The following is a 57,671-nucleotide window of genomic DNA, read 5'->3' as shown; positions in this document are numbered from 1 at the left end:
GCCTTACTGCCGGAGCGCTTCTCGGCCCTTGGGGATATCCGTATCCGCCGTATCCTTACTATCCTTATTTCTGACAGATAAAGGCTCTTTCAGGGGCCTTTTTACATTACTTTTTTCTTGACTTAGAACTTTTGCATCAATTAAGATGGATTTTACCAACCGGTTAGTGAAGCGGGGTTTTTTTTATGTCTAAAAAAGGGGAAAGCTTTGAAGAAGCTCATAACGATTTCGGAATAAAAGCTGAAACACTTTAAAATCGTTTATGGGCTGCGCTTTATGATATTCGAATGAAAACTACCGTTCAACTTTGTACAAGCGCGCGCAGAGGGCGCTGCGGAGTTTGCCCCCCCGGCCTTTGCATATGTCAAACTCGTATCCGGCGCATCTGGCTTTCGGGAATGTTTCAATTGGAACTGCTGGCTGACGAAGAGAAAGCTCTCCTTTTGAATCATGCAATAAAATCGATAGAGGAGGATTCCGTATGATTGCAGGCTACATTTTTCTTCTGATCGCCATCTTGTCAGAAGCGGCGGCAGCCGCCATGCTGAAAATATCTGACGGGTTCGCGCGCTGGCAGCCGTCGGTTCTTGTAGTAATCGGCTACGGTCTCGCATTTTACATGATGTCGCTCACATTGCAGGTCATTCCATTAAGCCTCTCCTATGCGACTTGGAGCGGAGCGGGCACCGTTCTGACTGCAATCATCGGCGTCTTGTGGTTTCAAGAAAAGCTGAACCGGCGAAATATCGCCGGCATTATCTGTCTCGTGTCAGGCGTTGTACTGATCAATTTGTCATAAGGAGGCGAATGTCATGAAAGGCATGATCTTTTTGGCGGCTGCCATTTTGTCCGAAGTATTCGGAAGCACGATGCTGAAGCTGTCAGAAGGCTTTAGCGCCCCCCTGCCCGCAGCCGGCGTGATAATCGGTTTTGCGGCTTCTTTTACATTTCTGAGCTTTTCATTAAAAACACTGCCTTTATCAGCGGCTTATGCGACTTGGGCCGGCACCGGAACGGCCTTGACAGCTGCAATCGGGCATTTTATATTTCAGGAGCCATTTAATCTCAAAACTCTTATTGGGCTTACTTTGATCATCGGCGGCGTCTTTCTGCTCAATTCAAAGCGCACCGAAGCAGCGGATCAAAAGGCTCAGCTCACGATCGAAATCTAATCCGCTTTGGAGACGACAATCTTCGGCTCTAATTCAATGGCGACGTTGCCCTGAACCGCCCTTGATATCATGCATGATGTCTCCGCTTTTTTAGCCAGTCTTTCGGCAAGTTCGGCCTCTTTTTGCGCCGCTTCTTTCGGGAGGCGGATCAGAGGTCTGTGAATGATTTTTTCGTACGTAAACACCCCGCCTGTCACATCGACAACGGCCTCGGATTCCATCGTCAGGCTCTCTTTTTCCAATCCGCTTCTTTCCATCATCGCTGCAAGTGTAATGATATAGCAAGTCGCAGCGGCACCGAGCAGCATTTCGTCAGGGTTTGTCCCCGCCCCCGGGCCGTCCATTTCCTTTGGTATCGAAATTTCGGTTTTTAAATTCCCGCTTTCAATCCTTCCGATGTCGTTTCGTTTTCCAGGCCAGTCTGCCTGAAGGTAAAAATGATGTTTAGCCATAAAAAATACCTCCTTTTTTTATCCTGCTTAAAAGTCTACCGGTATTTGACCTTTCTGTCTTATTATTTGCCTATCAAACCGTGACAACTGTCTAACACACAGGGCATAAGCGGAACATAGAATACAACGAAAATCCGCACGAGAAAGGACGAAAGAAATGGAGAATGCAGAACATTTACAGCAGACGGCGGTTCCCGAACAGCATACGCATATCCCCCAGTATCAGCATCCCGAAACCGCCTTGCACCACATTAAATGTCCGTTGTTTCCCCACTTGAAACATAAGACGTTGTGCACAGTAGCACCTTTTGTTCATTACGGTTTAAATGAAGCCCAAGCCACTTCCTATCACCATGCCATGGAAGAAGTAGCGGCAATGGCTTATTTAATGGGCATGGGAATGAACCCTCACTTGGCCTACTGTACAGTTGAGTCATGGGAAATAAACGAAACATTTTATTAATTGGACTGAACGGTCAAAAATGAAGAGAAAAGACCGTTCAGCTTCAGGAACGAGTTAAAACAGACGCCAGCGTCCGGTGTGTTCATTAGCGAAATCAGCCAGTGAACGCGGTTTTTTTCCCGTGATGCGTTCCACTGTATCCGTGATGCGGTTTTCTTTGCCGTTCTTGATTTTCTCATCTAATTCCGACATGAAGCCGGCATAATCGGGAGATAATCCTGCCTTTATATACCTTGTTCTCAACGCGGACACTTCGACATTGACATGTCTGATGTCGCGGCCTGCCGCTCTGCCGATGATTGCCGCGGCTTCGGCATAACTCAAGGCTTCCGGCCCGGTCAAAATATGGCTCGTATTATGCGGCTTTTGATCAAGCAATGCGCGCACAGCTACTTCAGCGATATCGTCTGCATCTATAAACCCGACTTTGCCGTCGCCTGATGCGGTGACGATTTCATTTTTCTCCCGAATCGAAGCGCCATGCTGATGGTCAAAATTCTGCATGAAATATGAAGGCTTTAGCACCGCCCATTCAGGAACATATCGCCTGACCGCGTGATGAAGCTTCCCGAAAACCGGTCCATCTTCATCAATAATTGCAGCGCTGAGCAGGACAATGCGGCGGACGCCGAATGCCGATGCCATTTCCAAAAAAGGCAGTACGATTGGCGACGGTTCGTATACACCGACAGGCGCAACCAAATACAATGAGTCCGTGTTTTTTAATGCGTCTTTGTAAGTTGTTTGATCATTCCAGTCAAAATATACATGTTCTGCTCCGGTAATTGCAGGTATTCTCCGGCTTGCGATCCGGACGCCGGCACCCAAATGCACGAGCCTTTTGGCGATTCGGCTCCCTGTCGTACCGGTTCCGCCGGTAATCAATATTTTTTTTCCCACTTTCATCACTCCTTGTCAGATTATAAAAAGGTTTGCAGCTGTCCTCCGAACGATTTGACGACAGTCAAAGGATTCCAATAATCTTTGTAGTGGACAATTTTGCCCGCTTTAAGGTTTACAAGGCTGATGTACTGTTGGTTATAAGGAAGACCCGTCTCACACACAATGCCTTCACATTCAAATTCGACAGCCGAATAGCCCGATTTTGCCGTTTGATGAATAGTCGGCGCTGTAAAGCGGACAATATCGATTTTTTCGGGAAAATCCTTTATATAATCGTAAATCGCTGACTTACCTTCTATTTTTTTAGGAAAACCCGGCGGTGCGTATGGATGCTCAAACACCGCATCTTGATCCCAAAGCTGTATCCACTTTTCCATATCCTTTTCAAGCATCGACTGCAAAAACAGTTCCATCACATCGGTTATCGCACGCGTCATTTTCTTTCCTCCATTCTTTTTTTGACCAATCAGTCTAAAATAGTGATAAAAACGGGCAGCAGCCCATCTCCCCATGACAAACAATATATCAATCAAGAATAGACAGGCTGACATCGATCAGATCCTGAAGGGCATCAAAATCCCCCGTTAACTTCGCCTGAAACGTGAGCGACAGCCGGGTTTGATTCAAAAAACGGGCAACTGCTGAAAGATCATGGAGGCCCTTCTTTAGTTCCCCCTGTGACTGTGCTCGGACAAGCGCTTTGTAAAAGGCGGTTTCCAACTGCTTTGTCTGCTTATCGAAGTATTCGGCAACCTCCGGATCGCGGGGAATTTGTTCAATTGCGCTGTTGATGATATAGCATGCCTTTGAACGTTCGGGGTCTTTCAGAACGTTTAAGCTTTCCTGGAAGATCTGCCGAACCGATTGCTTCACTGATCCGGGGCTTTCAAGCATGGCGATCACTTGCGCATTTTTATCATCTAGATATCTTGTAAGGGCGGCGATAAACAGACCCCTTTTAGTCCCGAATGCATTGTACAGACTTTGCCTGGCAATTCCCAGGCGGCTGAGCAGCTCCTGCATCGACGCCCCCTCATAGCCGAATTGGCCGAAAACCTCCATCGCTTTATGAAGGACGAGAGCGGTATCAAATTCTTTGCTCCTTCCCAAGCCCCTATCACCTCCTTTATTTGAAGGATACACTTTCTAGACTGTTCAGTCAAGAATTATCCGCTTCACGGTTCTATTCACCATTCCAGCTGTAAAAAACGGCGCATGATCCTTCTGCAACGGTCATAGACATAGCATAAAACCCCCTGTCACATACAGAGGAACAAAAGGAAGTGTGCCAGTTGTTTATTTATACAGTCCAGCCGGGAGATTCACTATTTGTCATCGGCGCCAAGTTCGGAATTTCGATTGACCAGATCCGATTGGCGAATGGGTTGATCGCAACAAACATTGTCCCCGGACAGGCTCTTTTAATACCGCTTTATACATATACCGTTCAGCCGGGAGACAGTTATTACACGATTGCCCGCCGGACGTTTGTATCCGTCGAAGCATTGCAAAAAGCAAATCCGTCTGTAACCCCTTCCAATATGAGGCCGGGGATAAAAGTGATGATTCCGGAATTGCCGAAAAAACCGATCACTGCTTTAGGATATTACACACTGAGAAACCCCCGGTTAGACCAGGAATTGATTCATAATTTTGCCCCATACGCCACGTATCTGGCATTTTTTGAATACCACATTTCAAGCGACGGATCGTTAAGCGAGCTGAATGATTCACCGGCCGTACAAACGGCTTGGAGACGGCGCGTTCCTCCCCTCATGACAGTCACCAATCTAACTGAATCAGGCTTCAGTCCGTCTCTTGCGCACCGCGTATTAAATCAGCCTGCCGTAAGAAATCGCCTCATCGACAATATTGTCCAAACGATTTCCAGAAAAGGATATGCAGGCGTCAATATTGATTTCGAACAGATTTTGGAGGAAGACAGAGATTTATTTTCAGGTTTTCTCCGCCTGTTGAAAGAGCGGCTGAAGCCGTCCGGCTATGTGTTGACGATTGCCGTTCCGCCGAAAACAAATGAAAATATCGCCTGGCTGAAAGGGTATGACTATGGCGGAATCGGTGCAGTGAGCGACCTTATCTTCATCATGGCATACGACTGGCACCACGGGACAAGCGAGCCCGGCCCCATTGCTCCGATCAATGAAGTCCGGCAAACAATTCAATTTGCTCTCCGCCATGTCCCCAAAGAAAAAATCGTTCTCGACTTTCCGCTTTACGGCTATAACTGGACCCTGCCCTATCAGCCCGGTGCCGTATACCCCGGAATCGCCAACCAAGACGCCGTTCAGCTCGCCATGAAGCACCAGGCACCGATTCAATATGATACAAATTCTGAGTCCCCTTTTTTCAGATACACCGATGAACAGGGCAGACGGCATGTCGTATGGTTTGAAGACGCACGCAGCATCGGAAAAAAACTGCAGCTGATCACCGAATACGGACTTGACGGCGGCGGCGTCTGGCAGCTCACACTCAGTTTTCCGCAAGGAACATGGCTCTTGACCAAATTCTTTCGCGTCCGAAAAGTCTGACATCATTATGTGATTTATTGTAAAATAACAAACCGAATAATCCCGCTAACGAATTTTGATACTAAAGATGTGTCCTTCACACAATAACAAATTTGAAAGGAATGTTTGCGATTGAATAATGCGATCCATGAAACATTGGAGCTGCATGAGCTGTTAATGTTTAAAAACCTTTGTCTGACAAAGTCATCAACAATGACGGGAATGGTTCAGGATCAAGAGCTTCGCGACATCTTGGAGCGTGATGCATCCCAAACAAAGCATCAGATCGAGCATTTACAAGGTCTATTGTCAGTGAGAGGTGAAACCGTATGAACGAATTCATCCAAAACATGACAGGCATGGGCGCGATGACTGAACAAGTCATTGCCACCGATTTTTTAATCTCGGCAAAAACCGGTGTCAAAAACATTGCCACAGCTATCACGGAAACATCTTCTCCAGAAGTGCGCGAAACGCTTAAGCAGTATTTAAACGACGCGATTGACACCCATGAACAGATCACAAACTATATGATTTCCAAAGGGTATTACCATCCTGCGAATTTATCTGAACAAATTCAGATTGATACCAAAGCTGCCGAAACGGCTAAAGATCTTCCGCAACTGTAATAAAAACGTGTGAATACCCCGCAGTCCATACAGCGGGGTTTTCATACTTAAACGGTTTCTTCTTTTTTCTCATCATAATCAATGACTGCCTTTGGCAGCGCCGTATATTTCGCCCAGTAAAATACCGCAATCGATCCTAGCGCGATCAAGATTAAATCGACCGGCGTTCTCAATAGGCCAAGGCCGTTACCGAATGAGCCCAGAAACGATAAAATCAGGAGCATCACATAATATCCGACGATCCACCAGCTTGATTTAAGCTGCTGTGCAAACGAAACATCGTCCTGCGGAACGTATTTTTTACACGCGCAATAAACAGCAAACATCACAAGCTGTGATCCGAGCAGCCATGACACGGTGTTCCACCCTGACCAATAGACGATATACGACGCAAATATGAAGGAGACAGGAGCGATGACAGCCATTCCTTTGATTTGCAGAGGCTTTTTAAGCTGCTTGGCATTCACATTCAGCGCCGCTGCTGAAACCGGAGCAATCGCATAGGAGAGGATCAGGGCAACAGAGCAAACATTGACGAGCGCGTCCCAAGACGGAAACGGAAGCGTCCAAAAAACGGCGAGCGCAAACGACAGCCACAACGACGGACGCGGAATTCCCGTTGGTTTATTCACCTTGGCAAAGATTTTGAACAATGTGCCGTTCCGCGCCCATGCATAAACCAAGCGCGATGTTGTATTCATAAAAATATTGCCGTTTCCGCCGGGTGATAAAATCGCATCCAGAACGACAAGAGTGGCAAGCCAGCCCATCCCGAGCAGCACCGCGATATCTTTAAACGGAAGAGAAAATTCCCTGCCGATCGCTTTCCATCCGTCATTTAGCATATCAGTCGGTATGGCTCCGATAAACACCACTTGCAGTATCGTATAGACGCAAGCCGAAACAATGATGCAAATCAGCAGAGCAACCGGGATGTTCCGCTGCGGATTTTTCACTTCGCCGGCGACCGAAACGATCGGATGTAGACCGAGGTATGCGAACATCACCCCGCCGGTCGAAATGGATGTCTGAACCCCGCCAAAGCCAAACGGCGCAAATTCTCCCGCAAAGTTCGCCGATTTAAAATGGAATATCAACACGATGATGATTGTCAAAGGAACAAAATACTTAAAAACCGAAATAATTAAATTTGATTTCGCAAACGCTTTGACACTCCAATAATTCAGTAAAAAGAACAAACAAAGCAGCGCAAACTGCAAAAGCCAGCCGATAATCGTCGGCGATTCAGAACCTTTTATCGTCAAACCGGGAAACCAATAGGCTACGTATTGCCTGACAGCCGTCACTTCGATCGAAATCAGGCTTGTATAGGCAACAATCGTGATAAATGAAATCAAATATCCGACAAGGTGGCCGTGGGTATACACCGGATAGCGGATAATCCCGCCCGTCCGCGGCAACGCAGCTCCCAGCTCGGCATAAACGAGGCCGATTAAAAGGATAATGACGCCGCCGATAATCCACGAAAAGCTTCCAGCGGGCCCGGCTTTTGAAGCGACATTGCTGACGGCAAACAGCCAAGCCGATCCGAATATCGCACCCATGCCGATCAAAATCAGGTCAAGCAGAGAGATCGTTTTTTTGAAATTGCCCTGATTTGACAAAACACTTCCTCCTTTTTAATACATTTAATAGAAGGTAGTATGTTCAAAAAGCGCCGCTGTATACTTTTCCCGCTTCCTTACGGCAGCAACAAAAAACCCGGGGATTCCCGGGTTCGTTTAAATGGTTATTTTACTCCTGCGGGTGCTAAAAATGCCTCAATTTCATCTGCGGCTTTCTCGGCCCCTCCGGCTTGTTTAATGTGCTTTTGCATGTCCTGTATCCGTTTCAGGACATGCGGGTCACCATCCGTCTGAGAGACGGCTTCCCGCAGTGAAGCTGCTGTTGTGTCTTCCGGCTGCAAATGCTTGCCAAGCCCAAGCTCTTCGACGCGGCGGGCAGTGATTTCCTGTTCAGGCATTTGCGGAACGGCAACGAGCGGTACACCGGCATTCAACCCTTCCATCGTACTGTTCATACCCCCATGGGTGATGAACAGCTCCGCTTTCTTCAGGATCTCCAGCTGAGGAACGCGCTGATGAATCGAAAAGTTCTCAGGTATGTCATCAAAGCTTTCAGGATCGATTGTCGTGCCAACAGCCATGATAACCTGCCACTTCGTGTCCCTGAATGCTTCTATGCACATATGATAAAATTCCGGCCAGGCATTGAACGCCGTCCCTAAAGATATCAGCATGACAGGACGGCCGCTGTCCGAAATAATCGGCGTTTCTTTTTCCTGAAACTTGCGTTTGGCAAGAGAAGGACCAACAAAAGAGAACCGCTCATCAAACGTTTCGCCGTAAGGCTGAAAAGCACGAGGCATAAAGACAATGTTCAATTTTGCAGGCTCGAACATATCCTCAAAGTTAAATGACGGAAGATTCGAATTTTTCAAAGCATCCTCTTGCTCAGGCGTCAGCTCGATCTTAAACTCTTCAGAAATGGATCTGAATGTAAAATGTTCGTTCTGTGCATATGTAGAACAAAGGCGGACCGCCTCTATTCCAAACTTCTCAGCCAGCAGTTTTCCCGCCATGGCCATAAAGTCAAAAAGGATAAGGTCTGGCTTGTCATTCTCATAGAGCGCTTCAAGCTGAGGAAGAACCTCCTCCATTTCTTTGATAAACATCAGCGGAGCCTGCGACATATCTTTTTTATTTTTCATCAGCTCCCGAATTTGCTGCGGATCGATATTTAAAGTTGAGCGGTAGTTGAGCGGCTCTGCCCCAGTTTCCTCAACAGCCTTCACAAACTCATCCGTCACCGGATATGTTACCCGATAACCGCGTTTGACAAGGCTTGCCGTTAAAGCTAGCGTTGGATTAATATGGCCGTGAGCCGGAATATTAAAAATCGCGATATGTTTATGTCCCATTTCTTAACCTCCTGTTATTTTTGCTTCATGACAGCACCAAAGATTTAAAAATCTCTTTCACTATGTTAAATAACATATTATAGATCATAAAGGAAAAACCCTTCAAAATTAAATTAAAATTAAAAAATACTAATATAGTCCTTTTCCTTGCAAAAAAACACAGAACTTTAGCCCTTAGTTTAAGGCTGTGTACGACTTTATTCCCCTTTTCGTTACTGCCGACTTATATTTCAATCGTTTTATAATAAAAAACATCCGTCAAAACAGCACTCGTTTTAACGGATGTCATGAAATTGCCTTATTTTAAATTTAGCTTAAATTATTCTGCAAATGATGGAAAATACAAAAAAATTTTTATAATGTTATTTTGGTCGCGCTTCCTGCTTCATTTCCTTTCAAAACTATCGTTTATTGTTTTCTTCTTATCATAATTAGATATGAAAGGACTGTTGTTATTGGTATATACAGCGGAACATCTTGATGATTATTTAATGGAACAAGCATCCAACAATCATTTTCACGGCAGCATTTTGCTGGCAGATTCAAACGGTATACTGTTATCGAAAGGATACGGTTATGCCAATTGTAAGGACAAGGTGAAGAATGAACCGTCTACACGCTACCAAATTGCCTCACTGACAAAGCAATTCACAGCTATAGCGGTCATGCAGCTGCAAGAAAAGGGGCTGCTTCGTACAGATGACCCGGTACAAAACTATTTAGAAGGCTATCCGAACGGCGACAGCATTACCATCAAACATTTATTAAGCCATACGTCCGGAATTCCTGATTTTCTAGAGGAAGAATTGCTCGATATTGAGCTGGAGCGCGCACCGTTGGACCAATTTATCAGACGTTTTATTGACAAGCCGCTTGAATTTCGGCCGGGACAAAGGTTCAATTACAGTAATTCAGGATACATACTGCTTACAAAAATCATTGAAACGATCACAAATGAAGCTTATGGAGACGTTATTCAACAATTGATCTTTGACCCTTTAGGCATGAAAAACTCCGGTTTTTTCTCTTCTCCGGAAGATATTTCGCCTACAGTCGGATATTTATGCCTGAATCGTGAAATGATCAAAGCGCCTATCGTATACGGCTACGGGGAAAGCGGGCTGTATTCAACCGTTGAAGACTTGTACTTATGGGACAGGGCGCTTTACACCGAGAAGCTTGTCTCAAAAGATGCTTTGAAAGAAGCCCTTTACAGCCGCGTCAAAAAGCAGGCTTTTGCAGCCGAAGGCCCTTCTCCGGCGCTCATTCAAAACAATTCGATCGGATACGGATGGTTTATTAATCATCAAAATAAGTATAAAATATGGCATGATGGAGAAATCCACGGTTTTATCAGCTCAATTAACCGATACATGGATGAGAAAAAAGTGCTGATTATGCTCAGCAATTGCAACCTCTCAAAAACTGACGAGATTTTGGCACACTTAGAAGAAGCTTTATTGCAAATGTAGAAGCTAAAGACAAAGAAAGGCAGCGGGAGCGGTATGATCAGAAAACTATTCACTATCATCATCATGGCAAGTATCATCGCGGTCGGATTCGTCTGCAAAGATTCCTGGCTCGACGTCATCAGGGACGGAGGCGTTTATTCGGTATTATTCAGCATGCTGCTTGTGGCGGCCTGTGTATTTTTCCCGATCGTCCCGTTTGCGCTCATTGCCGGATTAAACGGCGCCTTGTTCGGAATCGCAAACGGCGTGCTGATCACGCTGACGGGGTCTATGCTCGGCACCATGCTCTTGTTTTTCCTCTCACGTTACGGATTCAGAGACATGGCTCGCAGACACTTAACGAAATACCCGAAAATGAGCGAATATGAAGCGTATTTTAACCAAAATGCTTTTACAGCCGTACTATTGGGCAGGCTGATCCCGGTTATCCCAGCCGTTGTCATGAATATCGTCTGCGGTTTAAGCAAGGTGAAATGGGCTGTCTTTTTTGCGGCTTCGACGCTTGGAAAAGTCCCCAACGTTCTCGTCGTCTCTATCGCAGGTGCCAATTTCAGCGAAAACAAGCTGCTCTCTGTCGGCGTCTACGGCTTATATATGGCGATCATAGCGTTTGTCATCTACAGAAAGTATCCCCATCTGACTCAAAAACATAAAGAGACGAAACAGACAGGGAAGCCTTCTTGACTCGCTGAGGCGGCAACGAGAGCCGCCGCCTTCGTTTTCGATTGCAAGCTAGCCGATTACAACAGCCGTACCATATCCGATGAGTTCGGAGGTTCCCTGGCCTGCAGACAGTTCGAACCTTAGACCGACGATCGCGTTTGCTCCAAGCTCTTCAGCTTGATTCACGAGCCGTTCCCTCACAGCTTTTTTCGAATCCTCAAGCATTTGGGTGTAATTTTTTAATTCTCCGCCAATGACTGACTTCAACCCTGACAGAATATCTTTTCCGATATTCCGCGACTGAACGATGCTGCTTGTGACAAGCCCTTTGACTTCGACAATGTTTTGATTTGCGATTGTATCTGTTGTGACGATGATCATCAATATCCTCCCTTTTCCTAAACTTACTAGCTACCATACCACATTTGCCGGAAGCGTGCAGTTATTTATTCATCATATCGGCTGGATTTTTAAAATGTTAAGTTTTTCATGCAACGTTTCACCATATTGCATAGCCGCATCGTTTCAATCGCGAGTTTAGGAAGAAGCTGCCGCTTGCCGCAAGCCAAACTGCGCCATATCCATTCAGCAGGCCCAAATTGAAATATCCACAGCCAAAGACGACTTCCCTATGGGCTAAAAGAATGCCAAGCAAAGCAAACCCGCGGATGATATCAAGTTTACCAACTCTCTCCCCCCTGGGAAATCGCAGGCAACGGTAATCAATGATTCATCCCGTACCTGTCCCTCTATCGGAATAGATTCTTATACATAAGTTTCCCTTGTGCTCCGAAAACCGGCCAGGGAGGATTTCTCATTCATCTTATTTGCAAGTCTTGTACGACGTTCATCAGTTCTGTTCGGAAAGATCATTCTGCTCTTGATTAAAAAATTGCACTACTTCATTTGCGGGTAGGCTGCGATCCTAAAATTTTATTCATCTTATGATCAAGATGATGTGGTTTTTAAAAAGCTGATGACCTTCTGTGAGACAGATTTACCCTCTGTTCCCAGCCAAATGAGATGACCCCAGCTGTCTGCCTGATAGACTTCTGAAAAAGGAATCAGTTTTTTTGCATGAAAAGCATGCTCGGCTGGAACAACACGATCATATCGGCAATGCATAATTAATACCGGACAAGAAATCTCCTTCAAATGATGGAAAGATAAATCGTCTATATTTTTTAAATCAAGCAAGAACCCTCGACTTGAACGCTGTCTGTTGTTCATTTTTCTCATTTCTTCAATATCTCCCTCCGTGACTTTCAGCATCGCCTGATCAGCAGGAAGTGTAGTAAAGGAGGATAGCATTTTCTTAAAGATCCATTCCGGAAATCGATTGTTAAGCGCCGATATCAGCTTCCATACGGCCTTTTCAACAGGCGGCCGAAAGATGATCTGACCAACTTTATATTCAATATCCTTCGCTGTCAGCCACTGCTTTGTGACAGCGCTTTGCAAAATTAAGGATTCTACTCTTTCCGAGTATTTGGATGCAAAACATATTCCGCTTGGCCCGCCGGCTGACACCGCAACCACATGAACTTTCTTGATATTTAAATGATCAAGCAGTTTCATATGTAATAGCAGGCAAGTTCCAAACTGTCCCCGATTTCTTTCGATGTCCGGCCATACCCTGCACGGGAAGGCGTGATGATAGAGAATCGGCTCTCATAAAGATCTCGATACCCAAATTCCTCGCGGCAATTCGAATGACCTCCGTGCATCACAAGAATCGGCTTCCCTTCACCTACTCGCGAATATTCAATTGTCAGTCCGTCAATTTCAAAGGTGCCGATGCTTCTTTTCATCATTTTCATCCTCTCAAGAAGCTTTACATCAAATACGATTTTCTTTTCATTATGTTTCAGAAAATCGAGTCAGCATAAAAAACGGCTGGGCTTTCCCGCCCAACCACTCGAATATCCTAAGATTTTTTGCGTTTGCAAGTCAATAAATATAGCAATCCGCCAGCCAATACAAAAACTGTGAATATGGCAAACGAGCGGCTGAATACAGCACTCCAGGCATCGTTCATTGCCGGAAGCGCAGAATAGCCAAACCCGTGCACTGCCATCAAGCCTCCTGCTAATGCGACGCCTATTCCTTCAGATAAAAAACAGGCAAAGTTCAGCATCCCCATTCCAGCGCCTGCAGCCTTTTCTTCCAAGCTTTCTGCGGTACTGTTTGAAATTGCCGTTTTCACAAATGAAAGACCGCCAAATATAAACACGAGCATAATCGTCATCAACCATGGTGTCCGGTCGCCGACCTGTGACGCGGCTGCCATGGTTGACAAGATCAATAACCATCCAAGAGTAAAAACAAACCGGCTGCCGAAGCGATCTGTAAGGGCTCCGCCCGCAACGCCGAAAAAGATAACGCCCACAGTGCCCGGAAGTAAGATGCCGCTCCCGATAGTATCGGCATTTAAGCTAAACAAGACTCTCATCATATAAGGAACGACAGAGACGATTCCCGCAACGCTTCCCAATACAGTACATCCTGCCAAAACGACGCCTATATATCGGCGATTCTTTATTAAAGAACGGTCAATAAACGGATGTTCTGCATGTCGGGTATGAACTGCAGCTCCAATCAAGCAAAAAATGCCCGCCAGTAAATAAAAGACATGATACAGCGATATATATACAGCGAACATCACAATGCTGATTGTCAGCAGTCCGATCCCAATGATATCCAGGTTTGCTTTTGCAGCGGCTTCATCAGGCATATTTCTAAAGAAGAAAGGAATCGCCATCAGCACTGCCATCGGCAGAATAAACAGAAACGACCAATGAATATAATGTACAATCAATCATTCCGCCGATGGCCGGACCTATTCCCTCGCCCATTGCCACCAGTGATCCGACAATGCCGAATGCTTTGCCCCGGCCCTCCGGACGGACATAGCGCGTGATGATGACCAGGATAAGCGCGGGTACAGCGGAAGCCCCGGATCCTTGAACAAAGCGCGCAAAGATCACAGCCGGGAAATAAGCTTGAGCCAACAAACCCATAAATGAGCCTCCGCCATAGATGAGCAGTCCGGCCACAAACAGCTTCCTGACGCCGTACATATCAGAAAGCCTGCTGTAAACAACTGAACCGGCAGCAAAGGAAATGATGAAACTCGTATTCACCCAATTTGCCGCCGCAGGCGACACGCCGAATTGATTTTTTATGTCCGGCAATGCAACATTAAATACGGTTTCGTTCATCACGCTGAAGAAAGCGACAAAGCTAAGCCACCAAAATGCCTTCTTTTGATGTTTAAAGGTTTGTATTTTACTGTTTTTCAATTGAATGATACCCCCAAAATTAAAGGGGAATCACGCAGTTTATAGGGTTAATGATGCGCTTTCCCCTCGAATGTTAACCCACTTATTTTTTTGCACTTCATCATTCATGCGCCTCCTAATATTTGATTTTTAAATTATAAATGGATATGAGCAATTGATCAACAAAGGTCTAAATGTCACTTATCATATAGCTGAACTTCCACATGGCAAAAAAAGGCCAATGAAGAATACCGGTGCAGTACCCTTCATTGACCTTTATTCGTGACATACTGAGCAAGTCTGCCTTGTACTGTGCTTTTCCGACGGCTTAATCAAATTCTCTGTTTAAAAATTTTTTCAGTTCCTTCTTTTGTTTTTTCGATACGAGGATATATAAAATATCGCCTGGTTTAATTTTCGTTTCTCCATGCGGCGTGACCAAATCCCCATTTCGGATGATCGCATTGATCAGGGCATCTTTTGGAAAGCTGATGTCTTTCAGCATCTGCCTGGTAATGGCTGCTTGGTCATCGACTTCAAATTCGATAATTTCGGCGTTCGCCTTGCCGATGGAAACAAGCTCCAGCGAATGCGGCGCTTCTACTTTCTGCGGTCCGTTCAATTTCAATTTTTCTGCGAAGACCGATATGGTTGACCCTTGGATCAAAGCCGATGTTAAAACGACGAAGAATACGACATTAAAGATCAATTGGCTGTTTTCAAGCCCCATCGTCATCGGAAATGTTGCAAGAACGATCGGGACTGCCCCTTTTAATCCGGCCCATGATAAGAAGATTTTTTCGTTAAAATTAAAGCCCATTTTGATGGTCGACAGAAAAACGGCAACCGGCCGGGCGATAAAAATTAAAATCAGGGAAAGCAAGAAGCCCTTGAAAATAATATCGAAGGATAAAAATTGGGCAGGAAAAACCAATAATCCGAGAATGATAAACATCAAAATCTGCATCATCCAGGCAAAGCCTTCATTAAACCTGAAAATGGAATGTCGGTAAGTCAAATCTTGATTTCCGATGACAAGCGCGGCAATGTAGACGGCCAGTAAGCCGCTCGCCCCGATGACATCTGTAAGACTGTAGGTAAGAAGCGCAAAAGCAAGAGCGAAGATCGGATAAAGTCCGCTCGAATCCAAGTTGATTTTATTGATGGCAAAGCTGGCGAACCGCCCGAGTAAATATCCGAGCAAAAGTCCCATTCCCATCTGCCAGAAAAATGAAATAACAAGCATGAAATAAGATGAATGGTCAGCCGTCAGCAGCTGGATGAGCGATAAAGTCAAAAACATCGCCATCGGATCATTTGTACCCGACTCTGCTTCTAGAGTGGAGCTCAATCTGTCTCTAATATTCTGGCCTTTCAATACGGCGAAAATCGCGGCTGCGTCTGTAGAGCCGACAATCGCTCCGAATAAAAAGCCCTCCATCCAAGAAACATTAAAAATCAGCTTGGCGGCAACCGCAACCACGCAGGTGGTCAGCAAAACGCCAATCGTCGCGAGCGACAATGAAGGAACGGCGACCGCTTTGACCGAAGACCACTTTGTTTGCAAACCGCCTTCAAAAAGGATGACGACAAGTGCGATAATTCCAATCAGCTGGGCAAGCTCGGGATTATTAAAATAAATAATTCCGAGACCATCGCTCCCCATGATCATCCCGACAATCAAGAACAATACAAGGGCGGGCACTCCGAGCCTAGTCGAAAATTTCGTTGTCAGTACACCGATAATCAGCAATAAGGCCGCTAATAAAATAAACTGCTCCATATTAATGTGTTCCAACCATTTATCCTCCTCCCAATCTTAAGCGATACTGGTGCTTTTCCCCGTCCTATTACCCGGACTTGCACCTTCATAAAACATATGTAACAATCGATGGTTCACGAATGCCGGTGTATAGAACCGTCCTTATCTGGTCATCCCTCACTCTTTCCGTGAAACCTTGTGCCTGCAACCGCAATAATACCGATAATGATAACGATCGGAATCCAAATCACAACAAACGGATGCTCAGGTTCAGCAAGTGCGGCAATGACAGCCCCCAGGCAATAGAGCACAATCGTCAAAGCGCGAAGCCATGCGTCCTTATGGATGACCTTTTGGTTGTTATTACTGAGGAATCGTTTTGTCACATCTTCGAAAAAGTTTGCCAGCGTCCCCGTTAGGACAGTAGTGGAAATCCCTGCAATGCCGAGCTTTCTGGCTGCCGTAGTCTGAAGCCCCATCGCAATGCTTAACAGCAAGATTAAAAGGTGCGGCGAACTTTCAAAGAAAGTCAGGCAGGCAAATAGAAGCAATACGGCTGCTTCCACAGCAAGTGCAATCGTGACGCCTGTCGGCCAGAACGATTTTTCCTGTTTTCCGACAATGGCTGCTGATATAATCACGCCGATGATAAATCCGAACAGTGCGATCAGCGAGTACACGGCGGTCGCATGAAGAGAATTGCCGATTGATAATCCTAACAGTACGATGTTCCCGGTCATATTAGCGGTAAATACGTGACCGATACTTAAGTACCCAATCACATCTACAATACCTGCTGTCAAACAGAGAAGCAAAAGCATGATGTTTCGATCACGAGCAGCATTCAATGTGATTCAATCCTTTCTTAGCTATTCTGCCCGGCAGAATGTTAAGTCATTCCATCCGGTATGTCATGAGCCTTTCCTAAGGGAAAACTCGTTTTGGGGGCTTTTTTTGTTGTAAGAAAAAGGAGGGTTCTTAACGAAAAAATGCGGGCAATCCGATCATTCACCTCAGCAAAACACTTTTTTGCTTGTCGAGTTACATCTGCAATTCAATTGTATCATAAGCATTAAAATTTTTTATAAATGAAGTTCTTAAAAACTTGTTTTTACGAATGGAAACACTTCTTACTGTTGAGGAAGCAAAAACAAATTTACATCCCCTCAGAAGGCGGAGTTTATTGGAAGATCCGTCTGTTTAACTCAATAAAAACGAACAAGCCGCTTTTTAACAGCGACTCTTCCCCATCCCTTAAAATCGGTTCTTTCTATTAAAATACTTGCAAAGTTCATGTTATACGCGGGAGGCCTGATTTACTTCATACGCCGCCCGTATTCCCGATTCAATCGCTCCCTGCATCCACCCATGAGTGAGGGAAGCGTGTTCCCCGGCGAAATACACCCTTCCTTCAGGCATCGGAATATAAGGATACAACTCTAATTCCTGCCCTGGTTCGAAAGCTGTAAATGCTCCGGCTGAAAAAGGATTTTGCGTCCAGCTGAAAGAAGCGCCTGATACAAACTCAGAATACACGATATCTCCATATATTTTCGCTAAATTTTTCAGCGTATAGCGGATCCGCTCTTCTTCAGGCTGACTGTCCCATATTAGCGCTTCATCAGCCCACGTATAGCTCGCTAAAATGACAGCATGCCCGTGTCCTCCTATGCTGCTAGGGTAGTATGAAAAGCGAATCGGCAAATCGGTAATCGATCTGCCGCCGCGCTGTCCGACTCTTTCCCAAAACCTGCTCTTAAATTCGATTCCTATTTTTGTCGCCGCAATATAGTTAAGCTCCCGAATCGCTCTCCGCTTTTGGTAGGAAAAGGATTCAAACGGCTCAAATGCCACAAATCGCAATGCTGAAAAAGGTATTGTTACGATCGCGAAGTCACCTGTCACCGCTGAATGTTCTGCCGACTGCTGGTGAATGCAATGGGCTGTTACACTGTTTTTAGTTTGAGACATTTTCATCAATTTTTGACGGAATAAAATATTCCCCTTTAATTGCGGAAGAAAAGCTTGCGTCAACAGGTCCATGCCGCCTGTAATCTCATAGAAGCGAGTCGGCGATGTAAAAAAAATCGATTCCCGCAATACTTCGACAAGGGACAATCCCATGTACGCTTCCATGTCCAAAAGCACACCAATCATATCGATGGAACCGCTTGAAAAATGAGTGTTGAGAAAAGATCCTAACGATTCGTTCCTGTATTGTTTTTCAACAATACGCCAATTTCTCGCCGGATCTTGGCTGATAAAATTGAGGATAGGCTGCAAAGCAGAAAGCATCAGCTGTTCTGCCGTTTTTCCCTGCTCATGGGGAGCAACAGGGAACCTTAAAACGCCCGGATTTTTTTCAAACTCATGAAGACGGGTTTTCACGCCGTTGACGTAAAGAATATCCATGGGGGTTCGGTTGATAAACACATTGACAGGCAGATTAAACTTCTTAATATATTCCATCGTTAAAGTATGGATATCGGGGATGCGCATCGGCCCGGCATTGAAATACAACCCTTCGCTAAAGGGCGCACGGGAAGTAAAAACACGCCCTCCCGCTCTGTCATTTGCTTCCACAATCGTCACTCTATGCCCGGCATTCTTTAATAAAGACGCTGCGATAAGTCCGGACAACCCGGCACCAACGATCATCATATGCTTAGGGTACTGTGCCGTTTGAAGACCATTCCTGATGATACGAAGCATGTCTTTTTCAGTTAATTGAAAATTCAATTTATTCAGCGCCCTTTTCGGTGGATTTATTGCATTATATTCCGTTTAAAGGACGCCAATCACCATTTTCATCCTCTCTGCACGAAGTCCTCATGATAGTCGGCTCTTCATCTGAGACTCGCATGAGGGTGAAGTTGGTTCAACTATTTTTAAAAATGTAAATCAATATCCTATACCAAATTTATAAAGTGACATAGGATAAACTATGTCTCTTTAGGGAGGTGAAACATATGAGCGGAGGTTACGGACACGGAAGCGGTTTTGCTTTAATTGTTGTTCTGTTCATTCTCTTAATCATCATCGGCGCCAGCTGGTTCGGCGGTGGATATGGAGGCTACTAAAAAGTTCGTTTTAAAAGTCAGCAATAACTTATGACCTTCTCCTTATTTTACATGTTCTCCTCCTGCTTACCGTTGTTGACTCCATCATGAAAGGCTCTTTTTTAAAAAAGAGCCTTTTTTTAATGCAATACAGATACCGAACCTCTCCTGCTGCTGAATGTTAATAGAAAATTAATGTTTTTTTCAAAAAGAGACATGATTTTCATTCTATTAATGCTATTATTTTTCCATCCTATTAATAAATAGGAAAATTAAGAGAGGGAGTGTTGTTATATGTTTAAAACTAAGTTCAAGAAAACAATTGGGATTGGACTCGTTGCCGCTGCCTGTTTGATTTCCGCGTCGACGGCAAGCGCTGCGTCGCAAAATGAAAGCGATGTTAAAGTGAAACTGGACGATCAGCAGCGGAATCAATATACGGTCAAATCTTTCCACTACTTAACCGTTGACGGAAAAAATGTGGATTCGCCGGCTCAAGCCAACGCCAAATCCGTCAGAGATGTCAAAGTAACCATGGTTCTGCCCAAGCAGAATAAGAACGGCGATTTGCTTGCGTATGGATTTACGAGCAAGGTTACTTTAGAAGCCTTTATCGCGAAAGACAAGCAGAGGCTTGAGAAGCAATTCAAACCTTCTGCCAGCGGTCCCTGCTGTACCGATTTCTATGAATATAAAAATAAAGGCGGGCAGTATATTTACTGGAGAGACGGATTTAAAAACTTGCCATCCAGCTGGAATGACAGAATTTCATCGTTAAGTACGGCGTCTCCTTCATCAAGCTATTCAACGACGCTGTGGGAGCATACTTCAACTCAAGGATACGGCAAAGGCGTTTTGTTTAGACATTCCGATTGGTACGGCAAAACTGCTAATATGGCTTCTGATTGGGACAATAAAGCTTCGGCCATCGATATCAAGTAACGGGAAATAGAAACATTTATTCAAAGATGAAGTGTCAAAAAAATAGAGAGCAAAGCTTAGGCCTGCTCTCTTTTACCCTGTCTGTTGCCAATTCCGCTTAGATCCGTCAAGCAAACAATAACGAACGCGCTTTCAAAAACTTGCGGACAATTTAGTGACCAACTTATCATATGATGCTGCACTCGAAGTCCTTCTACGGAGGAACTCATGCATAACATAAACATTCGAAAAGCTATTTCTGCCGATTTGCCATTTATCTTAACTATTTATAATCAGGGCATTGAAGATCGAATTGCGACTCTGGAGCAAGATTTAAAGGAAATGAGCGATATCGAAATATGGTTTCAGGAACATCAAGGGCGCTATTCTGTCCTTGTGGCCGAATCAAAAGGAGAAATTGTAGGCTGGGCTTCTTTGAACCCGTACTCCCACCGTTGTGCTTATCAAGGTGTTGCCGACCTTTCTGTCTATGTTGATCGTGCATGCCGCGGAAAAGGAATAGGCGGCCTCCTTCTTCAAGCTCTAGAAAAAACAGCTAAAGAGAATAGTTTTTATAAAATCGTCCTCTTTACATTTCCCTTTAACGAACTTGGGCAAAACCTATACAATAAAATGGGCTACAGGCAAGTTGGCATCTTTAAAAATCAAGGAATTTTAGATGGACGTTTTATCGATGTAATGGCAATGGAAAAATTGCTATAGATAAAAAACCCCTTGATTGCTCAAGGGGTTTTTGCGCCAAGGTGCGGCTGGATAAAGAAGCTGCACAGATCTCATTGGCACCGTTTAACCTCTTCTATTTGCGTTTGACTTGAAAAAGAGATAAAATGATTTTCAAATCGTAATAATTACGTTTTGTTGTAGTATTGAAATAACCAAAGGCGCAAAAGAAGGCTGAAATATATGGAGCTTTTCGAAAGGAGTGAAATACTGCGGATGTTGCCGGGGCCGTCTCCCCGTTATGAGTATCACCTTTCGGACAGTGATCGACCGGGGCGCCTCTATATTCATTCTCAGTTCTTTATCATTTTATCGCTTACAAATCGGAATAATTCTGTTTTATTTGGAGGGAAGATACATATGGCGACATGGGATTTAAGTAATATGAAACATCATATTTTTATCTGCAACGGCAGCAGCTGCAATCGGGCCGGAGCTGAGGAACTGACTCAAGTGATTCGGCAAGAAATCTCGGACCGGGAGCTTGATGATTTCATTCATACAACGCGCACGCGGTGTAATGGAAGGTGCCAAGATAAGTGCGTGGCCATCCATTACCCGAGAGGAACTTGGTATAGAGATTTAAAACCTGAGGATGTCCCCCTCCTGATTGACTCGCTTTGTACCAATGAAGATTATAAAGAAAAAGCAAGCCATTTGTATGACGGCCAACGCTTCGAACGTTCATCCGGCGTCATCTCCGGAGTTCCAAAAGAAAAAGTAATCAAAGTATCGAAAAAATTTTAAATGGAGTCGAATGATCATGCCTATAACTAAAAAGAAAATTCCTGTCGCTATTCTCACTGGGTACTTAGGCGCCGGGAAAACCACACTTTTAAATCGAATACTTACAGAAAAGCACAATCAAAAGATCGCGGTTATTGTCAATGAGTACGGAGAAGTCGGGATAGACAACCAGCTTGTCGTTGATTCTGAAGAAGAAATTTTGGAAATGAACAACGGCTGTATCTGTTGCACGGTCCGCGGAGATTTGATTCGCATTCTGAGAACGCTTGTATTCTCAATGGATCAAGGGAAAGTTGCATTTGATCGCGTTTTAATCGAAACAACGGGACTGGCTGATCCTGCCCCCGTTGCCCAGACGTTTTTCATGGATGAACTGCTATCCGAAATATTTGAAGTTGACAGCATCGTCACGGTAGTAGACAGCAAGCATGTCACCAGACATCTGGATGATCAGGATGAAGCGCAAGAGCAAATCGCATTTGCTGACGTCATCATCCTCAATAAAACAGATTTAGTATCGAATAACGAGCTGAAATCCTTGGAGCAAAGACTTGTCAACATTAATCCTACGGCTAAGAGGCTGTATGCCAGAGATTGCAAGGTCAATTTAAGAGATATACTGGGGATCAATACGTTCGACGTCAATCGAAAAATTGAAATCGATCCTCATTTTCTAGAAGATCATCATCACCACCATCACGATGATAAAGTGTCTTCTATCGCTTTTCGGGAAGAGAAGCCTCTTGATTTGGCAAAGGTGGATCATTGGATGAGTTATCTCGTACGGGAAAAAGGAGAAGATTTATTGCGTTATAAAGGGATCCTTTATATTAAAGGCGAAGAATATCGAATCGTATTCCAAGGGCTTCATATGCTGTTTTCAGGACGTCCGGACCGGAAGTGGAACGAAAACGAGAAAAAACAAAGCGAACTTGTTTTCATCGGAAAGGACTTGGACAAAGAGGAACTGGAGCGGCAATTTAAAAATTGCATCGCAAAGTAACTCTTTCTCGCTTTGTTGGCTCTCTCTTTGCTTAACAGAAAGACCCGAGATTTGATTTTGCGAGTCTATTTCAAGGGCAAAATCAGTTTTTAAGCAGGTTATTTGCCTGCTTTTCTTTTTGTTCTTATAAGGACTTCCCTGCGTCCCCTGACTATCGCGCGCAATCCTGCATAGACTCCAGCCTCCAGCCGTTCCTCCTGTGAAGCTGACGACCTTCATCATCATTCGATACATCCGAGTTCACACTTGATAAGGGAAAGGTGCGTCTCCCATTCTGGCCAATAAAAAAGCGGCCACCAATCAGCTGCACAACATCCATATGCAAAAGGTCAGTGTCCGCAGGCTCTCCTTCTTGGACTCGATATTCACGTTCGTTTTTCTTGTCTCTATCGTATGACAAAGTGGAATAGAAAAAGTCCCCCATTTTATCCCCCTTTTTGTCGGATTTGAATATGAAAAAACCTTGATAGGCAGTTGCCAATCAAGGTGTTTAAATAGTTCTCTTAGTTATTCTTTTTAATGTTATCAAGACTACATTTTCCAATATGGATCTCGTATTGTTGTTCTTCAAAAAATATTTTTGCAATCATTCCTGTAGATTTATCAGCAATTAGGAAATTATCAGGTTCTGACATTTCCCAAAGCTCATGAATTGCTTTAGAATAGTCTAAAACTCGAACATTTGCCCACACTGGTTGTAAACATTTGGGAACAACGATAAACCACTCTTTTTTTTGTTTAAGGAAACTTAGGGAATTTTCTATCCATAAAATATTGTTTTCTTTAGAATCCCCAATTAATTTATAATAAGTTGGTTTGGAATCTATTCTTCGAAATTGTTTTAGTAATGGCTCGAACAAGTCTATCCAAGGAGAATCAAACTCTTCAAAATCTAATAGTTCTAAGCAAGTAAATTCCTTCATCGATTTCCTTGCATTCATTATCGCTTTTTTTGTTTAATAATTTCATTACGAGACGACATAACTTCCTCACCTTTTATTTATAGTATATATGGTGGTCTCCATTAGGACCGTATATATTAGTATATCTCTCTTTCTTAAAGTCATAGTTGAATTGATTTGCCTCTTTGTCAGGCTTACCTGCATGTGCGTGTAATCTGTTATCGTTAGTATGGGTAACAACCACTCTTAATCCTTCAGGAGTTTCGTACTCATAGTAACGTCCATGATGGGTTGGATTTGAACTATATTTATAGTTTTTATAGTCTACACCCTTCTTAGTTATATCATCGCCAACCTGCCATTGACGTGTAGGTTGTTGCCAGCTAAGTCTTTTGCCTGATTGAGAGCTTGTTTTCTATTAATTTTAGGCGTAGCATTAGCACTTCTCTCGGCATTCGAAACCCTTTTCGCCGTCTTCGCACCTTTAGTGGCTTTGAAAGCATATTTCCCTACCTTGACTACTTTAGTAGCGGGTATGACAGAAACACCGGACAGGATACGGTCAGTGACGGTTAGTTTTTCACCAGTCACAGGGTCAACACCTGTTATCGCTCTATAACCATCATAACCACCGGACAATTCCCCAACTGTGTCTTTAGCCCAATCAAGAGCTTTTTCAATGTTGCTTTTCTTCACTCTGCTTTCCGGTATGCGACTGACAAGTTCGTATTTCACTTCACCGCCGGATATGTATTTTCGGACAATTTGACCGTTTGAATAAAGCATGTACGAACCGCCGATGAAGTCCTTGCCTGTACCGATTTCATCGGTGACATCGACAGAACCGAGCTTTTTGTATCCCTTCATATCATGCAGTGAATCAAATCATTACAGTACCTCGGACAAAAAAATTTTCTAATCACTGCTATGAATAATCTGATGATTTCTAAATGAAAATGATGACTGTTGGCAGCGTTGGACAACAATCCTCCAACAATTTTCCACTCGATTACGGGGGTTAATTTTTCGTCATTGAATGTTTCGCGCTTTAATCATTCACATTGCTTTTGATTAACCATTCTACTTCTGTTAATTGTTGATTTTGAACATCTTTTGTGTGTTTTTTCGTGAAATGGGCTTTAACAGCTTCTTCGTTTTCCCAAATCTCCCAGAGCATTATTTTGCGCTCCGACGGTTCAAGCGGATAAGCATGGAATTGAATACACCCTTCTTCTTTGTTCGTTTTTTCCTCAAGTGTTTTGAATTCCTTCATTATTTCATTAAGGTCTTTATCGCTGATGATGTTTAAGCATGCCGTTATGTAATGCATCAAAATTCCCCCTCTTCAAGTCATTTCGTGGCTTTTCATTATAACATTTTCTAGAAAAATGAAAACAGCTGCGAAATCTGACTAATGGTTGCCTATGAGACCTGATCTCAAAGAGAAGCCCTCTTTTGGTTATCCAAATTTTCTTAGAATTATAGCTTACAATCATCCATAAAACAGAATACCCGGACGATATACGTGCCGCTTCCTAATTGTCTTCTTACAGACGGCAAGATTTAAAGCAGGCCGTCTAGTGTTAATGCGGTCAAAATGTGGTCAATAAAATCAAAATCGCCCACAGCCATTGATATACCAAAGGTTGTGAGCGATTAAAAATTACATTACCCGCTTAAACATCTTCTCCATCTCATAGGTGGAGTAGTGGATGATGATCGGCCGGCCGTGCGGGCATGTGAAAGGGTCGGATGTTCTGCGCAGCTCATCGAGCAGGGCGGTGATTTCGTCGTCCCGCAGGTGATGATTGGCTTTGATGGAGCCTTTGCAGCTCATCATGATTGCGGCTTCTTCGCGCAGTTTTTTGATGTCGATCGTGCGGTCATCAAGGACCTGCTGAATGATGTCTTCAATGATCGTCGTTTCTTCCCCTTTCGGAAACCATGTCGGGTGGCATCGGACGATATAGCTGCCGGCGCCGAACGATTCGAGAAAGACGCCGACTTTGGCTAAATCGTCCAAGTGCTGGTCGATCGTCAGCGCTTCATTTTTTGAATAATGGAATGTCAGCGGCACAAGCAGGTCCTGGACTTCCGATTCGACTTCCCCGACTTTTTCACGGAAATATTCGTATTTGATCCGCTCCTGTGCGGCGTGCTGATCGATGATGTACAGCCCGTTTTCATTTTGGGCAAGTATGTAGGTGCCGTGCATTTGGCCGATCGGATACATGATCGGCACCCTTTCTTTTGGCGTCTCTTCGTCCTGGACGTTCTCTCCTGCCTGTTCCGGTTCTGCTTGTACGGCCGGCGCGGCTTCAGGCGTATACTCTTCAGCTCCGGGCCATTCAGGCTCGGTGTCCTGCATTACGTTTTCTTCGCGCTCTACGGGAGCGGAAGGCGGCGGGTCTTTGACAAGCGAGCTTAATTTCATCGCCGAAAACGAAGGCTCCGGCTTATACTCTCTTTCAACATCAGAATCAGAAAGAGGTGCCGGTTCTCGTACCTGGTCGAAATCAAGCTTTTGCTGCTCTGGTTTATTGATCAGAGGTGCGGTTTTTTTCGGGACCTGCACGCTTGGAATGAGCTGCTGCTGTTTAAAGACGTCTTTGATGGCGTCGCGAATCAGCTCGTGAAGCTCCGTCTCTTTGCTCAGCCTGACCTCCAGCTTTGACGGGTGCACGTTGACGTCCACAAGGAGCGGGTCCATGTTGATTTCAATGAACGTGATCGGATGGCGGCCGATCGGAAGAAGCGTATGGTAGCCCTCGTGGATCGCTTTTACGAGCGGGAAGTTTTTAATGTATCTGCCGTTGACGACAGATGACATGTAATTTCGCGAGGCGCGCGTAATTTCAGGAAGAGCGATATAGCCCTTCACTTCAAAGTCAAGAGATCTCGCTTCAAGCGGGAGCATTTTTTTGGCAACCGCCGTGCCGTAAATCGCCGCAAGCACGTGGCGGACATCGCCGTTTCCGTTTGTCTGCAGAAGCGTTTTCCCTTGATGACGCAGCCTGATCGAAACTTCCGGATGGGCAAGGGCGATTCTGTTGACCACATCTGTGATGTTGCCAAGCTCGGTATGAATCGTTTTCATGTATTTCAGCCTTGCCGGCGTATTGAAAAACAGGTTGGTAACCGTAATTTCGGTTCCTCTGCGGCTTGGCGCTTTTTGCTCGGAAATGATTCTTCCCCCCTGCAGCGTCAAATGGGTGCCTGCCCCTTCTCCGGTGCTCGTTTTAATGCTTAAGTGTGAGACAGACGCGATACTTGGCAAAGCTTCTCCGCGAAATCCGAGCGTTCTGACGCGAAACAGGTCGTTTTCGTCTTTGATTTTGCTTGTGGCATGACGCAAAAAAGCCGTTCTGCAGTCTTCTGCGTCCATCCCTTCGCCGTCGTCAAGCACTTTAATCGAGGCGAGACCCGCTTCTTCAACATCGATTTCAATCACGGAGCTGTTCGCATCGATTGCATTTTCGACAAGCTCTTTGACGACCGACGCCGGCCTTTCCACTACTTCACCCGCCGCGATTTTATTCGATAAATCGTCAGGCAGCTGAACAATTTTTGCCAAGTTGGCTCACCTCTTTGTTACTTTAATTTTTTTTGCAGCCTGTACAGTTCATTCATGACTTGTATAGGCGTCATATCGAGCAGATCCATCGCTTTAAATTCGGCTAAAACAGCCTGCTCTTTTTTGGAGAGCTTCGTCTCTTTTTCTATTGGCTTGTCCGTCTCAAAAAATGACAGCTGGGCCGGTTGATCTGCAACAGTCGCCGCGGCTTCTTCCGCCGCCTCTTTTACCATATTCGGTGCCGTTGATGGAGCGGCTTCTTTTGCGCCGGATTCAAGTTCTTTCAGGATCGTTTTCGCCCTGCTGATCAAACCGTCGGGCAATTCAGCCAGCTGCGCGACATGGATACCGTAGCTTTTATCTGCTGCTCCTTCTTTTATCTGGTGAAGGAAAACGACCTTTCCTTCGTATTCTTCCGCACGAACGTGGACATTCTTCAAATCGTCCAGCTTTTCTTCAAGGGACGTCAGCTCGTGGTAGTGAGTGGAAAATAAAGTCTTCGCGCCGATGTGCTCGTGAACGTACTCGATGATCGCTTGTGCAAGCGCCATTCCGTCGTAAGTGGACGTACCCCGGCCGATTTCGTCAAATAAAATCAAGCTGTTTTTCGTCGCATGGACGATCGCGTTTTTGGCTTCAAGCATTTCCACCATAAACGTGCTCTGTCCGGATATAAGATCATCCGCTGCGCCAATTCTCGTAAAGATCTGATCAAAGATCGGCAGCACCGCTTTTTTCGCAGGAACAAAGCAGCCGATCTGCGCCAAAATGGAGATCAGCGCCATCTGTCTCATATACGTGCTTTTCCCGGACATATTCGGCCCGGTGATTAAAAGCATCTGCCTGCCTTTGCCCATTTCACAGCTGTTCGGAACGTAAGACTGGCTGTCCATCACCTTTTCTACGACCGGATGCCGTCCGTCGATCACCTGAACGACATCATCGGAAAACTCCGGCTTAACATAGTGCCGGTTTTCGCTGATCGTCGCAAAACATTGGAGCACATCAAGCTCGCTCATCATTTTTGCCAGCTGCTGCAAGCGCGGGATATATTCCTTCACCTTGCTGCGAAGCTCGGAAAACAGCTCATACTCCAGCTCGCAAATATTGTTTTCCGCTTCGAGAATCAGGGCTTCTTTTTCTTTCAGCTCCGGCGTGATGTAGCGTTCTGCATTGGTCAGCGTCTGCTTCCGTTCATAGCGGCCTTCTTCAAGCAGATGGATGTTCGCTTTCGTCACTTCAATATAATAGCCGAACACCTTGTTAAAGCCGACTTTTAAAGAGCGGATTCCCGTGTACTCGCGTTCCTGCTGCTCAAGCCTTGCGATCCAGTCTTTTCCGTTCTTGCTTGCGTCCCTGTATTCATCCAGTTTCGCGTGGTAGCCGTCTTTGATTAAGTTCCCCTCTTTTAATGAAAGAGGCGGATTCTCGTATAGCGCGTCTTCCAAAAGATTCAAAAGATCGCCGCACGGATCGATTTTCTCGGCGCGCGCTTTTGCTTTCGGATGGTCGAGGGAGCCGACAAGCTGTTTGATGGCCGGGACTTGTTTCAGCGATTCCTTCAGCTGGATCAAATCTCTGGCGTTGACGTTGCCGTATGCGACCCTTCCGGCGAGCCGCTCGAGGTCGTATACTTCCTTCAGCCGTTCGCGCAAATCTTCCCGCTCAAACAGATGGGCGATCAGCGTTTCAACGATTTCCTGGCGCTCTTCGATCTGTCCCTTTCTGATCAGCGGCCTGTCGATCCATTGCTTTAACAGCCGCCCTCCCATGGCCGTTTTCGTTTCATCCAAAAGCCAAAGAAGCGAGCCTTTTTTGTTTTTCGAACGGATCGTTTCCGTCAGTTCAAGATTGCGTTTCGAGTACAAATCGATTTTCATCGCTTCTTCGAGCTCGTAGGCCTGAACGTTTTGAAGGTGGTCGAGGCTTCTTTTCTGCGTCCGCTTCAAGTAGACGTAAAGCCTCATAAACGTATCGACAAGCTCTTTGGACCCCAGTCCGTTCACAATGCCAGGCACTTCATCCGCTTGTTCATCCTCGAAAGAGATCGTGGCGCCGCAGCGCTCTTTCAGCATTGCGACGTCTTTCTCGTCAAGGTTGCGGCTGACGACGATTTCCCTTGCTCCGACAGAGTAAATCTCGGAAACGACATCATCAAGCCTTTCGATAGCCGTTACTAAATTCTCGCCCGTCGTCAAATCAGAAAAAGCGAGCCCGTATGTATGCTGAAATTTACTGACAGAGGCGATAAAGTTGTTTTCATTTTCATGAATCCCTTTGCCGTCCATCACGGTGCCGGGTGTGATCAGCTGCACGACTTCCCTTTTGACGACTCCTTTGGCCGATTTAGGGTCCTCCACCTGTTCACAGATCGCGACTTTATAGCCTTTTTTAATGAGCTGTTCGATATACGAAGAGCAGGAATGATAAGGAACCCCGCACATCGGGATTCTTTCGCTTGATCCTCCGTCCCTGCTCGTCAGCGTGATTTCGAGCTCCTGAGACGCCTTTTTTGCATCTTCAAAAAACATCTCATAAAAGTCGCCAAGACGAAAAAATAAAAAGGCATCCTGATACTCTGCCTTAATCTTTAAATATTGCTGTATCATAGGCGTGTAGCCTGCCATATTTAATCCCTCACTATGTATAAACGTTTCTATTGATTCCAACACTCATTATACCATAAAGATTCGTGCTGAAAAAAAAGAAACTAGGGCGGTGTTTCCCTAGCTTCCTTTTATTCTTCTGGATCTCCAACCAAAAACTCGGGATTGATATCCTCAAGTTCTTCATCAAGCTCTTCTTCCCACGCTTCTTCTTCATCGCTTTCCGTCCAATCAGAATTGACCTCTACGACGACCTTCGTCTCGCCGACGACCTCTGCTAAAAATTCTCTTTCCGCCTGTACAACCACTTTGTTTCCGTTCGGAGAAATGGTCACTTCAAGGCAGTTCGGCTGCTGAAGCACTTTCGCAATGACTTCGTGTTCATCATCTAAGTAATTTTTGTCGCGATACCGGAGCTTAATGACATCAACATAGGAAACGCGTTCTGTCACAACTTCGGTTTTGGTGTTGTCCGCATATGAATACCAGACGTTGATATCATATGTCCCTTCAATTTCCACGGTTTTTCCGATTTTTTCAGCGTCATACTTATGATTGATAATCCAACCGCCTAAAATACTGGTTGGCTTTTGCGAAGGGGAGATTGTATGAGTGGACTGGGTGAATTTCCGGCCTTTCGCGACCACCGCTTTAGTGATAATTTCCCTGTATTCAGACATTCGGTCATGCCTCCTTGTTTTTCCTCGTATTATCCTATGCTGGGCATTCGTCTAATGTGCGTTCCTTGAGAAATCAAAATAAATTCCCATATAATGAATCTGTTTAAGTGTATGCAGGTAAAAGGATAAACTTGACTTAAATCAGAAAAGAAAAAGACAGCCGAAAAACGAATCTTTTCAATAAGCCGTCGCGGCGGGAAATTGAATTCAAAAAAAACGGCGCCTTAAAAGGCGCCGCCAAATTATAGAGAACAGCTCGGTGATGAATTTTTCACTTTTGAACCGGTCTCGCCTTTCAGCAGGTCTCCCCCGGTCGATGTGATGATCTCGTTTGTCACTTGGTTTGATATTGTATGCGCGACAAGCTGAAGAAGGTCGTTGACTTCCATTTGGGAGTCTCTGAACTCTTGAATGATCGGAATCTCGTCAAGCTCTTCCTGAAGCGCGTCAATCTTTGCTTCCGTTTGTTTAAGCGCTTCGTGCTTTTCGTAATGTTTAAAGTTGACGGCTTGCTTTTGCAGGGCTTTGATTTGGTTGATTATGCCCGTTATTTTGGCATTCTCATTAATCTGTGCCTCCGCTTTTTTGAAAAAGTCGACTTCTTCCGTTTCTGCAATCATTTTTGCGAGCTCCCGCGCTTTTGCAACAATCTCTTTTTTCGTATAAAGCGTCACTTTACTTCACCTCGATTGCTTCTCCTACCATTTCCCCGTCAAGCGACCAAGTTTTCGCCTGGTGGATTTTCACGTTGACAAGCTGGCCGATCGCTTCTTTTGGTCCTTTGAAGTTGACAAGCTTGTTTTTCCGTGTATAGCCGGCAAGGATATCAGGGTTGTTTTTACTTTCACCCTCTACTAACACTTCGACAACCTGCCCCTCATATTCCTTCATTTTCTTCGCGGAAATTTCGTTGACCACTTCATTTAACCGCTGAAGCCGTTCTTTTTTCACGCGCATCGGAACATTGTCTTTCATTTTGGCAGCAGGCGTTCCTTCGCGAGGCGAGTAGATGAACGTATAGGCGCTGTCAAATTCAACCTCTCTGTATAAAGAGAGCGTTTCTTCAAATTGCTCGTCTGTTTCGTTCGGGAAGCCGACGATAATGTCCGTTGTTAAGGATGCGTTCGGCATCGCTTTTTTAATTTTGGCGACAAGCTCAAGATAGCGCTCCCGGTCGTATTTGCGCGCCATCAGTTTCAAGACATCCGAGCTTCCGGACTGGACAGGCAGATGGATGTGGTCCAGAAGGTTTCCGCCTTTTGCGAGCACCTCGATCAGATGGTCGTCAAAATCGCGCGGATGGCTTGTCGTGAAGCGGATTCGCGGAATGTCGATTTTGCGGAGTTCATCCATCAAGTGGCCGAGTCCGTATTCCATATCCTCAAAATCTTTGCCGTAGGCGTTGACGTTCTGTCCGAGAAGCGTGATTTCTTTGTAGCCTTCAGCCGCAAGCCTTCTCACTTCCTGGATGATGTCTTCAGGACGTCTGCTTCGTTCTTTTCCTCTTGTGTACGGCACGATGCAGTACGTACAGAACTTGTCGCAGCCGTACATGATGTTGACCCAGCCTTTAATTTTGCCGGTGCGGACTTTCGGAAGGTTTTCAATGACATCGCCTTCTTTAGACCACACTTCGATGACCATTTCTTTTGACAGATAAGCCTCTGACAAAAGTTCGGGCAAGCGGTGGATATTGTGTGTACCGAAAATCAGGTCGACGAACGGATGTTTCTTTAAAATCCGGTTGACGACTGATTCTTCCTGGGACATACATCCGCAGACTCCGAGGATCAAATCCGGATTGTCTTTTTTCAAAGCTTTTAAATGGCCGATTTCGCCAAACACTTTGTTTTCCGCGTTTTCCCGGATCGCACACGTGTTGAGCAAAATGACGTTTGCATCTTCCGTCGAGTCGGTCGGTTCATAGCCGAGCGCCATGAAAATCCCTGCCATCACTTCGGTATCGTGCTCATTCATCTGGCAGCCGTACGTGCGGATGTAAAACTTCCGTCCTTCGCCCATGCCTCTGAACTGCTCTGAGATTTTAAAATCGTTATGGTATTTAACCTCTTCTTTGCCGCGTTTTTTCGCATCTTTTAATGAAGGCGGAACATAAACAGCTTCGAAGTACTTGCTGTAATCCTTCTCGGATTTTTTGTCCGATGGATTGACCTGTCCGCTTTCAATGCGCTGTTTCTCATTCATGTTTTTGATCTCCTTTCAAACAAAGCTCCACTCTTCAGTATAAAGGTTCTCGGTTGTCAGCACAACCCAGAACCCATCATTGTACACTAACTGAAAATGATTATCAATGGTTATTTGCTTTGTTCAAAAAGAAATCGATGAGTTTAAAGCAGACCCGCTTTTTTAGCGCCGGTTTGAATGATTTCAAGCGCTTTATCGAGCTCTTCTTTCGAATGCTGGGCGGTCATGATCGTTCTGATCCGCGCTTTGCCTTTCGGGACGGTCGGAAATACAATGGCCTGGGCAAATAAACCGAGCTCAAAAAGCGTGTTTGAGAAGCGGCATGCCGCAGCTTCATCACCGATCAAAATCGGCGTAATCGGCGTTTCGCTCTTAATCAGCGGAAGGCCGATTTTTTCAAGCTCTTTTTTGAAGTACGCGGTATTGTCCCAAAGCTTTTTAATCAATGAAGGTTCCTCCATCAGCACATTGACCGCTTCAATGCATGCCGCAGTGACGGCCGGCGGATGGGAAGTACTGAAGAGAAACGGTCTTCCTTTATGCTTTAAGTAGTCGATCAGCACCTTGGATCCGGCCGCATAGCCTCCTAATACGCCGATCGCCTTGCTGAGTGTGCCGACTTGAATGTGAACCTTCCCGTCCAGCCCGAAATGGTGAACCGTTCCGCGCCCGTTTTCGCCGAGAACGCCGGACGCGTGCGCGTCGTCGACCATGACAAATGCGTCATACTGTTCAGCGAGCCGGACGATTTCGGGCAGCGGCGCGATGTCTCCGTCCATCGAAAACACGCCGTCTGTAACGATAAGGCGCATTCTGTAGTTCATCGACTTTTTCAAAATCTTTTCTAAATCTTCCATGTCCGCATGCTGATATACTTTTTTGCCCGCTTTGGTGAGTCTGATGCCGTCAATGATGGAAGCATGGTTTAATTCGTCTGAGATAACAAGATCATCTTTGGTGAGAATGCTTGAAAGAATGCCTTGATTTGCGGTAAATCCGGACTGGAATACGAGTGCCGCTTCAGTGTTTTTAAATGAAGCAAGCTTCTTTTCGAGCTCATCATGCATGGTGAATGTTCCGGCTATTGTACGGACCGATCCGGTTCCAGCTCCGTACCGTTTGACCGCCTCTTCGGCCGCTTTTTGGAGGCGCGGATGAGACGTCAGCCCGAGATAGTTATTGGATGAAAGCTGTATAATGTCTTTTCCTTTCATTTTGACGGTTGATCCTTGCATTGATTCGATGATCGGCAGCTCTTGAAAAGTTCCGTTTTCTTTCATTGTATTAAGCTCGGAAGCTAAAAAATTGAATTCTTTCATATTAATCTCTCCTTTCTACGGTATCAGTACGACTTTGCCGCATTGCCCTTTTCTCATCAGTTCAAAGCCTTTTTCAAACTCTTCCATCGGGAAACGGTGAGTGATGACAGGCTTGATTTGAATCGTGCCGGATTGGAGGAGACCGCTGACCTGTCTCCACGTTTCAAACATTTTGCGGCCGGTAATTCCTTGGACCGTCAATCCTTTAAAGACGATATCATTTGTCATGTCGATGCATACGGGATGCTCAGGCAAGCTTAAGACATGAACCCGTCCTCCGTTTGCCGCCATTTTTAAACTTTGGCGGATTGCCGTCGGATGGCCTGACATTTCGCAAACCAAGTCCGCCCCTTCACCATTTGTTAAAGCGCTTACATTTTTGAGCGGATCTTCTTTTTCAACGGAGATGATATCGGTTGCCCTCATTTGCAATGCAAGGTCGAGCCTGTATTCATTTTTATCGATGGCGATCACCTGCGCCGCCCCAGACGCTTTTGCAACTGCCACGGCCATCAGTCCGATCGGTCCGCAGCCGACGACAGCGACTTTCACTCCAGCCGTCATTCCCGTCAGAACCGTATGCACGGCATTTCCGAGCGGTTCTTGAATAGAAGCGAGATCCTCAGGCATGCCGGCCGGGTTTTTCCAAATGTTTGCGGCGGGCATTTTGACATATTCAGCAAAACAGCCGTCTGTATCGACACCGAGAATCAGCGTTTTTTTGCAGACATGCTCTTTTCCGGTCAAACACGGCAGGCACTTTCCGCAAACGATGTGCGTTTCTGCCGAAACATACTCCCCTTCTTTTACCGTAGTCACATTTTCCCCCACTTGAACAACTTCGCCGGAAAATTCGTGGCCGAACACATAAGGCGGTTTAACCCTGCTTTTCGCCCATTCATCCCAATTATAAATATGGACATCGGTTCCGCAAATCGATGCGGCTTTGACTTTGATCAGGACCTCGTGTTTGTCGATCTTCGGAATCGGGACGAGCTCGAAGCTGGCGCCCGGCTCCCCCGGCTTCTTGATAAGCGCTTTCATATTTCCGTCCAAGATGAACAGACCCCCTTTGTAAAATCGCTTTACAAAAGGATTGTAGCACGATAATCAGTCTTGGTAAACACCAGTGTCCTTCTGGAGAAAACAGATGAACACCCTCTGAAAAATGTATGATATTTTTTTAAAATGGGATGCGGCTGATGAAATTTTGAAAGAGAAATCCGTCGACTTGACTTGGTGTATATGAGCGCTGCAGCGCTTCGATCAGATTCCCGTAATCTTTGTGGGCTTCAAGATTCGGAATGACACGGTCGATGCCGTCAAAATCAGACCCGAATCCGATATGCCGCTCGCCTCCTAAAGAGCAGACATGGTCAATATGCGAGAGGATATCTTTGATCACAGGCGTTTTTCCGTTTCTCACGAATTCAGGGACAAATGTCAAGCCGATGACGCCGTTCTTATCAATAAGCGCTTTGATTTGATCGTCTTTTAAATTTCTCGGATGAGGGCAAAGGCTGTGGGCATTCGAATGAGAGGCGATCGGATACGCCGCCGTTTCAATCGCACCCCAAAAGCTTTTTTCGGATAAATGGGAGAGATCTGTCCATGCCCGGTTTTTGTTCGCCTTGCGAATCAGCCTTTCCCCGTAAGAAGTCAAGCCGGCGTTTCTTTCTTCTAAAGCGCCGTCTGCGAACGTATTGGCCCAGTTCCATGTCAGGCCGAAACTTCTGACTCCGAGCTGAAAAAAGATGTCAAACAGCCTTAAGTTTTTTGCGATCGGCTCACAGCCTTCCATCGTTAAAATGATGCCGGTTTCATCGCTTTTGAGCTTGTCGATATCGGCTTTATTTTTGATCAGTTTGATCCGCTTGTACTTTGCAATTTTTTCGTGAAACAGCTGGATCTGCACAAGCGCCATTTCAAGCCTTATTGTGTCTGGCACGGTTTCAGGCAGAAAAATCGCCAGACACTGCACTTTCGCCTTTCCGTTTAAAAGCGCTTGGACCGGCGTTTGAAGCGACGGGTCGCTGTATTCATTGAGCTTCGGATTTTTCCAGAGCTTCAGCAGCAAATCAGAGTGGGCATCAAAAATCTTCATGTTCATCCTCTCCCGGCTGATTTTTCAAAAACGGACAAACCAAAAACAACCCGCTTACGTAAAAGTAAGCAGGTTGAAGCATTTGAAAAAGAGTGATCTTTCTATCAGCGAGGCTCTACGATTAGCTTAATCGCTGTTCGTTCTTCACCGTCAATTTGAATGTCCGTAAACGCCGGAATGCAAATCAGATCGACTCCGCTCGGCGCTACAAATCCCCGTGCAATCGCTACCGCTTTAACAGCCTGATTTAATGCCCCAGCTCCGATTGCTTGAATTTCTGCAGCCCCTCGTTCCCTCAAGACTCCTGCGAGCGCACCTGCGACCGAGTTTGGATTTGATTTTGCTGAAACCTTTAATATTTCCATTCCTGCTCCCCCTTAAGTTTACAATGGATAAGTGAGTGTTCATTAGAACAATCATTATTAGATGTTGCTATTTTCAAAGCCATCCCCTTTTAATTGCTTTTCAAAAATAGCAGGGTACCTTCCATTTTTACTATATTCACGATAGGACCGGGATATTCCTGCTTTCCTTTTAATATTTTTCTAAAATGATTTTCTGTTTAGTTATTCAAAAAACATGTGGTCGTCATTAATTAATATCCGGTCAATTTTAACGGCTTTCTTGCTCTGTTCGTCGATGTCGATGACAACTCCGCTCAGAGTTGTGCGGCCTTCGGCAATCTCAAAACGGACGGGCAGGCTCGTTTTAAAACGCTTGATAATCGTCTCGCGGTCGACGCCGAGAATACCGTCGTAAGGCCCAGTCATCCCCACGTCTGTTATATATGCCGTGCCTTTCGGAAGAATGCGGTTGTCCGCTGTCTGAACATGCGTGTGCGTTCCGACAACCGCTGAAACGCGGCCGTCCGTATACCAGCCGATCGCCTGCTTTTCGCTTGTCGCTTCGGCATGAAAATCGATAAAGATGAACGGCGTTCTTTTTGACGCTTCTTCTATTAATTCATCAGCTTTTCGAAATGGGCAATCGATCGCAGGCAGAAAAGTGCGGCCTTGCAAATTGATCACAGCCAGTTCCTTCGAACCGTTTGTTTTTATGTATGTGATGCCTTTTCCAGGCGTGCCTTCGGGAAAATTGGCGGGTCTGACGATCTGCGGCGCATCATCAATAAAATCAAATATTTCCCTTTTATCCCATGTGTGGTTTCCCATCGTGAGAACGTCGGCTCCAGCTTGAATGAGCTGGTGATATATTTTTTCGGTAATGCCTTTTCCGTGTGCGGCGTTTTCTCCGTTGACGATGACGGCATTCGGTTTATATTTGAGCTTCAGCTTCGGCAAATAGGTTTTGATCATGTCTCTGCCGGGCGAACCGACGACATCTCCAATAAATAAAATTCTCATAATTTGACCCTTTCTTTTTTTAAATAGGTTTTAATTATAGTGTTACACAAGGAAACAAAAAAATAAAGTGGCGCATTCGCACCACTTTATTTTGCGTATTCAACGGCTCTCGTTTCCCTGATTACGGTTACCTTGATGTGTCCAGGGTAGTCAAGCTCGTCCTCAATTCGTTTTCGAATATCACGCGCCAAACGATGGGCTTCAAGATCATTGATTGAGTCAGGTTTGACCATGATCCGCACCTCTCGTCCCGCTTGTATCGCGAATGATTTTTCAACACCTTCGTATGATTCGGAGATTTCTTCCAGTTTTTCAAGCCTGCGAATATAGTTTTCGAGCGTTTCGCTTCTTGCGCCTGGTCTTGCGGCAGACAGCGCATCGGCTGCGGCCACGAGCACGGCGATGATGGAAGTCGGCTCCTGATCTCCGTGGTGAGATGCGATACTGTTGATGACAACTGGATGCTCTTTATACTTGGTGGCCAGTTCCACACCGATTTCAACGTGGCTTCCTTCCACCTCATGGTCAATCGCTTTCCCGATATCATGAAGAAGTCCTGCCCTTTTTGCGAGCGTTACGTCTTCTCCGAGCTCTGAAGCCATCAAGCCTGTCAGAAACGCCACTTCCATTGAATGTTTCAGTACATTCTGTCCGTAGCTCGTTCTGAACTTCAAGCGGCCGAGGATTTTGATTAAATCGGGATGAAGACCGTGAACTCCAACTTCAAACGTCGTCTGTTCACCCATTTCGCGGATGTAATCATCCACTTCACGGCGGGATTTCTCAACCATTTCTTCGATTCTGGCAGGATGAATGCGGCCATCCTGAACGAGTTTATCAAGAGCGATCCTGGCTGTTTCACGCCTGATCGGATCAAATCCTGAAAGGATAACGGCTTCCGGCGTATCGTCGATGATCAGATCGATCCCCGTCAATGTTTCCAATGTACGGATATTACGTCCTTCACGTCCGATAATGCGGCCTTTCATCTCATCATTTGGAAGGTTGACAACTGAAACCGTTGTCTCGGCCACATGATCTGCCGCACAGCGCTGTAAAGCCAATGAAAGAATATTTTTCGCCTTTTTATCAGCCTCTTCTTTCGCTCGATTTTCACTTTCTTTCATCATGATCGCGATGTCATGGGAAAGCTCGTTTTCAACCCGTTCCAGAATGATTTGCTTCGCTTCATCTCGCGTCAGACTTGAAATACGCTCCAACTCTGACTGCTGCATACGAATCATTTCATCCACTTTGCTTTCCATCTCTTCAATATGTTGTTGTCGTTCATTCAGAGAATGATCTTTCTTCTCCAACATCGCTTCCCGTTTATCTAATGATTCATCTTTTCGGTCAAGGTTCTCTTCCTTTTGAAGTAAACGGTTTTCTTGTTTTTGAAGCTCATTTCGTCTTTCACGAACTTCTTGTTCAGCTTCTATCCGAAGCGTATGAATCTCGTCCTTTGCTTCAAGAAGGGCTTCTTTTTTCAACGCTTCAGCATCCCGCTTTGCGTCTCCAAGAATTTGTTCGGCTGCATTTCGCGCACCTGAAATTTTTGCTTCGGCAATGATTTTACGAACATAGTAGCCAACAACTAAACAGAATAGGCTCAGCAAAATGGAGATGAGAATTGCTAAAGGACTCATAACTTTCACCTCCTCTTGCTATGAACTTGTCTTGCTAAAAGTAAGTGTCGGCATGTACATTGTACTTCTTCTCAACATACAGAACCTTCACAGGGAGTGAAGCGGATTCACAGCCCTTGTCAAGTTTAAATGTTTATCAATCATGTTAAGAAAAACAAGTGATACAATTTCATTGTAATTGTGTGGGAAATACTTGTCAAGCTTACGGTCTTAACGTTTCTGGATTAAACGCCTTTCAAACTGCCCTCATGAAGAGGATGGATGGAAGAGAAGCGCCTGAAAGCGAAGAATAAAGTAAAAGGCTGCCGATCGGGCCGGCAGCCTTTCACACGTTTCATGATTAAAACTCGAGTTCTTCCTGAGCTTGGGCCTCGTCTTCCTGTGCAGGAGCAGCGCCTCCAGTATCCAAACCGTAGTGCTCCCGGATCTGCTCTTGAATCATCAAAAGGATATCCTTGTTTTCTTTCAGGAACTGTTTGGCGTTTTCACGGCCTTGTCCAAGGCGTTCCTCCTGATAAGAGTACCATGCACCGCTCTTTTGAACGATGTCAAGCTCTGTTCCGAGGTCGATGATTTCCCCTTCTTTTGAAATTCCTTCCCCGTACATAATGTCCACTTCGGCTGTCCGGAATGGAGGTGCCACTTTGTTTTTCACGACTTTGATTTTCGTCTTGTTCCCCATGACGTCGTTGCCTTGTTTCAGCTGCTCTGCGCGGCGCACTTCAAGGCGGACAGAAGAGTAGAATTTCAGCGCTCTTCCGCCTGGCGTCGTCTCAGGATTTCCAAACATGACACCGACTTTTTCACGAATCTGGTTGATAAAGATCGCGATGGTCTTCGATTTATTGATCGCTCCGGAAAGCTTGCGAAGCGCCTGAGACATCAGTCTGGCCTGCAAACCGACGTGGGAATCCCCCATATCTCCTTCGATTTCAGCTTTCGGCACAAGCGCTGCTACAGAGTCGATGACAACGATATCCACCGCTCCGCTTCTGACAAGGGCTTCAGCGATTTCGAGCGCCTGCTCGCCCGTATCAGGCTGTGACAGCAAAAGCTCATCAATGTTGACGCCCAGCTTTTGTGCATAGACGGGATCAAGCGCGTGTTCGGCGTCGATGAACGCCGCTTGTCCGCCCTGCTGCTGAACTTCGGCAATCGCATGAAGCGCCACCGTCGTTTTACCGGAGCTTTCAGGCCCGTATACTTCAATAATCCGGCCGCGCGGGTATCCGCCCACTCCAAGAGCCGCATCGAGCGCTAAAGAACCGCTCGGAACTGTTGAAATTCTCGTTTCAGTTTGTTCGCCGAGTTTCATAATCGAACCTTTACCAAACTGCTTTTCTATTTGTTTAAGCGCCATATCTAAGGCTGCCTGACGATCACTCATTCTATTTTCCTCCTTTATCACTTCCGCTATATCTACTATACCTTGTTTATGCGGATTTGCCAAGAAAAAAGCGAACGCATATTCGATTTTTTTAAGAGGAAAAATCGATCTCCTAAAATGGAATGGCCTTTTTCGAAAGAAAGATATTCCGAAAATCCGGTTTCCGCTTATTTTTCCATCATTTTCAGCAACAGATGGCAGCCGTATTTGGCAGAACGCTTCCGCACCGCAGACCTGGATCCGGCGAACTGAAATTCGAACGCTTCCTCAGCCTGGTCCTTCACGGAGATGCCGATAAACACCTTTCCAGCCGGATGGCCTTCTTGCGTATTCGGCCCGGCTACTCCAGTGAAGCTGATGCCGATATCGCTTCCTGTCTTGACTCTGATGCCTGCGGCGAGCTCTTTAGCGCATTGCGCGCTGACCGCACCATAGCGCTGCAGCGTGTCTTCCGAAACGCCGGCCGCTGACACTTTCAATTCGTTTGTGTAGCAGACGGCGCCGCCTTTGAAATATTCGGAAGCGCCGCTCATTTCCGTCAGCCAGCTGGAAAAAAGCCCGCCTGTAAAGCTTTCCGCAGCAGCCAGAGTCATACCCTTGCTCCGGCATGCTTTCGCAAGCTCTTCTGCGAGGGATGTATCATCATACCCGTAAAAGAATTCTCCGACCCGCTCCAAAATGCGGTCTTCCGTTTCTTTTAACAAGCGGTTTGTCTCCTCCGGATCCGCATGCTTTGCCGTAAGCCTGAGCGTGACTTCCCCGTCTGCCGCAAGCGGAGCGATTGTCGGATTAGTCTGCGCATCGATGAGATCTTCCAAATCGGTTTCAAGCTGGGATTCACCGATGCCGAAGAAGCGCAGCACCCTTGACACGATCTTTTCCCTCGAGCCGAGCTTTTCCAAAATCAGCGGCTTCGCTTCGTTTTCAAACATCGGCTCCAGCTCTTTCGGAGGTCCCGGCAGAAGCATATAAAAGCGCGATTCATGCTCAAGCAGCATTCCCGGAGCCATCCCAAAGCGGTTCGGCAGAACATCGGATCCTTCGAGGATCAGCGCCTGTTTGCGGTTGTTCGGCGACATCTCCCGGTTCGTTTTTTTGAAGTAATCCTGAATCGATTCGAAGGCTTCATCGTCGAGCTTAAGAGGGCGCCCGACAACTTCGGCGATCGTTTCTTTTGTCAGATCGTCTTTCGTCGGTCCGAGGCCTCCCGAAAAAATGATGAAGTCAGACCTTTGCTGCGCTGTCTGAATGACTTGTTTAAGGCGCTCCGGATTGTCTCCCACCGCCGTGTGATAAAAGACGTTAATGCCGATTTCGGCCAAATGCCTGCTGATAAACTGAGCATTTGTATTAACGATTTGTCCGAGCAGAAGCTCAGAGCCGACAGCGATAATTTCCGCTTTTCTTTCCAACTTCATTGTTTCCACTTCCCTACGTTTAGTTCGATGTTTTTAAAGCATCCCAGTTTTTAGCGAAATAATCCCAGCCGGATACGACTGTGAAAAAGACAGCCACCCATAAAGCAAGAGAGCCGAACGGGAAGGATACAAGCTCAAATGGGAGATTGTGAAGCAAAAGGGCAGAGATCGCGATGATCTGGGCCCATGTTTTCACTTTTCCAAGCATGTTGGCTGCGACGACTTCCCCCGTTCCCGCAAGGACGAGCCGCAGTCCCGTTACGGCAAATTCCCGGCTGATAATGACAATGGCCATCCAGGCCGGAGCAAGATGGTAATGCACCAGAATAATCAAAGCGGAAGACACGAGCAGCTTGTCTGCAAGCGGGTCAAGGAATTTCCCAAAGTTTGTTACAAGGTTCAGCTTTCTTGCATAATAGCCGTCAACCCAATCGGTGACCGAAGCGAAAATAAACAGCAGTGCGCCGATCAAATGGGTGACCGGAATCGACTCGCTGCCGAAGGAGACAGCCCCCCACTGAAACGGCACAAGCATGATGACCATAAAAACAGGAATTAATGCGATTCTAGAAAGCGTGATTTTATTCGGTAAATTAAACATAAAGGTTCCTCCATATATGTATGTTTTCCTAATGATGATGAACGCAAGAAAAAGTCATCTGTGCAATTAAGATGACTTTTCCTCCTTTTTATTTTGAATCGTTATGTTTTGTGTCATCACAGTCTTAGGATCGAGCTTGTAAGAAAGAACTTCTCCGTTGATTTTAATTTCAACGCCCGGCGCATATCCGATCCGCAAATCAATTTGCGATTGATCGGTTATATTCTTTTGAAAGGTTTCCCCTTTTTTCATCATTCCTTCTTTAAGAGAGCTTCCTTTCTCGTCGCGCACTCTGACCCATGAGTTTTCGCTTGCCTTTACTTCAAGCTCCAGCTTGTCGGATCCTGATACTTCATAGGTTGTGGAAGAGCCTTCGCTTGCGGTCGCTTTAATGGTCAGCTTGTCGTTCTCATCAGACTGCTGATCCTTTTTTTCTTTGTCGCCTTCAGCGCTGTCTTTCTGCGCATCCGTGTTCTGTTGATTTTCCTTAGTCAGCGGGGAATCTTTTGAGACGTCGTACTTGCTTTGCGATTCCTCTGTTTTAGGCCCTTCAGCCTGCTGATTCCCTCCGCCGTTTACAGCCTGAACAATGACGTAAATGATCGCGATCACAACGATAACGCCGGCTGCCACAAGCAAGGTGGGCAAAAGTTCAAGCGCTTTTGAGGCAGACTTGGGAAGCTCCCTCTGCGGCTTGATTGAAGAAAGCTTCTCAGAAACCTCATCATTGTAAGAATTAGGGATATCTTTTTTAAACTCTTCAAACAAGTGCTCCGAGTCGAGGCCGACAGCTTCGGCGTACTGCTTGATAAAAGCCCTCACATAAAATTTCCCCGGAATGATATCATAGTTTCCTTCTTCAAGGGCCGTTAAATACCTTTTTTGGATCTTTGTGGCCGCCTGAAGGTCGTCCAATGACATCCCTTTTTCCTCTCTGGCTTCTTTCAGCCGATTTCCTAGTTCAGTCACAACAAACACCTTCCATTTTAAAAATCAAAGCCGGAAAAACCTGAATGGTCAAACATCTGCGGTTCTTCAGCGTGCTCATATGTAATCACCTCATCGGGGCTGTTACGCAATTCGATGATGTAGTCAAAATCGTCCATCGTATATTCCGTATTTTGCACGAAAATGTCCGGATGCTCGACAACTTTGGTCGCCGGCAGACGCATAATCTCACTGACGAGCTGCAAATGGCGTTCAGATCCTCTTCTCGTCGACACAATGCCGTCCAAAATGAAAACATTTTCCGGACTGTACTCATCGGCAATCAGCTGGCTTCTGATCGTTTGCTTCAGCAGCGTCGAAGAAACAAAAAGCCACCTTTTGCTTGCACAGACGCTTGAAGCAACAATTGATTCCGTCTTGCCGACGCGGGGCATTCCCCTGATCCCGATCAGCTTGTGCCCGTCTTTTTTAAACAGCTCAGCCATAAAATCGACAAGCAAGCCGAGCTCGTCGCGTTCAAACCGGAACGTTTTTTTATCGTCTGCATCCCGCTGGATATAGCGGCCGTGCCTTACAGCGAGACGGTCGCGAAGCTTCGGTTCGCGGAGCTTCGTGACTTTAATCGTATCCATCGTGTTCAAAATCGATTCCAATCGCTTAATCTGATCTATATGACGGCATTTTAACAAGAGGCCTCTTCTTTGTGTATCGACGCCGTTAATGGTCACAATATTAATTGAAAGCATCCCCAATAAAGAGGATATATCTCCCAGAAGTCCGGGACGGTTGACTTGGATTTCATATTCTAAGTACCATTCGAGCTTTGCCAAATGATAACCTCCCTACCCATCATCGTGGCAAAAATTTACCTTCCTTTATCATAAAGCATTTTGTCTTAATTAGAAAGCAGAATGTTGTGATTAAATAAGAAAAACGTCCGTTTCCCAAAATCGGGAAAAACCTGCTGTATCGGCGCCTGAATGCTGTTTACCCTGTCGGGGCGAAAAGCAAACGATAAAAGCGGTGCCGCAGGCAAAATCGCGCCTATAAAAAAGAGAGAGTGAACACACTCTCTCCTTAATGTGAGCTGTTGTTTTCAACAAGCTTAACCATCACGTTCGCAATGGCGCGCTGCTCTTCTTCGGAAGCCACGCTCCAAAGGTCTGCGAGCACTCGTTCTTGATGGTTTTTTGAATCAACCTCACCGGCCAAATAATCGCCGATCTCATATGCAAGATCTGAGATGGTTTCTTTTGACATTCCTTGTTCTTGGGCATAGTTCAAACGGTCGCCCAAAAAGTTTTTCCACTGATCCCAATTATCCAGTACGGACATATCAGGCCCCTCCATTCTCTTGAAGTTACAGCCTTATTATTCTCTTGGGAATCGTAAACTATACATGTTTTTAACAATGCCAGCCGCCATTAACTGACAAAATTTGACCCGTGATATAAGATGCTTTCGCCGAGAGCAGAAACAAGACGGCGTCTGCAACCTCTTCGGCTTCGGCGAGCCTTCCCATCGGAATCTCATCGGCGATCATCTCTTCTTCCTCTTTTGAAAATGAGCTCATCATCTTTGTTTTTACAGCGCCCGGAGAAACAGCGTTGACTCTGATGCCGCTCGGCGCAAGCTCTTTTGCAAGGGCTTTGACAAACACATTTTGCGCGCCTTTTGTCATGCTGTATAAAACTTCGCACGACGCCCCTGTCTCACCCCAAATAGAGCTGACGGCTACAATAGCGCCGGACTTTTTCCTGATCATCGCCGGAAGCAGATTCCTCGTTAATAGAAACGGGCTTGAGACATGGAGCTGCACCATGTCCTGTACAGCTTCATCGGTCATATCTGTCACAAGCCCGCGGAAGCTTTGTCCGCTGTTCAAGACGATGCCGTCTAGCGCCCGTCCGCCGATGGAAGCGGAAACGGTTTTTGCACCTCCGGGGTCGGACAGGTCGCCGTGAATGATTTCAGCGTGAATGCCGTATGTATGTGACAGCCTTTCTGCAAGTGAAGCGGCCGCCTTCTCATTTGTATGATAATGGAGGAGAAGATCATACCCGTTTTGCGCAAGCTTTTCGCTGATGCTTTGCCCGATTCCGCCGCTTGCGCCGGTGATGAGAGCGAGTTTTGTCATACCATATTTCCACCTTTCCGTTAAAAAAGAAGAAAGGTTCAGCGTGCATCGGAAATATCCCTGCACGCTGAACTTTCAGACCTTGCTTTATGATTTTGGAACGACTTTGCAGACGGTGATCCTGTCTTCCTCAACTTCTTCCTCAATGACGCGGTGAACGTCATCAAGCGTAATCGATTCGAGTACGGTGACGATATCAAACAGACTCGTCTCCAGAAAAGCGTACCGTGTAAACTGGTTGGCGATGTACTCAGGCGAATTCATCGATTTCAGGAAATTGCCGATTTTTTTCTTTCTGGCCAGTTCCAGCTTTTCGGCTGTGATCGTTTCTTTCGCTTTGAACAGCACTTGTTTGAGCTCTTCGGCCAGCTTGTCAGGCTCAGGCGTATCTCCGCCGACAGAGACGAAGCCAAATCCGTGTTCTTCAGTATAGTCATAGCTGAATGTCTCATCGATATACCCTTTTTCATAAATTCTTTCGTAATCGCTTGAGCTTTTGCCAAACAGACACTCGAGGATGAGGTTGATGGTCAGCTCATGCTTCAGCAGGGCTTCTCCCGTATTCATCGGATGAGCGCTTTTTAAACCGACGAGGCATTTTGAGCTTTGAACATTCATTTTAATTTCCTGTTCTTTTTTAAATACGGCCCCAGGCTCTTTAACTTCTTTCCGGACGATTTCAGGCTGGTCTGTATACGGTTTTTTCTGCTGGTTTTCGCGGACCTGGCGAATGATCGCTTCGGGATCGACCGGACCGACGACAAACAGCAGCATATTGCTCGGATGATAGAACGTCTCATAGCATTCGTACAAAAGGTCTTTTGTAATATGAGAGATGCTTTCGATCGTGCCTGCGATATCGATCCGGACAGGGTGCTCTTGATACATGTTTTCGATCAGGCCGAAAAACAGGCGCCAGTCGGGGTTGTCGTCATACATGTTGATTTCCTGTCCGATGATGCCTTTTTCCTTCTCAACCGTTTTTTCTGTAAAGTAAGGGTCCTGCACAAAGTCGACGAGCGTTTCCAGGTTTTCTTCCACATTTGACGTGCTTGAAAACAGGTAGGCCGTTCTTGTGAAGGAGGTAAACGCATTTGCCGAAGCTCCCTGCCTGCTGAATTGCTGAAAAACGTCGCCGTCTTCTTTTTCAAAGAGCTTATGTTCGAGAAAGTGTGCGATTCCATCAGGCACGCGGACCATTTCATCTTTTCCGAGCGGGACAAACTGATTGTCAATCGACCCGTATTTTGTGGTAAAGACCGCATATGTCTTGTTAAATCCTTCTTTCGGAAGAACATAGACATCGAGGCCGCCAGGCATTTTTTCGTAATATAGTGTTTCCTTCAGCTGTTCAAATTCGATCGTTTTCGTCAAGATGCTCCCTCCGTCCCTTTGAGAAAGTACGTTGTATCCAAATCGATTTTCTTTCCGACTTCGATGATGTCTTCTTTTGTGACATTGTCGATTCGTCCCAGCCAGTCTTCCAAGGAAAATTCGGTTTGGGCGGCAGCCTGCTGATAAATAAATTCGACTAAACCGTACGGTGTATCAAGCGTTTCAAGAATCTGGTTTTTAATGACGGCTTTCGTCTGGTCGATTGCCTCTTCTGTAAAGCTGCCTTTTTTCATTTCCTGAAACTGCTCCTTGATGATGTCGACGGCTTTTTGATAATTGCCGACTTCAATCCCCGACATCACCATCAACAGCCCTTTAAAGCTTTCGATTCTGGAAGCCGCATAATAGGCAAGGCTGGCCTTTTCCCTGACATTAATAAACAGCTTGGAATGTGAAAATCCGCCAAACAAGCCGTTAAACAGCTGAAGCGCCGGATAATCGTCATCCGTAAAATGCGTTCCCGTCCGAAATCCCATGTTCAGCTTCCCTTGCTTGACATCAGCATCCTCGATGACTTCCTGAGGCTCCCTTGTGCGGGTTTGCTCAAGCTCGGGAACAGGTCTCAGCTCCCGCTCGTTTGCTTCAAAGTATTTGGAAATGTACGAATCCACCTGCTGCTCATCCACATCCCCAACGACGTAAATGTCGAGCTGGTCTTCGCTGACCGCTTTTTGATAAGCTTCATACAGGCTTTGAGGCGTGATGCCGTCCACATCATCAAGCTCTCCGTTGACGTGAAGCGCGTATGGCTCATCTTTGCACATCTCCTGAATCAGCCTCAAATTTGAATAGCGCATTTTGTCGTTATAGACCGCCTGTATTCTTTGCTTTAGTGTGCGTTTTTCCTGAGACACGTACAGCGGCAGAAAGGCCCCGTCTTCAAGCGCCGGCGAAAAAATGATCTCTGACAAAAGCTCAAGCCCTTTTTCCAGAAGCGGTGTCTGATCCTTTAAAAATTTTTCGTTAGCGATATCGAGCCTGAATGTGATGACATGCATTTCCCCTTTTTTGGAGAGATCGCATGATACGGAAGTGCCGTAAAGTTCATCAAGATACGATCTGAGTTCGGCCGTTTTGGGGCGGGTGCTCGTTCCCCGCAAAAGCACATGCGGAAAAAGCGCCCTCTTTGTCACATCCTCTTTTGTTAAAGGAGCAAGCATTTTAAAAATAATCGAGACGGTTTTGAATTTTTCCGTTTTGACAATGTGGCTTGTCAATCCGCGGTGCTTTCCTTTTATTTCGTTAAGGTATGTCATACTAGAACCTCCTTCGTCCTTGTTTATATTATGTATTATGACCACATTTCAGCATATGCGCTTGGACTGTATGGTTGTAATTATATCAACTGGAGGAGATTTAAGGAAACTAAAAAACCTTATGAAAAAGACGGTGCAGATCTACACCGTCTTTGCCGCTTCACTTTCGTCTTCTTTCGGGTCAATATTAAACAGCACAAGCGCTAGTGCAGCTAAACTGCACAAAAGCGATACGATGAAAATCAGCCACCCCGCATTTGTCATCATATAGGCGAAAACCGGCGGTCCGAGCGCAACACCGATAAACCTCATGCTGTTGTAAAACGAAGATATCGTGCCGCGCTCTTCTTTTTCAATTCCCTCGGTAATCAGCGCATCCAAAGAAGGGAGCGCAATTCCGATGCCGATGCCGCCGATGGACATAAACAAAAATAACGGGTAAAAGCTGTGGTTCCACCACAAACCGGCAAACGACAAAGCCAGCAGGATCATGCCGATCAGCACGCAGATCCTCATTCTGATCTTATCGTTTCCGATCAGCTTTCCGGCAAGGTAGGAACTGACGGAAAGAAAAAGCAGCGGAATGCTGAGAAGCGCTCCTTTCGCAATCCCGTCAATTTGATGCTTCTTCTCCAAAGTATCCGACAGGTAGAAGAGCACTCCGAATAAAAGAAACATAATAATTCCGCCGATGACAAAAGTGGAAACAAGCCACCGACCTTCCCGTTTGAAAATTTCCTGTACGCTTTTTGCAAAGTTTTTTAACGTTTGCTTTTCATCATCTTTGTCCTTCGGTTTGGGAACAAAAAACAAGACGAGAAAAAAGCTGGCAAGAGACACGACCGGGATAAACCAAAACGGCATGTACCAAACCCAAGATGCTAAAAAAGCCCCTAATATCGGGCTTAATACTTTGCCGGCAGTATTTGCCGTCTCTATATCTCCGAGTCCCGCGCTGATTTCTTCATCATTTTGGAACAAGTCGCCGATAAACGGCATGACGATCGGCGCTGCGCCGGCTGAGCCGATTCCTTGAAGGACGCGACCTGCTAAAATCATCGCAAACGGATCATTGAAAAAAGTTGAAGCCAAACCTGCTAACGCTCCTCCAGCTCCCGCAATCAGAAGGCATGGGAGCATGATCTTTTTTCTTCCGAACCGGTCCGACATATAGCCGGTAATCGGGATGCATACAATCGCCACAATTGAATAAACCGTGATGATCAACGACACCTGAAACGAAGAAATGTTTAATTTTTTTTCGATCACCGGCAAAACCGGAATCAGCATCGAATTGCCGAGCGTCATCACGAGCGGGACCGAAGACAGCGCAAAAATGCTTTTCATGTCTTTTTTTCTGCTCAACTTTTTTCACCCAATTCATCAGTATTTCCATCTGTTATTGTTCCATGATGCGGGCTTATTTATGTATAGGCGCTCAAGCGGGCAAAAAAAACACGCTCCTAATAGAGCGCCCGCATATCAAAAACGTTTTCTGACGACATGAAATCTGAATTTATCGGCCCTAAAATAGTTTAAAGAATATAAAACGGGCTTATCGTTTTGGTCATAATGAGTCTGTTTGAGCAGCAGCAAAGACGTTTCAGGATCGCATTCAAGAATTTGGGAAATGGTGTCATGATATCCGATTGGCACAATATCGGCAACAGCGTAGCTGATCACGGCGCCGGATTTGTTCTCAAGCCATTCAAACATCGATTCCTGCTCGTGTGAAAAGCCTTCCGGGAGAATGTCCACAGGTATTTTATCAAGACAGTAGACAACCGGCATTCCATTTGCCGTTCTCACCCGCTCAAGCAAAAAGATCTCGGTTTCTTCCGCATATTGAAACCGGAGCATATCTTCTTCAGTGGGAGCGGTAACCTGTGAGGACATAAAAATGGTTCCCGGCGTCATGCTTGCCTGCTCGATCATTTTTGTGACGCTGTTCAGCTGCTCAATACCTGATAGAAATAACGGTCTGGCATTTACAAAATGTCCGACTCCATGCCTTCTGATGATGACGTTTTCTTCTTCCAGTATTCTAAGCGCCTCACGCAAAGCCGTTCTGCTCACACCAAGCATCTTTGACAGCTCAAATTCACTCGGGAGCCGTTCATTTTCGCAAAAGACCCCATTTTGAATATCATCTTTTATCCGATCAATCACCTTTAAACATAACCGTTGATTGTCAGCTTTTATCGACATGTTTTCCCTCCGTCTGACAGATCAGATTCAAATTATCTTTAATTGAGGATAACTATATCATGTTTTGTCAAATAAATAAATAGATGTTTTTTAGTTTACATAATGAAATTATGTTAAACAAGAACTCTCTTCTCAAGAAGAGAGTTCTTCGTATTGCTCTTTTGACAAGAGAACTTCACGGGGTTTTGATCCTTCATATGGGCCGACGATTCCCCGCTCTTCCATGGCATCGATAAGCCGCGCCGCTCTTGTATAGCCGATGCGGAATCTCCTTTGCAGCATGGATACAGAAGCCGTCTGCATGCTGACCACAAGTGCGACCGCTTCGTCATAAAGGTCGTCTGTCACTTCGCTGACCGTTTCCTGCGTCTCTTCTGGAATCATTTCTTCTTGGTATTGGGCTTTTTGCTGGCTGATGACGTGATCGACAACTTTTTCAACTTCTTCGTCTGACAGAAAGGCACCTTGAACGCGGAGCGGTTTATTGGCGCCGACAGGGAGAAACAGCATGTCCCCTCTGCCGAGAAGTTTTTCAGCGCCTCCCATATCAAGAATCGTCCTGGAGTCGGTCTGAGACGATACGCTGAAAGCGATCCTTGACGGAATGTTGGCTTTAATGACCCCTGTGATAACATCGACCGAAGGCCTCTGCGTCGCAATGATCAGGTGGATGCCCGCCGCCCTGGCCATTTGCGAAAGCCTTGTGATCGAGTCTTCAACATCAGAGGAAGCGACCATCATCAGGTCGGCAAGCTCGTCCACAATCACAATGATGTATGGAAGCTCCGGCTGCTTTGCTTCTTCTGCGGCATTCATCCGTTTAATATAGTCGTTATACCCTTCGATATTTCTCGTTCCCGTGTGAGAAAACAATTCGTAGCGCCGCTCCATTTCGTTGACGACTTTCTTCAAAGCCTGCGATGCTTTTTTCGGGTCTGTCACGACGGGAGCGAGCAAATGCGGAATCCCGTTGTAGACATTGAGCTCGACCATTTTCGGATCAATCATCATCATCTTCACTTCGTGGGGCTTTGCCCTCATCAAAATGCTTGTAATGATCCCGTTGACACAGACGCTTTTCCCGCTTCCGGTCGCTCCTGCAACAAGAAGGTGGGGCATTTTGTTCAGCTCTGCCAATACCGCTTCTCCGGAAATGTTCCGGCCGAGGCCGATCATCAGCTTTGCATCCGGCCGGTCATTCAGTTTCGATTCAAGCACTTCTTTCAAGGAAACCATCGCCACTTCCGCATTCGGCACTTCGATTCCAATCGCCGATTTTCCGGGGATCGGGGCTTCGATGCGGATATCCTTGGCCGCGAGCGCTAAAGCCAAGTCGTCACTTAAGTTGACAATTTTGCTGACTTTGACGCCCACATCAGGATAGACTTCATATTTCGTGACGGCCGGGCCGAGATGAACCTGGGTGACTTTCGCCTTAACTCCGAAGCTTTGAAACGTCCTTTCCAGCTTCCTGGCATTGTCGTAAATATTCTTTTTATCCGCCTGCTGCCCTGTGTGCTTCGGATCATCCAGCAATTGAATCGACGGAAGCTGGTAATCCTTGTTTTCTAGCTCTGTAAACGTGATTTCGGGCGCGCCGGAGGCCTGCATTTCCTCACCGATTTCGGGCTCAGCAGGAGGTTCAGCAGGAGCCGCCGGAGCTTCGTAAGCTTGAACTTCGGGCTTTTCATCACGGTCGGAAAAGCTTGAAATAATCGGTTCTGATTGAATAACCGGATCTGGATCAAGGTCCGCTTCTTGTACAGGCTCTTCAGACACTTTCGGTTTTCTCTGCGTCTTTTGTTTTTTTCCGGATTTCTTTTTCGGCGAGCTGTTTTTCAATTGTTTAAGATCTGCTAAAAAGGCCTGCCACTGGTTTTTCATGAAGGAGGCGACCGGGGTCATCCATTTGATCAGCGTCTCCTGAAGCGACCGATCCGTAATCAAAAGAAGGCCGATCAAGATCAGGAAGACGGCGATGATTTTAGATCCTGCAGATGCAAACAGAAAATATGACGCCGCGAATAAAAGGGCTCCAATCATTCCGCCTCCAAGATCAGGCGATCCTGTCTCGCCTTTTACATCCATCAGAAACAGCTCCCACGTATTTTGGATCACGCTCGGAGACTGAACCATTCCCCTTTCGGTCAAATGCTGAAACAGCTGGACATGTGAAAGAAGCAGCATGCTTGCAATGATGCAGTAAAGGCCCGCTTTTCTCCTCGTCAAAAAACTGGGTGTTTTCTTTTTCCAAAATAAAGACAAGCCCGTTAAAAAGAGGCCGAGAAGGCAAAGGATGAACCATTCACCGGCGAAAAAGCGGAACATGTAAATGAACGTTTGCCCTGCTACGCCAAGCTGCAAAACCGCAATAATCGAGATGGCGATACAGATTAATCCGTACAATTCAAATTTAAGATGGATCCGTTTTTTTCCTTGTTTTTGTTTCTTTGTTGATTTTCGTTTTCTTTTTGCCATGTTCCATCACCTTACTGCGTGTTAAAAAATGTAAAAACAAAGAGAAAGCAGCCTTTTTTCGGCTGCGATTTTCCTCTGGATTCCCCTATTATAGCATATTTATCCTTGAGACACTCCAGCTATTTATAAAATGTCAGTTTAAGCGTCTGCCCAGGGGCCGTTTCTTGTTTTAAAAAATCCATCGGGTTCGTGCTGAGAACCTGAACGACCCTTGCTTCCTCTCCGTTCATCTCGACTAAAAGGGGCACGCCGTTTACATCGATCTGTTTTAAGTTCGAGTTTTCCGCCTGCCCTGCGAACACGATTTCCTGCGGCATTGTCGTATACAGAATCATTGGATCATCCCTTCCTGGGCGCCCTTGTTTTGTTCGATTAATTCATTCAGCTTTTGAATCGCCTGTCCGACTCCGCCGGTTTCATCGATTAATCCGTATTTAACCGCATCGTTTCCTACGACATTCGTCCCGATGTCACGGGTTAAATTGCCTTTTGAAAACATCAGTTCTTTAAATTTTTCTTCCGATATGTTGGAATGGCTTGTCACGAAATTGATGACCCTTTCCTGCATTTTGTCGAGATACTCAAATGTCTGCGGCACACCGATGACAAGCCCTGTCAGCCTGACCGGATGGATCGTCATCGTAGCTGTTTCAGCGATATAGCTGTGGTCGCAGGACACTGCGATTGGAACTCCGATTGAATGTCCGCCGCCCAGTACGATAGAGACCGTCGGCTTTGACAGGGACGCCAGCATTTCCGCAATCGCAAGGCCCGCTTCTACGTCTCCTCCGACCGTGTTTAAGATGATGAGCAGACCTTCGATTTTAGGATTCTGCTCTACTGCAACGATCTGGGGAATCACATGTTCATACTTTGTTGTTTTGTTTTGGGGAGGAAGCTGGACGTGACCTTCAATTTGTCCGATAATGGTCAGGCAGTGAATGTTGGTGTCCTGCCCCATCTGCGGGAGTGTCGTTTCGCCGAGCTGCTGGATTTTGTTGACGAGACTGTCTTTTGCGTCCTGCTTAGCCGGCTGCTCCCCTTGGCTGTCCCCGTTTTGTATCCGGTTTGAATCCATCTGGCTCACCTCTTTCTCGAGTTTCTTTTGTATTATGGACAATGGCGTTTTTTTCATTCAACGCAAAAGGCATGAAAAAAAACCAAGAGGAGTCTCTTGGTTTTTTATACTTCCATGATGATTGGAATGATCATTGGTTTTCGTTTCGTTTTTTCGTATAGGAACTGGTTTAATGCCTCACGCATCGTCTGTTTTAAGGCGGACCATTCGACGACGGCGTTTTCTGTGCTTTCGTTGACGAGTTCCCTGACAAGCTCTGTCGCTTCAACGATCAGCTGTTCAGATTCTCTGACATAGACAAAACCTCTCGTGATAATTTCGGGTCCTGAAACTAGATGTTTTTTCTTTTTATCAAGGGTAATCACAACAATTAAGATTCCGTCCTGGGATAGCAGACGGCGGTCTCTGAGCACGATGTTGCCGATATCGCCGACGCCGAGTCCGTCGATCAATATATTGCCTGAGTGTACTTTATCGCCGATTTTAACGTTTTGTCCGCGGAATTCCACGACATCTCCTTTTTCAATCAGGAAAATGTCGCTCCGTTTCATGCCGATTTCTTCGGCAAGCTTGGAATGCGCTTTTTGCATTCTGTATTCACCGTTTACGGGGATTAAATACTTCGGCTTCAGCAAGTTGAGCATCAGCTTCAGCTCTTCTTGACAGCCATGGCCTGATACATGGACGCGTTTTTGTGCGAATACGACCTGGGCGCCCGCTCTCGTTAAGAGATCGACCGCTTTGGAGTAAACAAGCTCCTGACCCGGGATAGGGGAGGATGCGATCAGGACGGTATCCCCTTCCTCAATGTCAAGCTGCTTATGCCCTTGTTTTGCGATCCTGGTCAATGCGGCGAGCGGCTCTCCATGGTTGTCCCCTGTCAAAATCGCGACTTCTCTTTTTGGATACTTTTTGACTTCTTGGACAGGGATGAACATATCTTCATCTGCCGTGACATACCCGAGTTTCATCGCCAGCTGGAGTATCGCCGAAATATTTTTCCCTGAAACTGCAAGCTTCCTGCCGTTTTGCAGCGCGGCATCAATCACCTGCTGAATCCGGTTAAAGTTAGACGCGAACACGGCAATAATCACGCGGTTTTCGGCGTTGTACATCACATCGGATATCTCTCCGCCAACGAGTGCTTCTGAAGGCGTATAGCCCGGCTTCTCGGCATTGGCGCTGTCGGAAAGCAGGCACAGCACACCGCTGTTGCCGATTTTGGCAATTTCGCCGATGTCGCTTGTCTGGTTTAACACAGGTGTCTGGTCAAATTTAAAATCGCCTGTGCACACGATGGATCCGAGGGATGTTTTAAAGCTGACACCGACGGAATCCGGGATGCTGTGATTTGTTTTGAAGAATGACACCTTTGTCGATTCAAATGTAATAACGGATTTTGAATGAATTTCTCTTAAATCGGGCTTTTTGTTTACACCGTACTGCTTCAGCGTTTCCTTTAAAAGGGCAAGCGTCAGCTTCGTTCCGTAAACAGGCACAGAAAGCTTGTTCAGGCAGTAAAATACGCCGCCGATGTTTTCTTCATGCCCGTGTGTGAGAAAAATCGCCTTTACGCGGTCAGATCGTTCAATTAAATAAGAAATGTCAGGGATGACCACATCGATACCCAGCATTTCATTTTCTGGATGCATGAGGCCGGCGTCAACCACGAATATGTCTGAATCGATTTCAATGACATAGAGGTTTTTTCCGATCTCTCCGACGCCTCCTAAGGCGATGATTCTAATATTTTCTGTATTTTTTTTCAAATTGTAATCCTCCTAATCTAAGTACCCGTCCATCATCACTTGTCCCTATTATACCTGAATCTAAATTTAGAAAACAAGAACCATTATGTATATGACAAACGGTCATCCCCTCCAAAAGAGAATGACCGTTTTCGTCCGTATTGTTTTTTACAGGCCGTTCATCAGGCTGCTTAAACGGAGTCGTTCATCTTCATTTAGCGGAATCAAAGGGAGCCGGACGGACCCGACGTCAAGACCCTTCAGCTGAAGAGCCGTCTTTAATGGAGACGGGTTCGGTGCGGCAAAAAGCCCTTTCATCAGCGGAAGCAGCTTTTGATGGATCAAAGCAGCCTGAGCCGTGTTCCCCTCGGTATAATGTTTGATCATTTCCTGCATTTCCGGTCCGATGATGTGTGATGCAACGGAAACGATTCCTCTCGCTCCCACGGACAGCGCCGGCAGTGTCAGGCTGTCATCTCCTGAATAAACTGCAAAGTCCTCAGGGGTTTCGGCTACGATTTTTGTTATCGCATCTAGGTCGCCGCTCGCTTCTTTAATGGCGATAATATTCGGGATCTCCGCAAGGCGGATTGTCGTCTCTGGTGCGAGCGAAGCAGCCGTTCTTCCCGGCACATTATAAAGCATGACAGGCAGCGATGTTTCCTCCGCAATCGCTCTGAAATGGCGGTACATGCCTTCCTGAGAAGGCTTGTTGTAGTACGGAGTGACGAGCATGACAGCGTCAGCGCCGGCTTCTTCAGCTTTTTTCGTCAGCTTGATCGACGCCTTCGTGTTGTTGCTTCCCGTGCCGGCGATGATTGGGGCACGGCCTGCCGCTTCCTTGACAGAGTATTGAATGAGCGCTACCTTTTCTTCTTCGGAAAGCGTCGGCGATTCTCCGGTTGTTCCGGCAACGACCAGGGAATCCGTCCCATTGTTTAGTAAATAATCGATCAGCTTTGACAGTTTTTGAAAATCGATATTTTCATTTTTGTCAAAGGGCGTAACCATCGCGGTTGCGATATTTCCGAAATTCATTTTTTTCACCTCATCATGATTCAATCATATTTATTTTGACAGTTCAAACACTTCATGCAGCGCATTTACGGCCGTCGCCATATTTTTCTCGTGCACGAGCACCCATATCGTCGTATGGCTGTCAGCAGACTGCAGGATCGGAATGCCTTTTTCTGACAAAGCGGTAACGATTTTTGAGGTGACGCCTGGAACGCCCATAATCCCCGCGCCAACCGCTGACACTTTCGCGCAATTTCTCGTCACGGCCGGTTCATAGCCCAATTCCTTCAGGATGCTGTGGGCGCGGTCTGTCATGTTTCCAGCCACCGTGTAGACAATTTCACTTGGTGTAATATTGAAGAAATCGACGCTGATGCCCGCATTCGCCATCGCTTTAAACACTTCAGTCTGTACGTTATATTGTCCTTCTTTTGCCGGGACTTTAAACTGTGTCACGTCTTTCACATGGGCGATGCCTGTGATGAGCCGCTCAAAAACGTCGCTTCCGGCTTTCGAGTTGTGATGGCTTGTGACGAGCGTACCGGTTTCGTTTGAATAGGTTGAACGCACGCGGATCGGCACTTTCGCCTGCATTGCGATTTCAACGGCTCTCGGGTGGATCACCTTGGCCCCCTGATAGGCTAAATTACAGATTTCCGTATAGGTAATCACAGGCAGCGGCTTCGCTTTTTCAACGATGCGCGGATCAGCTGTCATGACGCCTTCGACATCTGTATAAATATCGATAAATTCCGCGTCCAGAGCCGCGCCAAGCGCAGCGGCCGATGTATCGCTTCCGCCGCGGCCGATCGTTGTGATATCCCCTTTTGCAGTCGCGCCTTGGAAGCCTGCGACGACGA

At 46.0% G+C, this 57,671-nt stretch carries 59 protein-coding genes and 1 pseudogene (2 of these 60 only partly in view); 14 read left to right on the top strand and 46 right to left on the bottom strand.

The annotated features are described in order from the left end of the window. From H7F26_RS16110 to H7F26_RS16100, 3 genes are all read left to right on the top strand, one after another. Positions 1–74: the end of a hypothetical protein gene (locus H7F26_RS16110; RefSeq protein ID WP_003182041.1), read on the top strand. Its footprint begins 148 nt before the window's first position; the window shows 74 of its 222 coding nt (coding positions 149–222); the start codon falls outside the window, past its left edge; it ends in the stop codon at positions 72–74. A 407-nt stretch (positions 75–481) separates the two neighbouring features. Continuing rightward, the gene (locus H7F26_RS16105; protein ID WP_003182039.1) at positions 482–799 is read left to right on the top strand and encodes an SMR family multidrug efflux transporter EbrA; all 318 of its coding nucleotides are present in this window, start codon (positions 482–484) and stop codon (positions 797–799) included. 13 nt (positions 800–812) lie between these two features. Beyond that, positions 813–1,172, top strand: coding sequence for an SMR family multidrug efflux transporter EbrB (locus H7F26_RS16100; protein WP_003182037.1), 360 nt, complete (start codon positions 813–815; stop codon positions 1,170–1,172). Here H7F26_RS16100 and H7F26_RS16095 read toward each other — a convergent pair. Beyond that, positions 1,169–1,624 (bottom strand): OsmC family protein, encoded by a 456-nt coding sequence (locus H7F26_RS16095; RefSeq protein WP_003182035.1) that lies wholly within the window; start codon positions 1,622–1,624, stop codon positions 1,169–1,171. The two genes, H7F26_RS16100 and H7F26_RS16095, sit on opposite strands and share 4 nt — an antisense overlap. A gap of 157 nt (positions 1,625–1,781) precedes the next feature. Here H7F26_RS16095 and H7F26_RS16090 point away from each other — a divergent pair, with 157 nt between their 5' ends. After that, positions 1,782–2,087, top strand: a complete 306-nt coding sequence (locus H7F26_RS16090) for a hypothetical protein (protein ID WP_003182032.1) — start codon at positions 1,782–1,784, stop codon at positions 2,085–2,087. Between the two features lie 54 nt (positions 2,088–2,141). On the opposite strand, the gene H7F26_RS16085 is transcribed toward H7F26_RS16090, so the two are convergent. From H7F26_RS16085 to H7F26_RS16075, 3 genes are all read right to left on the bottom strand, one after another. Then, on the bottom strand, positions 2,142–2,993 hold the full coding sequence (locus H7F26_RS16085; RefSeq protein ID WP_073425629.1) for an NmrA family NAD(P)-binding protein: 852 nt from the start codon (positions 2,991–2,993) through the stop codon (positions 2,142–2,144). Between the two features lie 14 nt (positions 2,994–3,007). Next, positions 3,008–3,427, bottom strand: a complete 420-nt coding sequence (locus tag H7F26_RS16080; RefSeq protein WP_009328444.1) for a nuclear transport factor 2 family protein — start codon at positions 3,425–3,427, stop codon at positions 3,008–3,010. Positions 3,428–3,515: 88 nt separating this feature from the next. Continuing rightward, positions 3,516–4,100, bottom strand: coding sequence for a TetR/AcrR family transcriptional regulator (locus tag H7F26_RS16075; RefSeq protein WP_003182026.1), 585 nt, complete (start codon positions 4,098–4,100; stop codon positions 3,516–3,518). 182 nt (positions 4,101–4,282) lie between these two features. Between H7F26_RS16075 and H7F26_RS16070 the strand changes: the two genes are divergently transcribed. From H7F26_RS16070 to H7F26_RS16060, 3 genes are all read left to right on the top strand, one after another. Then, positions 4,283–5,542 (top strand): glycosyl hydrolase family 18 protein, encoded by a 1,260-nt coding sequence (locus H7F26_RS16070; RefSeq protein ID WP_185855193.1) that lies wholly within the window; start codon positions 4,283–4,285, stop codon positions 5,540–5,542. Positions 5,543–5,653: 111 nt separating this feature from the next. After that, a complete protein-coding gene (locus tag H7F26_RS16065) occupies positions 5,654–5,854 on the top strand; it encodes a hypothetical protein (RefSeq protein WP_003182022.1) in 201 nt (66 codons plus the stop codon). Then, positions 5,851–6,150 (top strand): spore coat protein, encoded by a 300-nt coding sequence (locus H7F26_RS16060; RefSeq protein ID WP_003182018.1) that lies wholly within the window; start codon positions 5,851–5,853, stop codon positions 6,148–6,150. Before H7F26_RS16065 ends, H7F26_RS16060 begins: the two co-directional genes overlap by 4 nt. Before the next feature lie 47 nt (positions 6,151–6,197). Here the strand turns inward: H7F26_RS16060 and H7F26_RS16055 are convergent, their stop codons facing one another. Together H7F26_RS16055 and yjiC are read right to left on the bottom strand one after the other, a co-directional pair. Further along, positions 6,198–7,775, bottom strand: coding sequence for an APC family permease (locus tag H7F26_RS16055; protein WP_011197992.1), 1,578 nt, complete (start codon positions 7,773–7,775; stop codon positions 6,198–6,200). Positions 7,776–7,900: 125 nt separating this feature from the next. Continuing rightward, positions 7,901–9,091 (bottom strand): UDP-glycosyltransferase YjiC, encoded by a 1,191-nt coding sequence (yjiC, locus tag H7F26_RS16050; protein ID WP_003182014.1) that lies wholly within the window; start codon positions 9,089–9,091, stop codon positions 7,901–7,903. A 455-nt stretch (positions 9,092–9,546) separates the two neighbouring features. On the opposite strand from yjiC, the gene H7F26_RS16045 reads away from it, so the two are divergent. Beyond that, positions 9,547–10,563: a serine hydrolase domain-containing protein gene (locus H7F26_RS16045; protein ID WP_011197991.1), complete on the top strand. Its 1,017-nt coding sequence runs from the start codon at positions 9,547–9,549 to the stop codon at positions 10,561–10,563. A 33-nt stretch (positions 10,564–10,596) separates the two neighbouring features. Then, positions 10,597–11,247, top strand: a complete 651-nt coding sequence (locus tag H7F26_RS16040) for a TVP38/TMEM64 family protein (RefSeq protein WP_003182010.1) — start codon at positions 10,597–10,599, stop codon at positions 11,245–11,247. A 48-nt stretch (positions 11,248–11,295) separates the two neighbouring features. Here the strand turns inward: H7F26_RS16040 and H7F26_RS16035 are convergent, their stop codons facing one another. The 8 genes and pseudogenes from H7F26_RS16035 to H7F26_RS16005 all read right to left on the bottom strand — a co-directional run bounded on the left by H7F26_RS16035 (position 11,296) and on the right by H7F26_RS16005 (position 18,981). Continuing rightward, entirely contained in the window at positions 11,296–11,607 is a 312-nt protein-coding gene (locus H7F26_RS16035) for a YbjQ family protein (protein WP_003182008.1), read from the bottom strand. A gap of 89 nt (positions 11,608–11,696) precedes the next feature. Then, positions 11,697–11,834, bottom strand: a complete 138-nt coding sequence (locus H7F26_RS22285) for a hypothetical protein (RefSeq protein ID WP_367657763.1) — start codon at positions 11,832–11,834, stop codon at positions 11,697–11,699. Between the two features lie 340 nt (positions 11,835–12,174). Continuing rightward, positions 12,175–13,037, bottom strand: a pseudogene (locus H7F26_RS16025) (alpha/beta fold hydrolase). 116 nt (positions 13,038–13,153) lie between these two features. Continuing rightward, positions 13,154–14,044, bottom strand: coding sequence for an MFS transporter (locus tag H7F26_RS16020; RefSeq protein WP_081365313.1), 891 nt, complete (start codon positions 14,042–14,044; stop codon positions 13,154–13,156). After that, positions 13,965–14,528 carry an MFS transporter gene (locus H7F26_RS22045; protein ID WP_003181998.1) on the bottom strand — a complete coding sequence of 188 codons (564 nt, stop codon included), beginning with the start codon at positions 14,526–14,528 and terminating at the stop codon, positions 13,965–13,967. The genes H7F26_RS16020 and H7F26_RS22045 overlap by 80 nt, the downstream gene beginning before the upstream one ends. 307 nt (positions 14,529–14,835) lie before the next feature. Continuing rightward, the gene (locus tag H7F26_RS16015) at positions 14,836–16,305 is read right to left on the bottom strand and encodes a potassium/proton antiporter (protein WP_003181996.1); all 1,470 of its coding nucleotides are present in this window, start codon (positions 16,303–16,305) and stop codon (positions 14,836–14,838) included. 134 nt (positions 16,306–16,439) lie between these two features. Beyond that, positions 16,440–17,117, bottom strand: a complete 678-nt coding sequence (locus tag H7F26_RS16010) for a YoaK family protein (protein ID WP_003181994.1) — start codon at positions 17,115–17,117, stop codon at positions 16,440–16,442. Positions 17,118–17,565: 448 nt separating this feature from the next. Next, a complete protein-coding gene (locus H7F26_RS16005; RefSeq protein WP_026080856.1) occupies positions 17,566–18,981 on the bottom strand; it encodes a flavin monoamine oxidase family protein in 1,416 nt (471 codons plus the stop codon). Positions 18,982–19,238: 257 nt separating this feature from the next. On the opposite strand from H7F26_RS16005, the gene H7F26_RS16000 reads away from it, so the two are divergent. The 5 genes from H7F26_RS16000 (at position 19,239) to H7F26_RS15980 (ending at position 22,740) form a co-directional block, all read left to right on the top strand. After that, positions 19,239–19,349, top strand: coding sequence for a YjcZ family sporulation protein (locus H7F26_RS16000; RefSeq protein ID WP_011197990.1), 111 nt, complete (start codon positions 19,239–19,241; stop codon positions 19,347–19,349). 273 nt (positions 19,350–19,622) lie between these two features. Further along, the gene (locus H7F26_RS15995) at positions 19,623–20,270 is read left to right on the top strand and encodes a hypothetical protein (RefSeq protein ID WP_003181986.1); all 648 of its coding nucleotides are present in this window, start codon (positions 19,623–19,625) and stop codon (positions 20,268–20,270) included. Between the two features lie 207 nt (positions 20,271–20,477). Next, positions 20,478–20,972 (top strand): arsinothricin resistance N-acetyltransferase ArsN1 family A, encoded by a 495-nt coding sequence (locus tag H7F26_RS15990; protein ID WP_011197989.1) that lies wholly within the window; start codon positions 20,478–20,480, stop codon positions 20,970–20,972. A gap of 378 nt (positions 20,973–21,350) precedes the next feature. Beyond that, positions 21,351–21,737, top strand: coding sequence for a (2Fe-2S) ferredoxin domain-containing protein (locus H7F26_RS15985; RefSeq protein WP_003181982.1), 387 nt, complete (start codon positions 21,351–21,353; stop codon positions 21,735–21,737). 10 nt (positions 21,738–21,747) lie between these two features. Continuing rightward, complete coding sequence (locus tag H7F26_RS15980) at positions 21,748–22,740, top strand: CobW family GTP-binding protein (protein WP_003181980.1); 993 nt, start codon at positions 21,748–21,750, stop codon at positions 22,738–22,740. A gap of 503 nt (positions 22,741–23,243) precedes the next feature. Here the strand turns inward: H7F26_RS15980 and H7F26_RS15975 are convergent. From H7F26_RS15975 to dapG, 32 genes are all read right to left on the bottom strand, one after another. Next, complete coding sequence (locus tag H7F26_RS15975) at positions 23,244–23,681, bottom strand: hypothetical protein (protein ID WP_011201654.1); 438 nt, start codon at positions 23,679–23,681, stop codon at positions 23,244–23,246. A gap of 55 nt (positions 23,682–23,736) precedes the next feature. Then, a complete protein-coding gene (locus H7F26_RS15970) occupies positions 23,737–23,985 on the bottom strand; it encodes an HNH/endonuclease VII fold putative polymorphic toxin (RefSeq protein WP_080508521.1) in 249 nt (82 codons plus the stop codon). Further along, positions 23,982–24,509, bottom strand: a complete 528-nt coding sequence (locus H7F26_RS15965; protein WP_003181977.1) for a pre-toxin TG domain-containing protein — start codon at positions 24,507–24,509, stop codon at positions 23,982–23,984. The genes H7F26_RS15970 and H7F26_RS15965 overlap by 4 nt, the downstream gene beginning before the upstream one ends. Before the next feature lie 181 nt (positions 24,510–24,690). Next, a complete protein-coding gene (locus H7F26_RS15960; protein WP_003181975.1) occupies positions 24,691–24,972 on the bottom strand; it encodes a putative quinol monooxygenase in 282 nt (93 codons plus the stop codon). A gap of 333 nt (positions 24,973–25,305) precedes the next feature. Next, positions 25,306–27,216: a DNA mismatch repair endonuclease MutL gene (mutL, locus tag H7F26_RS15955; protein ID WP_003181972.1), complete on the bottom strand. Its 1,911-nt coding sequence runs from the start codon at positions 27,214–27,216 to the stop codon at positions 25,306–25,308. Positions 27,217–27,233: 17 nt separating this feature from the next. Further along, the gene (gene mutS, locus H7F26_RS15950) at positions 27,234–29,843 is read right to left on the bottom strand and encodes a DNA mismatch repair protein MutS (protein ID WP_011197985.1); all 2,610 of its coding nucleotides are present in this window, start codon (positions 29,841–29,843) and stop codon (positions 27,234–27,236) included. Positions 29,844–29,953: 110 nt separating this feature from the next. Beyond that, positions 29,954–30,502, bottom strand: a complete 549-nt coding sequence (gene cotE, locus H7F26_RS15945) for an outer spore coat protein CotE (protein ID WP_003181968.1) — start codon at positions 30,500–30,502, stop codon at positions 29,954–29,956. 242 nt (positions 30,503–30,744) lie between these two features. Next, complete coding sequence (locus H7F26_RS15940; protein ID WP_003181967.1) at positions 30,745–31,176, bottom strand: regulatory iron-sulfur-containing complex subunit RicA; 432 nt, start codon at positions 31,174–31,176, stop codon at positions 30,745–30,747. A 1-nt stretch (position 31,177) separates the two neighbouring features. Then, positions 31,178–32,707, bottom strand: a complete 1,530-nt coding sequence (gene miaB / locus H7F26_RS15935) for a tRNA (N6-isopentenyl adenosine(37)-C2)-methylthiotransferase MiaB (protein WP_003181965.1) — start codon at positions 32,705–32,707, stop codon at positions 31,178–31,180. Between the two features lie 143 nt (positions 32,708–32,850). Further along, entirely contained in the window at positions 32,851–34,026 is a 1,176-nt protein-coding gene (locus H7F26_RS15930; protein WP_009328481.1) for a glycine C-acetyltransferase, read from the bottom strand. A gap of 15 nt (positions 34,027–34,041) precedes the next feature. Further along, entirely contained in the window at positions 34,042–35,085 is a 1,044-nt protein-coding gene (gene tdh, locus H7F26_RS15925) for an L-threonine 3-dehydrogenase (RefSeq protein WP_111304960.1), read from the bottom strand. Positions 35,086–35,209: 124 nt separating this feature from the next. Then, complete coding sequence (locus tag H7F26_RS15920; protein ID WP_021837473.1) at positions 35,210–36,130, bottom strand: dipeptidase; 921 nt, start codon at positions 36,128–36,130, stop codon at positions 35,210–35,212. A gap of 104 nt (positions 36,131–36,234) precedes the next feature. Further along, the gene (gene spoVS / locus H7F26_RS15915; protein WP_003181955.1) at positions 36,235–36,495 is read right to left on the bottom strand and encodes a stage V sporulation protein SpoVS; all 261 of its coding nucleotides are present in this window, start codon (positions 36,493–36,495) and stop codon (positions 36,235–36,237) included. A 201-nt stretch (positions 36,496–36,696) separates the two neighbouring features. Continuing rightward, on the bottom strand, positions 36,697–37,494 hold the full coding sequence (locus H7F26_RS15910) for a TIGR00282 family metallophosphoesterase (protein WP_003181930.1): 798 nt from the start codon (positions 37,492–37,494) through the stop codon (positions 36,697–36,699). Positions 37,495–37,580: 86 nt separating this feature from the next. Continuing rightward, the gene (gene rny / locus H7F26_RS15905; RefSeq protein ID WP_003181928.1) at positions 37,581–39,140 is read right to left on the bottom strand and encodes a ribonuclease Y; all 1,560 of its coding nucleotides are present in this window, start codon (positions 39,138–39,140) and stop codon (positions 37,581–37,583) included. 340 nt (positions 39,141–39,480) lie between these two features. Beyond that, positions 39,481–40,527 carry a recombinase RecA gene (recA, locus tag H7F26_RS15900; protein ID WP_003181926.1) on the bottom strand — a complete coding sequence of 349 codons (1,047 nt, stop codon included), beginning with the start codon at positions 40,525–40,527 and terminating at the stop codon, positions 39,481–39,483. 167 nt (positions 40,528–40,694) lie between these two features. Continuing rightward, on the bottom strand, positions 40,695–41,945 hold the full coding sequence (locus H7F26_RS15895) for a competence/damage-inducible protein A (RefSeq protein ID WP_003181923.1): 1,251 nt from the start codon (positions 41,943–41,945) through the stop codon (positions 40,695–40,697). Positions 41,946–41,964: 19 nt separating this feature from the next. After that, positions 41,965–42,546 carry a CDP-diacylglycerol--glycerol-3-phosphate 3-phosphatidyltransferase gene (gene pgsA, locus H7F26_RS15890; RefSeq protein WP_003181921.1) on the bottom strand — a complete coding sequence of 194 codons (582 nt, stop codon included), beginning with the start codon at positions 42,544–42,546 and terminating at the stop codon, positions 41,965–41,967. Between the two features lie 66 nt (positions 42,547–42,612). Continuing rightward, complete coding sequence (locus H7F26_RS15885) at positions 42,613–43,515, bottom strand: helix-turn-helix domain-containing protein (RefSeq protein ID WP_003181919.1); 903 nt, start codon at positions 43,513–43,515, stop codon at positions 42,613–42,615. 17 nt (positions 43,516–43,532) lie between these two features. Continuing rightward, entirely contained in the window at positions 43,533–44,324 is a 792-nt protein-coding gene (locus H7F26_RS15880) for a YmfK family protein (protein WP_003181917.1), read from the bottom strand. A gap of 247 nt (positions 44,325–44,571) precedes the next feature. After that, a complete protein-coding gene (locus tag H7F26_RS15875; protein WP_003181915.1) occupies positions 44,572–44,829 on the bottom strand; it encodes a DUF3243 domain-containing protein in 258 nt (85 codons plus the stop codon). Positions 44,830–44,899: 70 nt separating this feature from the next. Beyond that, positions 44,900–45,631 (bottom strand): elongation factor P 5-aminopentanone reductase, encoded by a 732-nt coding sequence (gene ymfI / locus H7F26_RS15870; protein ID WP_009328491.1) that lies wholly within the window; start codon positions 45,629–45,631, stop codon positions 44,900–44,902. 87 nt (positions 45,632–45,718) lie between these two features. Then, the gene (gene yfmH, locus H7F26_RS15865) at positions 45,719–47,005 is read right to left on the bottom strand and encodes an EF-P 5-aminopentanol modification-associated protein YfmH (protein WP_003181912.1); all 1,287 of its coding nucleotides are present in this window, start codon (positions 47,003–47,005) and stop codon (positions 45,719–45,721) included. Then, positions 47,002–48,282 carry an EF-P 5-aminopentanol modification-associated protein YfmF gene (yfmF, locus tag H7F26_RS15860; protein ID WP_009328492.1) on the bottom strand — a complete coding sequence of 427 codons (1,281 nt, stop codon included), beginning with the start codon at positions 48,280–48,282 and terminating at the stop codon, positions 47,002–47,004. Before yfmF ends, yfmH begins: the two co-directional genes overlap by 4 nt. 141 nt (positions 48,283–48,423) lie before the next feature. Continuing rightward, positions 48,424–49,629: a bacillibactin exporter BcbE gene (locus H7F26_RS15855; RefSeq protein WP_031314629.1), complete on the bottom strand. Its 1,206-nt coding sequence runs from the start codon at positions 49,627–49,629 to the stop codon at positions 48,424–48,426. Positions 49,630–49,764: 135 nt separating this feature from the next. Next, positions 49,765–50,490 (bottom strand): GntR family transcriptional regulator, encoded by a 726-nt coding sequence (locus H7F26_RS15850; protein WP_003181905.1) that lies wholly within the window; start codon positions 50,488–50,490, stop codon positions 49,765–49,767. Between the two features lie 132 nt (positions 50,491–50,622). After that, entirely contained in the window at positions 50,623–52,968 is a 2,346-nt protein-coding gene (locus H7F26_RS15845) for a DNA translocase FtsK (RefSeq protein WP_011197982.1), read from the bottom strand. A 119-nt stretch (positions 52,969–53,087) separates the two neighbouring features. Next, the gene (locus H7F26_RS15840) at positions 53,088–53,303 is read right to left on the bottom strand and encodes a YlzJ-like family protein (protein ID WP_003181904.1); all 216 of its coding nucleotides are present in this window, start codon (positions 53,301–53,303) and stop codon (positions 53,088–53,090) included. Continuing rightward, positions 53,300–54,046, bottom strand: coding sequence for a ClpP family protease (locus tag H7F26_RS15835; protein ID WP_003181902.1), 747 nt, complete (start codon positions 54,044–54,046; stop codon positions 53,300–53,302). Before H7F26_RS15835 ends, H7F26_RS15840 begins: the two co-directional genes overlap by 4 nt. Positions 54,047–54,150: 104 nt before the next feature. Then, complete coding sequence (gene rnjB, locus H7F26_RS15830; RefSeq protein WP_003181900.1) at positions 54,151–55,815, bottom strand: ribonuclease J2; 1,665 nt, start codon at positions 55,813–55,815, stop codon at positions 54,151–54,153. 147 nt (positions 55,816–55,962) lie between these two features. After that, entirely contained in the window at positions 55,963–56,832 is an 870-nt protein-coding gene (gene dapA / locus H7F26_RS15825; RefSeq protein ID WP_003181896.1) for a 4-hydroxy-tetrahydrodipicolinate synthase, read from the bottom strand. Positions 56,833–56,862: 30 nt separating this feature from the next. Next, on the bottom strand, positions 56,863–57,671 hold the 3' portion of the coding sequence (gene dapG, locus H7F26_RS15820; protein WP_003181894.1) for an aspartate kinase. The gene runs 406 nt beyond the window's last position; 809 of the gene's 1,215 nt are visible here — the last part of the coding sequence; its start codon lies off the right edge, out of view; the stop codon is at positions 56,863–56,865.

Origin of the sequence: Bacillus sp. PAMC28748 (assembly GCF_014250415.1) — a bacterium.
GTDB classification, from domain to species: domain Bacteria; phylum Bacillota; class Bacilli; order Bacillales; family Bacillaceae; genus Bacillus; species Bacillus licheniformis.
Note: the sequence above shows the minus strand (reverse complement) of the source record. Positions and strands in the feature narration are given on the sequence as shown.

What these genes read in the sequence shown, in the direction of transcription:
- H7F26_RS16105 (WP_003182039.1), top strand. Translation starts at nt 482, where the DNA reads ATGATTGCAGGCTACATTTTTCTTCTGATCGCCATCTTGTCAGAAGCG.
- H7F26_RS16100 (WP_003182037.1), top strand. Translation starts at nt 813, where the DNA reads ATGAAAGGCATGATCTTTTTGGCGGCTGCCATTTTGTCCGAAGTATTC.
- H7F26_RS16095 (WP_003182035.1), bottom strand. Translation starts at nt 1,624, where the DNA reads ATGGCTAAACATCATTTTTACCTTCAGGCAGACTGGCCTGGAAAACGA.
- H7F26_RS16090 (WP_003182032.1), top strand. Translation starts at nt 1,782, where the DNA reads ATGGAGAATGCAGAACATTTACAGCAGACGGCGGTTCCCGAACAGCAT.
- H7F26_RS16085 (WP_073425629.1), bottom strand. Translation starts at nt 2,993, where the DNA reads ATGAAAGTGGGAAAAAAAATATTGATTACCGGCGGAACCGGTACGACA.
- H7F26_RS16080 (WP_009328444.1), bottom strand. Translation starts at nt 3,427, where the DNA reads ATGACGCGTGCGATAACCGATGTGATGGAACTGTTTTTGCAGTCGATG.
- H7F26_RS16060 (WP_003182018.1), top strand. Translation starts at nt 5,851, where the DNA reads ATGAACGAATTCATCCAAAACATGACAGGCATGGGCGCGATGACTGAA.
- yjiC (WP_003182014.1), bottom strand. Translation starts at nt 9,091, where the DNA reads ATGGGACATAAACATATCGCGATTTTTAATATTCCGGCTCACGGCCAT.
- H7F26_RS16040 (WP_003182010.1), top strand. Translation starts at nt 10,597, where the DNA reads ATGATCAGAAAACTATTCACTATCATCATCATGGCAAGTATCATCGCG.
- H7F26_RS16035 (WP_003182008.1), bottom strand. Translation starts at nt 11,607, where the DNA reads ATGATCATCGTCACAACAGATACAATCGCAAATCAAAACATTGTCGAA.
- H7F26_RS16005 (WP_026080856.1), bottom strand. Translation starts at nt 18,981, where the DNA reads ATGCTTCGTATCATCAGGAATGGTCTTCAAACGGCACAGTACCCTAAG.
- H7F26_RS16000 (WP_011197990.1), top strand. Translation starts at nt 19,239, where the DNA reads ATGAGCGGAGGTTACGGACACGGAAGCGGTTTTGCTTTAATTGTTGTT.
- H7F26_RS15995 (WP_003181986.1), top strand. Translation starts at nt 19,623, where the DNA reads ATGTTTAAAACTAAGTTCAAGAAAACAATTGGGATTGGACTCGTTGCC.
- H7F26_RS15990 (WP_011197989.1), top strand. Translation starts at nt 20,478, where the DNA reads ATGCATAACATAAACATTCGAAAAGCTATTTCTGCCGATTTGCCATTT.
- H7F26_RS15985 (WP_003181982.1), top strand. Translation starts at nt 21,351, where the DNA reads ATGGCGACATGGGATTTAAGTAATATGAAACATCATATTTTTATCTGC.
- H7F26_RS15980 (WP_003181980.1), top strand. Translation starts at nt 21,748, where the DNA reads ATGATCATGCCTATAACTAAAAAGAAAATTCCTGTCGCTATTCTCACT.
- H7F26_RS15975 (WP_011201654.1), bottom strand. Translation starts at nt 23,681, where the DNA reads ATGAATGCAAGGAAATCGATGAAGGAATTTACTTGCTTAGAACTATTA.
- H7F26_RS15965 (WP_003181977.1), bottom strand. Translation starts at nt 24,509, where the DNA reads ATGAAGGGATACAAAAAGCTCGGTTCTGTCGATGTCACCGATGAAATC.
- H7F26_RS15960 (WP_003181975.1), bottom strand. Translation starts at nt 24,972, where the DNA reads ATGCATTACATAACGGCATGCTTAAACATCATCAGCGATAAAGACCTT.
- mutS (WP_011197985.1), bottom strand. Translation starts at nt 29,843, where the DNA reads ATGGCAGGCTACACGCCTATGATACAGCAATATTTAAAGATTAAGGCA.
- cotE (WP_003181968.1), bottom strand. Translation starts at nt 30,502, where the DNA reads ATGTCTGAATACAGGGAAATTATCACTAAAGCGGTGGTCGCGAAAGGC.
- miaB (WP_003181965.1), bottom strand. Translation starts at nt 32,707, where the DNA reads ATGAATGAGAAACAGCGCATTGAAAGCGGACAGGTCAATCCATCGGAC.
- H7F26_RS15930 (WP_009328481.1), bottom strand. Translation starts at nt 34,026, where the DNA reads ATGAAAGAATTCAATTTTTTAGCTTCCGAGCTTAATACAATGAAAGAA.
- H7F26_RS15920 (WP_021837473.1), bottom strand. Translation starts at nt 36,130, where the DNA reads ATGAAGATTTTTGATGCCCACTCTGATTTGCTGCTGAAGCTCTGGAAA.
- spoVS (WP_003181955.1), bottom strand. Translation starts at nt 36,495, where the DNA reads ATGGAAATATTAAAGGTTTCAGCAAAATCAAATCCAAACTCGGTCGCA.
- H7F26_RS15910 (WP_003181930.1), bottom strand. Translation starts at nt 37,494, where the DNA reads ATGAGAATTTTATTTATTGGAGATGTCGTCGGTTCGCCCGGCAGAGAC.
- rny (WP_003181928.1), bottom strand. Translation starts at nt 39,140, where the DNA reads ATGAGTCCTTTAGCAATTCTCATCTCCATTTTGCTGAGCCTATTCTGT.
- recA (WP_003181926.1), bottom strand. Translation starts at nt 40,527, where the DNA reads ATGAGTGATCGTCAGGCAGCCTTAGATATGGCGCTTAAACAAATAGAA.
- H7F26_RS15895 (WP_003181923.1), bottom strand. Translation starts at nt 41,945, where the DNA reads ATGAAGTTGGAAAGAAAAGCGGAAATTATCGCTGTCGGCTCTGAGCTT.
- pgsA (WP_003181921.1), bottom strand. Translation starts at nt 42,546, where the DNA reads ATGTTTAATTTACCGAATAAAATCACGCTTTCTAGAATCGCATTAATT.
- H7F26_RS15875 (WP_003181915.1), bottom strand. Translation starts at nt 44,829, where the DNA reads ATGTCCGTACTGGATAATTGGGATCAGTGGAAAAACTTTTTGGGCGAC.
- ymfI (WP_009328491.1), bottom strand. Translation starts at nt 45,631, where the DNA reads ATGACAAAACTCGCTCTCATCACCGGCGCAAGCGGCGGAATCGGGCAA.
- yfmF (WP_009328492.1), bottom strand. Translation starts at nt 48,282, where the DNA reads ATGACATACCTTAACGAAATAAAAGGAAAGCACCGCGGATTGACAAGC.
- H7F26_RS15855 (WP_031314629.1), bottom strand. Translation starts at nt 49,629, where the DNA reads ATGAAAAGCATTTTTGCGCTGTCTTCGGTCCCGCTCGTGATGACGCTC.
- H7F26_RS15850 (WP_003181905.1), bottom strand. Translation starts at nt 50,490, where the DNA reads ATGTCGATAAAAGCTGACAATCAACGGTTATGTTTAAAGGTGATTGAT.
- H7F26_RS15845 (WP_011197982.1), bottom strand. Translation starts at nt 52,968, where the DNA reads ATGGCAAAAAGAAAACGAAAATCAACAAAGAAACAAAAACAAGGAAAA.
- H7F26_RS15840 (WP_003181904.1), bottom strand. Translation starts at nt 53,303, where the DNA reads ATGATTCTGTATACGACAATGCCGCAGGAAATCGTGTTCGCAGGGCAG.
- H7F26_RS15835 (WP_003181902.1), bottom strand. Translation starts at nt 54,046, where the DNA reads ATGGATTCAAACCGGATACAAAACGGGGACAGCCAAGGGGAGCAGCCG.
- dapA (WP_003181896.1), bottom strand. Translation starts at nt 56,832, where the DNA reads ATGAATTTCGGAAATATCGCAACCGCGATGGTTACGCCCTTTGACAAA.